Source organism: Citrobacter sp. Cpo040, assembly GCF_030332915.1.
Classification (GTDB): Bacteria; Pseudomonadota; Gammaproteobacteria; order Enterobacterales; family Enterobacteriaceae; genus Citrobacter; species Citrobacter portucalensis.
On sequence record NZ_JAOWGX010000036.1, the window covers coordinates 460,659 to 518,329 of the forward strand.

At 51.5% G+C, this 57,671-nt stretch carries 52 protein-coding genes, 5 tRNA genes, 1 other RNA gene and 1 pseudogene (2 of these 59 cut by a window edge); 35 read left to right on the top strand and 24 right to left on the bottom strand.

Features of this window, described 5'->3' with window-relative positions; translation table 11 throughout:
* A protein-coding gene (otnK, locus tag OGX86_RS17040; protein WP_128316868.1) for a 3-oxo-tetronate kinase crosses the window boundary here: on the bottom strand, positions 1-773 show its 5' portion. The gene continues 484 nt to the left of window position 1, outside the view; only the first 773 of its 1,257 coding nucleotides appear in the window; the start codon lies at positions 771-773; its stop codon lies off the left edge, out of view.
* Between the two features lie 372 nt (positions 774-1,145).
* Between otnK and OGX86_RS17045 the strand changes: the two genes are divergently transcribed.
* The gene (locus OGX86_RS17045) at positions 1,146-2,039 is read left to right on the top strand and encodes a PocR ligand-binding domain-containing protein (RefSeq protein WP_048226070.1); all 894 of its coding nucleotides are present in this window, start codon (positions 1,146-1,148) and stop codon (positions 2,037-2,039) included.
* Here OGX86_RS17045 and cobA read toward each other — a convergent pair.
* The gene (gene cobA, locus OGX86_RS17050; protein ID WP_003831416.1) at positions 2,018-2,806 is read right to left on the bottom strand and encodes a uroporphyrinogen-III C-methyltransferase; all 789 of its coding nucleotides are present in this window, start codon (positions 2,804-2,806) and stop codon (positions 2,018-2,020) included. The genes OGX86_RS17045 and cobA overlap by 22 nt on opposite strands.
* A 405-nt stretch (positions 2,807-3,211) precedes the next feature.
* Between cobA and OGX86_RS17055 the strand changes: the two genes are divergently transcribed.
* Positions 3,212-4,114 carry a LysR substrate-binding domain-containing protein gene (locus OGX86_RS17055; protein WP_003022936.1) on the top strand — a complete coding sequence of 301 codons (903 nt, stop codon included), beginning with the start codon at positions 3,212-3,214 and terminating at the stop codon, positions 4,112-4,114.
* An 82-nt stretch (positions 4,115-4,196) separates the two neighbouring features.
* On the opposite strand, the gene cobO is transcribed toward OGX86_RS17055, so the two are convergent.
* The 10 genes and pseudogenes from cobO to glmS all read right to left on the bottom strand — a co-directional run bounded on the left by cobO (position 4,197) and on the right by glmS (position 15,373).
* A complete protein-coding gene (gene cobO, locus OGX86_RS17060; protein ID WP_003022939.1) occupies positions 4,197-4,799 on the bottom strand; it encodes a cob(I)yrinic acid a,c-diamide adenosyltransferase in 603 nt (200 codons plus the stop codon).
* Positions 4,800-4,808: 9 nt separating this feature from the next.
* Positions 4,809-6,461 carry a class I fumarate hydratase gene (locus OGX86_RS17065; RefSeq protein ID WP_128316869.1) on the bottom strand — a complete coding sequence of 551 codons (1,653 nt, stop codon included), beginning with the start codon at positions 6,459-6,461 and terminating at the stop codon, positions 4,809-4,811.
* 109 nt (positions 6,462-6,570) lie between these two features.
* Positions 6,571-7,572 (bottom strand): glutaminase A, encoded by a 1,002-nt coding sequence (gene glsA, locus OGX86_RS17070; RefSeq protein WP_032942734.1) that lies wholly within the window; start codon positions 7,570-7,572, stop codon positions 6,571-6,573.
* Between the two features lie 119 nt (positions 7,573-7,691).
* Positions 7,692-8,973 (bottom strand): annotated as a pseudogene (locus OGX86_RS17075) (dicarboxylate/amino acid:cation symporter); the annotation flags it as partial.
* Between the two features lie 169 nt (positions 8,974-9,142).
* The gene (locus tag OGX86_RS17080; RefSeq protein WP_003831425.1) at positions 9,143-9,460 is read right to left on the bottom strand and encodes a DUF4387 domain-containing protein; all 318 of its coding nucleotides are present in this window, start codon (positions 9,458-9,460) and stop codon (positions 9,143-9,145) included.
* The gene (locus OGX86_RS17085; RefSeq protein WP_003022951.1) at positions 9,457-10,827 is read right to left on the bottom strand and encodes an acyclic terpene utilization AtuA family protein; all 1,371 of its coding nucleotides are present in this window, start codon (positions 10,825-10,827) and stop codon (positions 9,457-9,459) included. The genes OGX86_RS17080 and OGX86_RS17085 overlap by 4 nt, the downstream gene beginning before the upstream one ends.
* Positions 10,828-10,830: 3 nt before the next feature.
* Positions 10,831-12,072 carry a methylaspartate ammonia-lyase gene (locus OGX86_RS17090; RefSeq protein ID WP_008784155.1) on the bottom strand — a complete coding sequence of 414 codons (1,242 nt, stop codon included), beginning with the start codon at positions 12,070-12,072 and terminating at the stop codon, positions 10,831-10,833.
* Positions 12,072-13,517: a methylaspartate mutase subunit E gene (locus OGX86_RS17095; protein ID WP_003831428.1), complete on the bottom strand. Its 1,446-nt coding sequence runs from the start codon at positions 13,515-13,517 to the stop codon at positions 12,072-12,074. The genes OGX86_RS17090 and OGX86_RS17095 overlap by 1 nt, the downstream gene beginning before the upstream one ends.
* An 18-nt stretch (positions 13,518-13,535) precedes the next feature.
* Positions 13,536-14,924, bottom strand: coding sequence for a methylaspartate mutase accessory protein GlmL (gene glmL, locus OGX86_RS17100; protein WP_003831429.1), 1,389 nt, complete (start codon positions 14,922-14,924; stop codon positions 13,536-13,538).
* Positions 14,924-15,373, bottom strand: coding sequence for a methylaspartate mutase subunit S (gene glmS / locus OGX86_RS17105; RefSeq protein WP_003022963.1), 450 nt, complete (start codon positions 15,371-15,373; stop codon positions 14,924-14,926). Before glmS ends, glmL begins: the two co-directional genes overlap by 1 nt.
* Before the next feature lie 1,217 nt (positions 15,374-16,590).
* Here glmS and cydA point away from each other — a divergent pair.
* From cydA to pnuC, 19 genes are all read left to right on the top strand, one after another.
* Positions 16,591-18,159, top strand: a complete 1,569-nt coding sequence (cydA, locus tag OGX86_RS17110; RefSeq protein WP_008784156.1) for a cytochrome ubiquinol oxidase subunit I — start codon at positions 16,591-16,593, stop codon at positions 18,157-18,159.
* Positions 18,160-18,174: 15 nt separating this feature from the next.
* Positions 18,175-19,314, top strand: coding sequence for a cytochrome d ubiquinol oxidase subunit II (gene cydB, locus OGX86_RS17115; RefSeq protein WP_003831431.1), 1,140 nt, complete (start codon positions 18,175-18,177; stop codon positions 19,312-19,314).
* Between the two features lie 14 nt (positions 19,315-19,328).
* Complete coding sequence (gene cydX, locus OGX86_RS17120; RefSeq protein WP_003022970.1) at positions 19,329-19,442, top strand: cytochrome bd-I oxidase subunit CydX; 114 nt, start codon at positions 19,329-19,331, stop codon at positions 19,440-19,442.
* The gene (ybgE, locus tag OGX86_RS17125) at positions 19,442-19,735 is read left to right on the top strand and encodes a cyd operon protein YbgE (RefSeq protein WP_048214655.1); all 294 of its coding nucleotides are present in this window, start codon (positions 19,442-19,444) and stop codon (positions 19,733-19,735) included. The genes cydX and ybgE overlap by 1 nt, the downstream gene beginning before the upstream one ends.
* Before the next feature lie 275 nt (positions 19,736-20,010).
* Positions 20,011-20,415 carry a tol-pal system-associated acyl-CoA thioesterase gene (gene ybgC, locus OGX86_RS17130; RefSeq protein ID WP_003831439.1) on the top strand — a complete coding sequence of 135 codons (405 nt, stop codon included), beginning with the start codon at positions 20,011-20,013 and terminating at the stop codon, positions 20,413-20,415.
* Complete coding sequence (tolQ, locus tag OGX86_RS17135) at positions 20,412-21,104, top strand: Tol-Pal system protein TolQ (protein ID WP_003022976.1); 693 nt, start codon at positions 20,412-20,414, stop codon at positions 21,102-21,104. Before ybgC ends, tolQ begins: the two co-directional genes overlap by 4 nt.
* A gap of 3 nt (positions 21,105-21,107) precedes the next feature.
* On the top strand, positions 21,108-21,536 hold the full coding sequence (gene tolR, locus OGX86_RS17140; protein WP_003022978.1) for a colicin uptake protein TolR: 429 nt from the start codon (positions 21,108-21,110) through the stop codon (positions 21,534-21,536).
* A 64-nt stretch (positions 21,537-21,600) separates the two neighbouring features.
* The gene (gene tolA, locus OGX86_RS17145) at positions 21,601-22,857 is read left to right on the top strand and encodes a cell envelope integrity protein TolA (protein WP_234692232.1); all 1,257 of its coding nucleotides are present in this window, start codon (positions 21,601-21,603) and stop codon (positions 22,855-22,857) included.
* Positions 22,858-22,985: 128 nt separating this feature from the next.
* On the top strand, positions 22,986-24,278 hold the full coding sequence (gene tolB / locus OGX86_RS17150; protein WP_003022981.1) for a Tol-Pal system beta propeller repeat protein TolB: 1,293 nt from the start codon (positions 22,986-22,988) through the stop codon (positions 24,276-24,278).
* Between the two features lie 34 nt (positions 24,279-24,312).
* A complete protein-coding gene (gene pal, locus OGX86_RS17155; protein ID WP_003022983.1) occupies positions 24,313-24,831 on the top strand; it encodes a peptidoglycan-associated lipoprotein Pal in 519 nt (172 codons plus the stop codon).
* Between the two features lie 9 nt (positions 24,832-24,840).
* Positions 24,841-25,632 (top strand): cell division protein CpoB, encoded by a 792-nt coding sequence (gene cpoB / locus OGX86_RS17160; RefSeq protein WP_003831441.1) that lies wholly within the window; start codon positions 24,841-24,843, stop codon positions 25,630-25,632.
* A 165-nt stretch (positions 25,633-25,797) separates the two neighbouring features.
* A tRNA-Lys gene (locus tag OGX86_RS17165) sits at positions 25,798-25,873 on the top strand.
* Positions 25,874-26,010: 137 nt separating this feature from the next.
* Positions 26,011-26,086 (top strand) — tRNA-Val (locus OGX86_RS17170).
* A 3-nt stretch (positions 26,087-26,089) separates the two neighbouring features.
* Positions 26,090-26,165 (top strand) — tRNA-Lys (locus tag OGX86_RS17175).
* A 45-nt stretch (positions 26,166-26,210) separates the two neighbouring features.
* Positions 26,211-26,286: transfer RNA gene (locus OGX86_RS17180), tRNA-Lys, on the top strand.
* A gap of 32 nt (positions 26,287-26,318) precedes the next feature.
* Positions 26,319-26,394 (top strand) — tRNA-Lys (locus OGX86_RS17185).
* Between the two features lie 22 nt (positions 26,395-26,416).
* Positions 26,417-26,549, top strand: a non-coding RNA gene (locus tag OGX86_RS17190) — RtT sRNA.
* A gap of 281 nt (positions 26,550-26,830) precedes the next feature.
* A complete protein-coding gene (gene nadA, locus OGX86_RS17195) occupies positions 26,831-27,874 on the top strand; it encodes a quinolinate synthase NadA (RefSeq protein WP_128316631.1) in 1,044 nt (347 codons plus the stop codon).
* A 26-nt stretch (positions 27,875-27,900) separates the two neighbouring features.
* On the top strand, positions 27,901-28,620 hold the full coding sequence (gene pnuC / locus OGX86_RS17200) for a nicotinamide riboside transporter PnuC (RefSeq protein ID WP_048214653.1): 720 nt from the start codon (positions 27,901-27,903) through the stop codon (positions 28,618-28,620).
* On the opposite strand, the gene zitB is transcribed toward pnuC, so the two are convergent.
* Together zitB and OGX86_RS17210 are read right to left on the bottom strand one after the other, a co-directional pair.
* Entirely contained in the window at positions 28,617-29,558 is a 942-nt protein-coding gene (zitB, locus tag OGX86_RS17205; protein ID WP_136391641.1) for a CDF family zinc transporter ZitB, read from the bottom strand. The two genes, pnuC and zitB, sit on opposite strands and share 4 nt — an antisense overlap.
* A gap of 113 nt (positions 29,559-29,671) precedes the next feature.
* Entirely contained in the window at positions 29,672-30,046 is a 375-nt protein-coding gene (locus OGX86_RS17210; RefSeq protein WP_003022994.1) for a YbgS-like family protein, read from the bottom strand.
* A 317-nt stretch (positions 30,047-30,363) separates the two neighbouring features.
* Here OGX86_RS17210 and aroG point away from each other — a divergent pair, with 317 nt between their 5' ends.
* Positions 30,364-31,416, top strand: a complete 1,053-nt coding sequence (gene aroG / locus OGX86_RS17215) for a 3-deoxy-7-phosphoheptulonate synthase AroG (RefSeq protein WP_003831449.1) — start codon at positions 30,364-30,366, stop codon at positions 31,414-31,416.
* A 108-nt stretch (positions 31,417-31,524) separates the two neighbouring features.
* Here the strand turns inward: aroG and gpmA are convergent, their stop codons facing one another.
* From gpmA to modE, 7 genes are all read right to left on the bottom strand, one after another.
* Positions 31,525-32,277 carry a 2,3-diphosphoglycerate-dependent phosphoglycerate mutase gene (gene gpmA, locus OGX86_RS17220; protein WP_003022999.1) on the bottom strand — a complete coding sequence of 251 codons (753 nt, stop codon included), beginning with the start codon at positions 32,275-32,277 and terminating at the stop codon, positions 31,525-31,527.
* A 232-nt stretch (positions 32,278-32,509) separates the two neighbouring features.
* On the bottom strand, positions 32,510-33,550 hold the full coding sequence (gene galM, locus OGX86_RS17225; RefSeq protein ID WP_286640311.1) for a galactose-1-epimerase: 1,041 nt from the start codon (positions 33,548-33,550) through the stop codon (positions 32,510-32,512).
* Entirely contained in the window at positions 33,544-34,692 is a 1,149-nt protein-coding gene (gene galK / locus OGX86_RS17230) for a galactokinase (RefSeq protein ID WP_286640312.1), read from the bottom strand. The genes galM and galK overlap by 7 nt, the downstream gene beginning before the upstream one ends.
* 3 nt (positions 34,693-34,695) lie before the next feature.
* Positions 34,696-35,742: a galactose-1-phosphate uridylyltransferase gene (gene galT, locus OGX86_RS17235; protein ID WP_032942745.1), complete on the bottom strand. Its 1,047-nt coding sequence runs from the start codon at positions 35,740-35,742 to the stop codon at positions 34,696-34,698.
* 9 nt (positions 35,743-35,751) lie between these two features.
* A complete protein-coding gene (galE, locus tag OGX86_RS17240) occupies positions 35,752-36,768 on the bottom strand; it encodes a UDP-glucose 4-epimerase GalE (protein ID WP_003831462.1) in 1,017 nt (338 codons plus the stop codon).
* Positions 36,769-36,985: 217 nt separating this feature from the next.
* Positions 36,986-38,458, bottom strand: coding sequence for a molybdate ABC transporter ATP-binding protein ModF (gene modF, locus OGX86_RS17245; protein WP_048226056.1), 1,473 nt, complete (start codon positions 38,456-38,458; stop codon positions 36,986-36,988).
* Between the two features lie 67 nt (positions 38,459-38,525).
* Positions 38,526-39,314 carry a molybdenum-dependent transcriptional regulator gene (modE, locus tag OGX86_RS17250; protein ID WP_032942748.1) on the bottom strand — a complete coding sequence of 263 codons (789 nt, stop codon included), beginning with the start codon at positions 39,312-39,314 and terminating at the stop codon, positions 38,526-38,528.
* 129 nt (positions 39,315-39,443) lie between these two features.
* Between modE and OGX86_RS17255 the strand changes: the two genes are divergently transcribed.
* From OGX86_RS17255 to modC, 4 genes are all read left to right on the top strand, one after another.
* Complete coding sequence (locus OGX86_RS17255; RefSeq protein ID WP_020996536.1) at positions 39,444-39,593, top strand: AcrZ family multidrug efflux pump-associated protein; 150 nt, start codon at positions 39,444-39,446, stop codon at positions 39,591-39,593.
* Between the two features lie 184 nt (positions 39,594-39,777).
* Entirely contained in the window at positions 39,778-40,551 is a 774-nt protein-coding gene (gene modA / locus OGX86_RS17260; protein WP_286640313.1) for a molybdate ABC transporter substrate-binding protein, read from the top strand.
* Positions 40,551-41,240, top strand: coding sequence for a molybdate ABC transporter permease subunit (gene modB, locus OGX86_RS17265; RefSeq protein WP_008784169.1), 690 nt, complete (start codon positions 40,551-40,553; stop codon positions 41,238-41,240). Before modA ends, modB begins: the two co-directional genes overlap by 1 nt.
* Positions 41,241-41,242: 2 nt before the next feature.
* The gene (modC, locus tag OGX86_RS17270; protein ID WP_286640314.1) at positions 41,243-42,301 is read left to right on the top strand and encodes a molybdenum ABC transporter ATP-binding protein ModC; all 1,059 of its coding nucleotides are present in this window, start codon (positions 41,243-41,245) and stop codon (positions 42,299-42,301) included.
* Here the strand turns inward: modC and OGX86_RS17275 are convergent, their stop codons facing one another.
* Entirely contained in the window at positions 42,302-43,120 is an 819-nt protein-coding gene (locus tag OGX86_RS17275; protein WP_008784170.1) for a pyridoxal phosphatase, read from the bottom strand.
* Between the two features lie 165 nt (positions 43,121-43,285).
* Between OGX86_RS17275 and pgl the strand changes: the two genes are divergently transcribed.
* Positions 43,286-44,281 (top strand): 6-phosphogluconolactonase, encoded by a 996-nt coding sequence (gene pgl, locus OGX86_RS17280; protein WP_020996535.1) that lies wholly within the window; start codon positions 43,286-43,288, stop codon positions 44,279-44,281.
* Between the two features lie 59 nt (positions 44,282-44,340).
* Here pgl and OGX86_RS17285 read toward each other — a convergent pair whose 3' ends face one another.
* Positions 44,341-45,288 carry a LysR family transcriptional regulator gene (locus OGX86_RS17285; protein WP_168978489.1) on the bottom strand — a complete coding sequence of 316 codons (948 nt, stop codon included), beginning with the start codon at positions 45,286-45,288 and terminating at the stop codon, positions 44,341-44,343.
* 178 nt (positions 45,289-45,466) lie between these two features.
* Here OGX86_RS17285 and OGX86_RS17290 point away from each other — a divergent pair, with 178 nt between their 5' ends.
* From OGX86_RS17290 to OGX86_RS17300, 3 genes are all read left to right on the top strand, one after another.
* A complete protein-coding gene (locus OGX86_RS17290) occupies positions 45,467-46,519 on the top strand; it encodes a 4-oxalomesaconate tautomerase (RefSeq protein WP_048214644.1) in 1,053 nt (350 codons plus the stop codon).
* A gap of 79 nt (positions 46,520-46,598) precedes the next feature.
* Complete coding sequence (locus OGX86_RS17295) at positions 46,599-48,032, top strand: anion permease (protein ID WP_048214643.1); 1,434 nt, start codon at positions 46,599-46,601, stop codon at positions 48,030-48,032.
* Between the two features lie 68 nt (positions 48,033-48,100).
* The gene (locus OGX86_RS17300; protein WP_286640315.1) at positions 48,101-50,365 is read left to right on the top strand and encodes a hydratase; all 2,265 of its coding nucleotides are present in this window, start codon (positions 48,101-48,103) and stop codon (positions 50,363-50,365) included.
* A gap of 95 nt (positions 50,366-50,460) precedes the next feature.
* Here the strand turns inward: OGX86_RS17300 and OGX86_RS17305 are convergent, their stop codons facing one another.
* Complete coding sequence (locus OGX86_RS17305) at positions 50,461-51,744, bottom strand: putative acyl-CoA thioester hydrolase (RefSeq protein ID WP_048216339.1); 1,284 nt, start codon at positions 51,742-51,744, stop codon at positions 50,461-50,463.
* Between the two features lie 224 nt (positions 51,745-51,968).
* Here OGX86_RS17305 and hutI point away from each other — a divergent pair, with 224 nt between their 5' ends.
* The 5 genes from hutI to hutH form a co-directional block, all read left to right on the top strand.
* Entirely contained in the window at positions 51,969-53,192 is a 1,224-nt protein-coding gene (gene hutI, locus OGX86_RS17310; protein WP_048226045.1) for an imidazolonepropionase, read from the top strand.
* A complete protein-coding gene (gene hutG / locus OGX86_RS17315) occupies positions 53,189-54,130 on the top strand; it encodes a formimidoylglutamase (protein WP_286640316.1) in 942 nt (313 codons plus the stop codon). Before hutI ends, hutG begins: the two co-directional genes overlap by 4 nt.
* 87 nt (positions 54,131-54,217) lie before the next feature.
* A complete protein-coding gene (locus OGX86_RS17320; protein WP_003831502.1) occupies positions 54,218-54,937 on the top strand; it encodes a histidine utilization repressor in 720 nt (239 codons plus the stop codon).
* A 136-nt stretch (positions 54,938-55,073) separates the two neighbouring features.
* The gene (gene hutU, locus OGX86_RS17325; RefSeq protein ID WP_128316640.1) at positions 55,074-56,759 is read left to right on the top strand and encodes a urocanate hydratase; all 1,686 of its coding nucleotides are present in this window, start codon (positions 55,074-55,076) and stop codon (positions 56,757-56,759) included.
* Position 56,760: 1 nt separating this feature from the next.
* Positions 56,761-57,671, top strand: partial view of a histidine ammonia-lyase gene (hutH, locus tag OGX86_RS17330; RefSeq protein ID WP_048226039.1) — the 5' portion only. The gene runs 610 nt beyond the window's last position; 911 of the gene's 1,521 nt are visible here — the first part of the coding sequence; it begins with the start codon at positions 56,761-56,763; its stop codon lies beyond the right edge, outside the window.

A 57,671-nucleotide genomic window follows, 5' to 3' on the forward strand; every position in this document is an offset into this window, starting at 1 on the left:
GAGAACACCACCGTGTTAGCGGGTAGTGGAAAAGCGTCCGGCGGCATGGTTTGCTGAGTTCCGGTGCAGGCGGCCAGTGCGCCACCGAGCCCGGAGCCCCCGGCTAACAGAGGGCTGGCATGGAGTGCCTGCGCCAGCGTGGTGAGATCTGCTTCATCCAGCGTATCGACGATAACGTGACGCGTACCTTCAGCCTGAAGTTGGGCCAGAGCGTCAGTGACCGCTTCCACACCTTGACGCAGCGTCGTGAGGTTGATGCAACCAACCTTGCCTGGCGTTTGCGCGCTCAGCAGGCGTGGCAGGCTGGCATCGGTCATAGGATTAAGCGGATGCTTTTCCATCCCGGATTCGTTAAGCAGTACGCCGTTTACAAAAAGATGGCCATGCACCACCGTGCGCCCGTTTTGCGGCAGGGCGGGGCAGTGGACGATCACGGGTGTACGCAGGTCGTTCATCAACGCATCGCTGACCGGTCCAATATTGCCTGTTGGCGTGGAGTCGAACGTCGAACAATATTTAAAATAGATCTGGCGGACACCTGCCTTTTGTTTCAGCCAGCGGGCACAGGACAGAGATTGTGCGATGGCCTGTTCTGCGGGTAATGAGCGGCTTTTCAGCGAGATGACGATAGCGTCAACCTCTTCATTCCAGCATTGAGTGGTATCAGGCATTCCGGGCAGGAGTGCAACGCGCCACCCCTGCTGCGCCATAAAGCTTGCAATGTCCGTTGCGCCGGTGAAATCGTCGGCGATAACGCCTGTGGTGACGGCCATGGATCAACTCCGTTCAGATTGTTTGCTAATTGAACATATTATTCAGGAGGGCCTTTCACATTCACATGATGATTATCACAAATAAGCACATCATTGATTCACAGTAAAAATGAGTAATCTATTGAAAATAATGGATAAAGATGTTTGGTGTTGCGAAAAGAGTCTCACAAGAGAGTGTGAAGATTCGTTAATCTTTGAGAAAGCGAAGTCAGTAGTATGCAGCGGAGTATTATCGAGTTCGCTTTAACTCTCTTGCCAATTGATCATAATCATCTGCATAAATGAGATTATTTTTTGCGGTGAGCATCATTCTTTCTCTTGATTAATTTCTGCATATTACCGGCTTTAATTTCATTAATGCCGGAGGATACCGTGTCGTTGAAAATCCAGGATGATTATCTACAACGTTTTTTCTCGATAGCAAAAGTATTCTCCAGTGCGACTGGATTAGCCACGGTTGTGGTTGATGTTAACGGAAAAACTCTCTCGGATTGCCATAACTTTAATTCGTTCTGCACATTAATGCGGGCGGATGAACGATATTGTACGAGTTGCCAAAAGTGTGAAAAATATTGTGCTTTTGAAGGATTAAAACACCTTAAACCCAGAATACTCAGCTGCCACGCAGGGCTAAGTCTGTTTTCTATGCCATTAATTCGCGATGGGCATCTGTACGGTTTTATGCTCTGTGGGCAGGTGCGGGCAAAATATCAGGAATATAAAACTATCGTTATTGATAATGAATGCTCATGGATGGATGAACCAAAAATAAAAGCTGAATGGAGTCAGGTGGCGGTAGTCGATAATAATACGCTGGTGGCATCAGCTAATTTATTAAATTTTATTGTTGATAATTTTGAGACAGAACAGCAACAACCTGATGAGTTTGTTATCCCGCCGACCAGTTACATGCGTCATTATTTTACAGAGCCTTCCCGACACGAGAAAAAGCTTCTGGCAGCGTTGCGTTATATTGATGAGAATTTATATAGTGAATTATCACTGGAATCCGTAGCAGCTCACGTTTGCTTAAGCGCAAACTATTTCAGCCGTTTTTTTAAGAAACGGCAGGGCGTTAACTTTAAAACCTGGGTGAATCAGAAAAAAATGCAAAAAGCGGGGGAGTTATTGCACGATCCCGTTCATTCAATAGACAGCATTGCCCGGAAACTCCAATACGCACAAACCAGTTACTTTTGCCGCGTTTTCCGGGCGGCGCATCAAACGTCGCCCCAGTCTTTTCGTCATGCCAGACTGTCGCAGTAAAGGTTTTCTGGCAGCGTAATGGCTTCAGGGATAAAAGAGAGCCGATCACTCAGGGTTACCACATCACCAATCACTATCAGCGCAGGGGGGAGAATGTTAGCTTCTTGCGCCTTGCTCAGTAGTGAACCGAGCGTACAGGTCAGTCGGCGTTGGTTATCCCGGGTGGCGGACATAATTAGCGCTGCAGGCGTATCTGCTGATTTTCCACCCATCAATAATTCCTCACAGATAAACGCCAGATTGGCGATACCCATGACGATAACCAGCGTACCATTCAGTTTGGCCAGCTGACGCCAGTCCTGCTGTTGGTTGCCCTCCCGCGTATGACCGGTTACCACGTGAAATCCCGAGGCGAAATCGCGGTGTGTTACCGGAATCCCGGCATAGGTCAGGCCACCAATGGTTGAGCTGATACCCGGCACCACTTCAAACGGGATGCCCGTCTCGACGAGATCCTCAACTTCTTCAGCCCCACGTCCAAAAACATACGGATCGCCGCCTTTCAGACGCACAATATTATTGTGCGTTTGGGCATACTGGACAAGCAGTGCATTGATTTCATCCTGCGGTACACAATGGAAACCTGGGTTTTTGCCGACATTGATAAGAAGACAATCAGGTAATGCCCATTCCAAAATTTTAGGATTGACCAGCCGATCGTAAATAATGACATCAGCCTGTTTAATGCACATCATTGCTTTGAGGGTAAGTAATGAAATATCACCGGGACCTGCCCCAACGAGCCAGACCTTTCCGAAAGTTTTCACATTGTGTCCTTTATCACATCGATCAAAAAAAGGCAGAAACTACATCAAGGAATGATAAAAAGCAGTCGTTTGCCCGTAAGTTATAACGTGAAATTATCCAAAATTATCGCACTGATAATATTGATTAATCTCGCAAAGTTTTTTCTGCAATAAACAAGATAACTTGAAAAATTATTAAGAACTTATTGGCACCATTTGCTTAGGTTTAACCTTATTTAAATTGTGTTTATTGCTGCTCTTGAGTATTATTGGTTAATATTTATCCGCCATCAGTGTGAGTAAATCATGGATTGGATCAATGACATTAATGGATGAAATAAAATATAACTCTCGGTGCTTATCTGGGTAGCTTGAATTATTTTTTATAAATTAAACTATTTTTGTACGCTGCATATGGAAGAGGTTATGAGAGGAAAAATACCCAAGACGGAGTTGCTGGTAACTTTTGAAGTTGTTGCGCGTCACGAAAGTTATACTCGGGCAGCTGAAGAGCTGGCTTTAACACAAAGTGCTGTTTTCCGCCAGGTAAATGCACTGGAGGATTTTCTCAATACCGCGCTATTTAATCATGCCAAAAAACGCATTTTTTTAAATGCGGCCGGTAAACACTATTTAAGTATCGTTAAAGAAACGTTAAATAAACTTGAACGAGATACGACGACGATAATGACCTGGCAGCCGACGGTACAGGTTATTGAGCTGGCGGTGAATCCGACGTTCAGCACGCACTGGCTGATCCCAAACCTGCGTGAATTTAACAAACTTAATCCTGATATTATCGTGAACATTCATTCCCTGGCGAATATTGGTGATTTTCTCAATCGAGAGTATGACGCGGCAATCATGCGCGAAGACTTTTATTCTCCATGGTCAGGGGTTGAGTACCTGTTTGAAGAGGAAATTCTGCCGGTTTGCAGCCGCTGTTTGCTGGCCGAACCGGAACGAAAACTGGCGGTGAACGAATTACTAAACGAATTTCCGCTCTTGCACCAAAGCACGCGCATCAAAGGGTGGCAGGAGTGGTTTGCGCTGTCAGATGTCAGCAGTCCGCTGGTGAATAAAGGTCCGAGATTTGATTTGTTATCGATGCTGATCGCGGCGGTCCGCTCTAATCTGGGCGTTGCGCTGCTCCCACGTTTTGCCATTCAGCACGATCTGGACAGCGGTGATATGGTCATTCCTTGCGATGTTCCAATGCGTACCGGGAATCGATTTATTATGACGTGGCGTGAAGAGAAATCGGAATCCGAGCATTTACAGATTTTCCGTAACTGGTTGCTCAGTAAGTCCGTGGTATCGGCTGCCTGAGGATGGCTTGCGCCTTATCAGGCCTACAACGATGGGTAGGCCGGATAAGACGCGTTAGCATCGTTATCCGGCAAAAAAACGGCTACCAGTCGATCCCAATCTGTGCCTGAATACCGCGGTCAAACGCGTGTTTGACCGGGCGAATTTCACTGACCGTATCGGCCAGTTCCAGCAACAGTGTGTGGCATCCGCGTCCTGTGACGATAACGCTCTGACCGGCAGGGCGATTTTCGATGGCGCTGATAACCTCTTGGGTATCCAGATAGTGGTAAGCAAGCATGTAGGTGAGTTCATCCAGCACCACTAGATCGTAATGCGCATCAGCCAGCATGCGCTTACTTTCTTGCCAGACAACCGTTGCCGCCTCGATATCCGCTTGCCGGTTTTGGGTTTCCCAGGTAAACCCGGTGCCCATAATATGGAATTCAACGCCGAGTGGTTGCAGGGTGTTGTACTCGCCATTATCCCACTGACCTTTGATAAACTGCGCGATGCCAACGGTTTTTCCGTGACCCACTGCGCGCGTTGCCGTGCCAAAGGCTGCGGTGGATTTCCCTTTACCGTTGCCGGTGAAGACAATCAGGATCCCTTTCTTCTCCGTTGCCGCCGCCACGCGGGTATCAACCTGTTCTTTCAGTTTCTGCTGACGCTGGCGGTGTCTGTCATTATTGGCTCGCGCTTCCATTGAGGCTCCTTAATGTCCTGCCGGACAGGTTGCGCAGCGATGCTGCTGCTCAAACTGACTAAAGAAGTTATTGCCTTTGTCATCCACTAATACGAAGGCCGGCATATTTTTAACTTCCATCATCCATACGGCTTCCATTCCCAGTTCGGGATATTCAAGGCACTGCAGGCTTTTCACGTACTGCTGCGCCAGCAGGGCTGCTGCACCGCCAATGCTGCCGAGGCTAAATCCACCGTGTTTGTGACAGGCATCAGTGACCTGCTGGCTGCGGTTACCCTTGGTGAGCATAATGAGGCTGCCGCCTTGTGCCTGGAAAGCATCGACATACCCATCCATGCGCCCGCCGGTGGTGGGCCCCATTGAGCCACAAGCCTGATTTTCCGGGGTTTTGGCGGGACCCGCGTAGTAAACGATATGCTTTTTCATGTATTCCGGCATCGGTTCGCCGTTATCCAGTCGCGCTTTGATATTCGCGTGGGCGATATCGCGAGCGACAACAATCGGGCCGCTTAACGACAGGCGTGTACCAATGGGCAGAGCGGACAGGTCGTGCAGGATGTCACGCAGCGGACGGTTCAGATCCAGTTGTACGGTCTGAGCGCCGTTTTCTATCCGGTGAGAATCAGGAATGAATTTGCCTGGATTATGCTCGAGTTTCTCCAGCCAGATACCGTGTTTATTAATTTTGGCCTTAATGTTACGGTCGGCAGAGCAGGAGAGGGCCATCGCGATTGGGCAGGAGCCGCCGTGGCGCGGTAAGCGAATTACGCGGATATCGTGGGCAAAGTATTTGCCGCCAAACTGCGCCCCGATGCCAAACTCGCGGCTGGCATTGAGCAACTCGGCTTCCAGCGCCGTATCACGGAACGCCTGGCCCAGCTCGTTCCCGCTGGTGGGTAGATTATCGTAATATTTGGTTGAAGCCAGTTTGGCGGCTTTCAGCGCCTGGTCGGCGGATAAGCCCCCAACCACAAAAGCGATGTGATACGGCGGACAAGCGGCTGTCCCCAGTGATTTCATTTTTTCGATCAGGAACGCAGTGAGTTTTTCCGGCTGTAGAATGGATTTGGTTTCCTGGTACAGCGCCGCTTTGTTAGCTGAGCCGCCACCTTTATTGACGAACAGGAAACGGTATTCGTTACCTGGGGTGGCGCTAATATCGATTTGTGCGGGCAGGTTGGTCTGGGTATTGACCTCGGTATACATATCCAGCGGGGCATTTTGTGAGTAACGCAGGTTGTTTTCGGTAAAGGTGGAATACACGCCTTTGCTTAATGCTTCTGCGTCATCGCCGCCGGTCCAGACATGTTGTCCTTTGCTGGCCACAATGGTTGCCGTCCCGGTATCCTGGCAGTTGGGCAGAACGCCTTTAGCTGAAACCTCTGCATTGCGCAGCAGCTGCAATGCGACGTACTTATCGTTACTGCTGGCCTGTGGGTCGTGCAAAATGCTGGCAATCTGTTTTAAATGTCCGGCGCGCAGGAAAAATGAAGCCTCATAAAACGCCTGCTGTGCTAACAAGGTTAACGCTTCCGGTGCAACCTTGATCACTTCCTCTCCGTCTAACTCCGTTACCGTAACGTGCTGGTTACTAAGTAATTCATACTCGGTACTATCTTTACTCTGAACAAAGAGTTCCTGCCAGACAAATGGTTTAGACATGTTTACTTCTCACCTCTTCGTGTTGTTTGCCGAATGGCGCTTCGCTTATCCGGCCTACGATTAACGCATTGATGTAGGTCGGATAAGCGAAGCGCCATCCGGCGTAAAGTTATTTGGCTAAAAAGACATTGGCTTTTGTCGCTTCGGCGACATATTCGATAGTTTTCTGGGCACGAACGCTGTTTCCGGCTTCATCAAGCGGCGGAGAATAGACCGCAATCGCATATTCGCCTGGGACAACGGCAACCATGCCGCCGCCGACGCCGCTTTTCGCCGGGATGCCAACGGTGTACAGCCATTTACCGCTACCGTCGTAAAGCCCGGCAATTGCCATTTCTGCCAGCACCTGCGGAACATATTTCTCATTCAGCAACTGTTTACCGTTGAACGGAGATTTGCCTTTGTTCGCGAGCACGGCACCCATTTTGGCCAGTTGCTCAACGGTGATATCCACCGAGCACTGGCGGGTATAAATTTCAACGGCTTCGTCAGTGTTGCCATAGAAGCTGTTATAGGATTCCATCAGTTTGGCCAGCGCCTGATTGTGCTGGTTGGTTTCCATTTCAGATTTGAAAACCGGTTCGTTCACGGTGAGAGTGGCATCGGCCCAGACGTTCAGGTTGTCGAGGATTTTGTTCCAACGATCGGTTTTGTCTTTGGCTTCGATCAGGCTAACGGTGCTCATGGCCCCGGCGTTTACCAGAGGGTTTTCAGGCGCGCCTTTGGTCAGTTCAACGGCTAAACCTGAGTTGAATGGCATTCCGGTGGCATTGGCGCCAAGTTTATCCAGCACTACCTGAGGACCGTGCTGCTCCATGGCGAGCGCCATGGTGAACACTTTACTCAGGGATTCCATAGGGAAAGGTTTGTTAACATCGCCAACCTGGTAGATCTTGCCGTCCACCGTCGCAATGGTGATGGCAAAATTTTTCGGGCTATAGGTCGCCAGAGCAGGGATGTAGTCGGCGACTTTTCCATCGTTGTTACTTTTGTACTTCTGATGAGCCTGTTCTATCAGCTTGGCGTAGTCGGGCGTGGTTTGCGCGAATGTGGTTGCGCTAAACAAGACGCTGAAAGAAAAGAGACTCACGCCGAGAATTGTTTTATTCATTATGCATTCCTGTTGGTGTTGTTGGGAAAACTATCCTGTAGGCCGGATAGGGCGTTCACGACGCCATCCGGCCTACGATTAGTTGTTGTTCTATTGTCAGGACAAAGCGATTTCCGTTTCGGTAACCGGACGTTCCTGCTCCGGGGACTTCACTGGTGCAGAGCCACGGCAACCCTGGCCGAAGTGTTCACCTTCCCAACGGCTGACAATGGCTGCTCCCATTGCGTTACTCATAACGTTCGTGGCGGAACGACCCATATCGAGGAACGGATCGACACCCATCAGCAGAATCAGACCTGCTTCTGGAATGTTGAACTGGTTCAGGGTTGCAGCGATAACCACCATTGATGCGCGCGGTACGCCTGCCATTCCTTTCGAGGTGAGCATCAGGATCAACAGCATGGTGATTTGCTCGCCCATGCTCAGTTCGATGTTGCACGCCTGGGCAATAAAGACGGTGGCAAATGAGCAATAAGCCATGGAACCGACCAGGTTAAAGGAATAACCGATAGGCAGAACGAAGCTGGCAATTTTTGACGAAACACCGAATTTTTCCAGCTTGTCCAGCGTACCCGGGAAGGCGGCTTCAGAGCTTGAAGTGGTAAAGGCCAGCAGAGCGGGTTCGAGGATTGATTTCGTTAAACGCGCGATGCAAGGCCCGACGATCATCGTAGACAGGCCAATCAGGATCGCCCACAGCATACCCAGCGTCAGGTAGAACTCACCCATGAAGATCCCGGCGCTAACCATCACACCCAGACCACGTTCGGCAATCAGGCCTGAAATAGCGGCAAAAACGGTCAGTGGTGCAAACAACATGACGTAACCCGTCAGCTTCAGCATGACGTGCACCAGTGAATCCAGCACTTTCACGATAGGATCGGCTTTTTCACCAATCGCAGCGAGGCTGCAACCAAGGAAGATTGAGAACACGACGATCTGCAGAATTTCGTTACGCGCCATCGCATCGACAATACTGGTCGGTACCGCGTGTGAGATGAATACTTTCAGCGTGAATGGCTCTGACTTAACGGCGGCAACGGCTCCGACGTCATGTGGCACAAAGTTGATACCTGCGCCTGGCTGGAAGATATTAACGATAACCAGACCCAGTGCAATTGACACCAGAGAGGCGCAAATAAACAGGAAGAAGGTTTTCGAAAATATACGTCCCAGCGTTTTGGCATCGCCCATTTTGGCAATACCTACAACCAGAGTTGAAATAACCAATGGAGCGATAATCATTTTCACCATACGTAAGAATATGGTGGTGAAAATGGAAATGTCTGCTGCATAAGATTTTGCTGTTTCAGCCGCGGCCATATTATTTATGGCCACCCCGGCAATCATGCCGAGTATCAGGCCTAATATGATCATCTTCGTTAAACTAATTTTCTTCATGTGTACTCCATCGGATAAAGGCTGGTAATTGGAATTGTGTAGGGTGGCGTGCGCCTGAACCTGGACAGCAGCTCAGACGCACGCCTGTTGTGACCAACCGCATGAATAATTCGAAGCACTGTGATACAGCTGAATTCTGTGCTCCAATGGTTGTTATTGTGTTTTTTTGTTACAAGTCGAACTCAATACTTAATAATGGAGCGTGTTGCTGCGCACCATAAACATCATTGTCACCGACGTTGCCGGAAATAATATCTCGTGGCATGACGATTTTTACGGCATTCGCTGGATCGAACCAGACGATATTGTGAATGAATTCAGGCTCAACATTATATAAACCGGCAATAAGCTGCGGTGTTAATTGCTCGCAGGCTTTTACCCGCTGATAGTCTTCCCTTGTTTTAAATAAAATATCTAAAACCAGTTCGTACGGTCCGGCGTTTTTGGAACGAATTACTTGCGCCAGTGAACAAATTGAGTGTTTCATGCCTGAACTCCTTCTGGCGTCACCTGTTCAATGTGGAAATCAAAACGCAGCGCATCGCTCGCTTCAATCAGGTGATAGATCGAGAACTCATACACCGGTCCACTCTGAATATCAGATGGCGAGAACGGGAAGGCGAGGTTGCCCGCAGTCGCAATACGATTTTCATAGCCGTAGTGCAGCAGGGTAGAGCGCACCAGCGAGCAAACGCTGTTAGCGATATCCTGCGTTGGCGCAACGACATCCAGTAAAATTCCCAGTTCATGGCCCGCAGTTTTCATCGGCTCATGGTTGCCCATCACACCGTTCTTACCGTAAAGGTGGAACGTCATGCGGATACTGTCGTCATTCAGTGAGAGGTTACGTGCAACGCTTGCCTGTACCTCTTCAAGAATCGTGTCAATCCCGGCAATCATAATAGGGTCACGTGTTCCGGCGATGGTCAGGCAACGGAAGCCAACCTGGCGTGCACCTTCCAGTTTCAACGCATACGGTGTTTCTTCATGCCGTGAACCGCTGACATACACTTCACCCTCGTTAACCTGGGTGAAAGTGCATGCCTTCAGGTTCAGCACACCGCCTGGCCCTGGCAGGAAGTACGGATCTGACTTCTCGTACAGGGTGTGCGCTGCTGCGGAAGTCTCGGTGAACTTACGCTTGGGATTGAACGCCTTCAGCGTAAAGCCGTTATCGTCAATGATTCCCATCGCACAATCTGAGCCGGAGCCAGGGGTGGCGGCAATGGCTGCACACTCAAGGATCTTACCGCAATGAAGCGCCAGACCTTCATCAAAGCCCTGCATAATCGGCAGCGCGGCGAAGCAGGCCGGATCGTAGGCACGTCCGCCCAGGACCACCTGCGCACCGGCTTTCAGCGCACGCTGGAAAGGTTCGACGCCCATCTGCGCGACAATGTAGGTGCTCTCTTCAATGGCCTCGTGAGTCAGTTCAGGCACAAAATCGAGCGCGGTGATTTTGCCGTTATCCAGCGCCTGATGAACGATTTCTTTGTCGACATCAGACGGAATCAGCGCCATTGAGAAAGACAGTTTTTCTTCCTGCGCGATCTCATGGATTATCTGGCGACACCACTCCAGATGCGGAGCTGCACCAGAACCACCGGCTGTGCCGATCACGACAGGGATGTTGTTCTTAACGCCTGCCACAATCATATAGCGCAGATCGCGTTTCACACCGGCCCTGTCAGTAAAGGGTTTACCTGCCCCCAGGTAGTGAGGGCCAGGATCGGAGGAACCTGCGTCAACAGCAATAAGATCCGGTGACTCTTCCATGGCTTTACGAAAACTTTCTTCCGGGAAGCCATAACCCAGGATAGCCGTAGGCGATAAGATCTTAAATGTGCGTGCCATCTCTTAATCCTTAGTTTGCAACAGCGCGATGGTGCGGTTCATTTCGTTAAACACGATGTTGAGACCTTCATCGAAACCCATACCCGGTTTGATCAGCATGCGCATTGGACGCGCGGCCAGCGCGACGTGTACGCAGGTACGAGCACTGATTTCCGTTTCGTTACAGGTACCGCCCTGATAGGCTTCCATTCCGTGTTTGTTGCAATACAGCACTGCATCAACGATGTTGTGAATACCGCCCAGGTCCGGGGTTTTAATCTGCACCATGTGGCAGCTGCCCGCGTCGGTGAAGTCCACGATGTCCTGATAGGTGTTACACCATTCATCCGCAACGATTTTCACGCCGGAACCCAGACGAGTCAGCTCCTGAGTGATCTCGGTTAACATGCGGATCTGATCCGGCTTGTTACCGGCATCAACCGGACCTTCAATGTACAGCGGCAGGCCTTGCGCTTCGGCTTCCAGGCTGGCGATGTATTCGGCGCAACGCACTGGATCCATATCGAAGATCAGACCGATGGTGCCGTAGACATCAATGTGCAGCGTCGGGTGATAGCTTTCGTTGGTGCGCAGGCTCAGGATGCGGTTAGACAACCAGCGGACGTACTCACGCAGTTTTTCACCTTTAAAGCCCAGCTTCTCTTCAACGTTATTGATCAGCGCATGCGGCAGGACATCCACACCTTTGAGGATCATCTTGTCGACGGCGATATAACGGTCGTCGCCGCTCTGACCAAATAACGGAATGGCTTCCGGGACACATGGCAGTTGCCATTCATCACAAACCACTTCGGCTTTCAGACGACCGGTAGCCAGTGCCGCCGCGTCCAGCAGCGCCTGAGACAGACCATAACGTACGGCGGTATGCAGCAGATGGCCGTCAATACGCAGTTCGTCAAAGAAACGGGCGTTGGTCAGGAACGAATCAACGTCACGACCTTCCAGTAACGGCTTGATGTGGTCGTTGAGGAACGGAATGAAGTTTTCAGCCAGGAACAGTGGGTCACGACCGCCTGCACCTGAATATTGCACCGCTGCGCAATCGCCCACAGCTACCGCGCCGTTTTCCAGAATCAGCTGTACGGAAACACATTCACCCGCCTGACGAACAGACGTAAATCCTGGCGTTACCGGATCGCCGGTATAGATAAACCCGTCATGACCGGCGCCGTTTTTGATGGCCTGCTGATCGTCAAAATAAAATGAGGAGTAGCCAGCTGTGAAAAGGGCCTGTTTAATTTTCATTATGGTCTTCCTATTAATTTACTGTGGGATACGGCGTTGATGTCATCAATGACCATCTGGAAAGAAGGCTTGCGACCTTCGAAATGTGCGCGCTCTGCAACGTAGTCGTGGTGCAGGGCGAGAATATCTTTCGGCAGCGGCACGGCACCGGCTTCAAGAATACGGATTGCGCCTGTGTTATCGCGAACAGGCAGGATCTTACCGGCGTTACAGGCGGCAGGAGCGAAAGGCACATCCAGCACGCCAGCTTCAAAGGCCAGCACCGTACCGCGCGCAATGTCGCCATTGCCCAGTTCGAAGACTTTCTTCAATACCGCGCGGACTTCGCTCTTAATCAGGTCAACTTCCTGTTCCACGGCAGCGCACTGCGGGAATTTCTGATCGCTGACCATGTTGAGCATCTGGCGTGACGCTTTCAGACCCTGGGCGTTAGCTGCCGCGGTTGGGATACCGAATGCTTCGTGCGGACTTTTGGTAATGACTTTTGTGGCACCAGACATACCGGCAACCGCTGCGCCCCAGGCGATAACGGAGAAGGCTTTTGCTTCATCTTCCGGGAATCCGCCCATCCACTGGTGGAAAACGGTGCTCAGCTCGTAATCGTCGAAGCCATGGTTATGGAAGTATTCGTGGGACAGTTCACGCAGTGCCTGAATAGCAGCGATATCCTGTGTCAGGCTACCGACCTGGCCGTAACCGACGGTAATAGACTTCACGCCCTGCTCCAGCGCCAGCAGACCTTCGATAATCGCGACTGAGTGGGACATGAACGGCGGGATTAGCGTGCCGGTCAGCGGACCAAACGGTTCACGGTTGATGCGAATGCCGTTCTCTTCGTACAGACCCATCAGACGGTCGCAGTACTGCCAGTCGCGGATGGATTTTTCCAGGGTGACGCGTTTGGCGTAAGGGATGTTGTAGGAGATACCGCCGCCTTCGTAGCTGGTAAAGCCACTGGCCATGGCGATTTCTGCCAGCAGACGCGCATCCGGTGTACCGTGGCGAACCTGGATCGGTTTATCCAGCGATTCAGTCATACGACGGCAGGCAGCAACCCCGTGATTGACGACCGGTAAACCATTCAGCTTGGAAGTACCTGCTTCGATGGATTTTTGGATCCCGACAGCGGCTTCTTCATAGCGGTTCAGACGGGTATAGGCATCGATAGTACTTGGCAGGAGGTCGCACTCTTCCTGCAATGTTTTGAGCAGCGCAATATGCTCATCCATTAATGCCACACCTGCGCGCGGCTGGCTCAGAGTTTTACCTTCCTGATCGGCCTTCAGCAGGGCGAGGGAGAAACGCTTTTTCTCTGGAATTGATTGCTGGTACTTCACGCCATCTTCGAAGTTCTCAACGTCTTTGCCGGTTTCCCAGGTTTGTAACACCTGATGCCTTTCGGTCATGAATTCGTCGTGGGTCAATTTTTTATTTCGAAGTTCCATTCGTAGCTGCCTTAAGTTTTATAGGGTTAAACACTGAATGCTGGTGCGAGCAGCGGCTTGCGGGTACAGCCTGGCGACGTTTGCCAGTAGAGGGAGCAGGCCATTTGAATCGCGGTAATACTCAAACTGATTCGGTAACAGAATTCTTTTACCCTGGTCGTCCAGCTCCCTGTATTTGAGCCAGTTATGGATATCGAACTGGCTGGCGCGAGAGAGCCATCCCCCTGAACCGACGACTTTGCGTACGGTGGTGAGATCGCGACCCATCTGTAAATCCACATTACCCACGCAGGTGCAAACCTGCTTTTTAGTGCCCGCGTGGCGCTCAGCGGCATAGCCCACGCATAAACCTGCCAGCAGGGTGTCGAAATATTTCTCTTCCTCGCTGAGTGGCAGGTAATCCGGTTGCCCAACCAGGTGGCGTAGATAGCGGTAAAACGCTTCCTCGCGCTGTGGCTGCTGGGCGAAGATGACTTTCACCATATCCTGCGTGCTTTCTCCCACCACAACGGCGGAAACGCGCATTCCAAGGTCGCCTTCAACGGTACGTTTGACGAACGGTTCAGGAACACCATGCAGGACGGTATCGGGGGAGAGGGTATTCGCGCTGGCCGAATAGACATCCGTGGTGGCTCCGCCCATATCAATCAGCATGAATTCCTTCCATGCGCTGTCGTAATCGCTAATGGCTTTGACTAACTCATATACCGTCCATGGCGTCGGCATAGGCTCTTCGCCTGTTTCGCCGACGATAACGTCCAGACCTTTGCCTTTGACGATGCGTGACAAGAACACATCGCAAATCGCCTGACGCGCGGCAAACGGATTCGGGTGATCGAGGTCCGGCAGAATGTTGTCTACCGTGGTCAGATCCTTATGTCCCAGAATCGTTTGTATTTCGTCCTGAATGTCCCGGTTTCCGGCGTAGATAATGGCGCAATCAAGCTTTGAGCCTGCCAGCGCGTGTGCATTCGCCAGGCCGTAACTTTCTTCGCCACCGTCTGTCCCGCCGGTAAACAACAGAATGTCTGGCGGTGATGATTCCAGCTCCTGGATGTCATGACGGTTCAGCTTGTACGAATAATATTGCGCGATTTTCGCTCCTGCCGAATGGGCGGTAACTTTTGCCGACTCCAGCGTAATGGAAGGCACCAGCCCCATTGCTGCAACGGCGAGCCCACCTTTCGCTGAGGAGGAGTATTTCAACTGCACTTCACCACTTTTCAGTAACGGGCGAGCATCGGCAACATTCAGCACCTGATTCAGGCTGGCAAAAAAACCGTCTGCCAGATGATGTGTGGTGGTTGGGGTCAGGACATGGTTTACCAGGGTTAATTCCTCGCCTTCATGTGCGAAGAGGGCTGCCTTGGTCCATGTCGAGCCGATATCGACAGAAACTGTTTGCATCAGATGGCCTCTTCCAGGCAACGCTGTTCGAGGCCATTGTGTTGGTGAATATCATTAGTGATAAGCGCGCAAACATCTTCCAGATCGTGGCTGGGGGCGAAGACCCGGTTAAAGCCCATCTCTTTAAACTTCACTTCCACGTCGGCGAAGTCATGTTTACCGACGACCAGGTTGCCGCCGACGTACAGCAGAATGTCGCCAAGGCCGCGTTCGATGCAGCGCTCACGTAGTCCGAGGCAGTCAATGTCGCCATGACCGTAGATAGAGGACACCACGATGGCATCGGCGCCTGTTTCAATCGCAGCATCAATATATTCATCCTGGCTCACCATCACCCCGAGGTTGATTACGTGAAAATCATGAGCAGTAAAAACGCGATCCAGAACTTTATTACCTACTGCATGGCAGTCAGCACCGATGACGCCAATAACAAGTGTAGATTTCTTCATGGGTAATCCTCTGTAGGGCTGATGGTCAATAAGTGAAATTATTTTCTAATATTTAGAACATGGATTGTGACAACCTCTTAATAGGGTTGGAGTTTCTGTGGAAGCGAAAAAGGAAGCAATTGATCTATTTTCAAAATATCCTGAGAAAAATGATTGTTATATTTATCATCTATAAAATCCGTTCATAATCAATGTGATGAGTTATCTTTTCTTAGCTTTGTTTAATTTATTAGGGAATTTGGTAATAAATGACTTGCCATGTTTGTGATCGAAATCTTATTTTGTTATGCGCGCCATTTATGACGTGTTTTAAATAATTTCAAAAATCCCAATTACTAATTAACTTGTGAACGACATAACGGTTTTTTATTTTTTAATCTTATATGTCACAATTCATTTTTGTTAAATTTAGGATAAAAATGATAAGGAAATGTTTGTGGCATATTTAATCTTTGCCACATAAGAGAGGAGGGGGTGTTAATGATAACTTTCAGTGATGATTTAAGCGAAACGTCAGCGTTCTCTCGCAGAACGACAAACGCAATGCATCGGTCATTGTGGAACGTTTTCGCTTCCAGTTGAGATAGTTACATTTCGGTGTTAATTATAAGTAAAATTTAAATGAACAATTTGTATGAAATAACAAATCCATGACTTGCTAAACAAAAAACTGTGAGCTACCCAGCATTAGTGATTCTTTATCTGCTATCAATTTTGTCAGCCGGGCTGGTTAAAAGATCGTGTACATTTAAATAAATATCCTATCATTTGTAGTAACGGCAATTACTCATTGAAAAACATGTTGTTAACATCGCGTTTACTAGTGTCGTGAGTGCTAAACACTATTAACATTAAATTTGAAAATTGATTTAAATCAATGTTTAAAACTTGGAAAACAGCACCAAAAGAGGTTAAATTGCTTCAGATCAAATTGGTCTGAAAGTGGTAAATTAGCTATAAATTGATCACTATCGAAAAATGCAAATTTGTCTCGATAAAAACCTGTTTATTGTAAGGATTTTACGGCGTAATATAATTGCGGGATCAATTTGAGTGTTTTATTAACATGTTTGTAACCTTTCATCATTGTCCTTTCTTCAAATGAGAGGAAAGGGTAGCGGCGGAAGGAAGCAGATAAATTTGTATTGGGGCATGCGTGTGACCCTTTCTAACGGGGTTCACTCTCGGAGTCTTCATGCGATGAGCAAGGAGTCATGATGTTAGATATAGTCGAACTGTCGCGCTTACAGTTTGCCTTGACCGCGATGTACCACTTCCTGTTTGTGCCACTGACGCTCGGTATGGCGTTCTTGTTGGCCATCATGGAAACGGTCTACGTCCTTTCCGGCAAACAGATTTATAAAGATATGACCAAGTTCTGGGGCAAGTTGTTTGGTATCAACTTCGCTCTGGGTGTGGCTACCGGTCTGACCATGGAGTTCCAGTTCGGGACTAACTGGTCTTACTACTCCCACTATGTAGGGGATATTTTCGGTGCGCCGCTGGCGATCGAAGGTTTGATGGCCTTCTTCCTCGAATCCACCTTTGTAGGTCTGTTCTTCTTCGGCTGGGACCGTTTGGGTAAAGTCCAGCATATGTGTGTCACCTGGCTGGTGGCTCTGGGTTCTAACCTGTCCGCGTTGTGGATTCTGGTTGCGAACGGCTGGATGCAGAACCCAATCGCAGCGGATTTCAACTTCGAAACCATGCGTATGGAGATGCTGAGCTTCTCTGAACTGGTGCTCAACCCGGTAGCACAGGTGAAATTTGTTCACACTGTGGCATCTGGTTATGTATGTGGCGCGATGTTCGTTCTGGGTATCAGCTCCTACTATATGCTGCGCGGTCGTGACTTCGCGTTTGCTAAACGTTCTTTTGCTATCGCTGCCAGCTTTGGTATGGCTGCTATTCTGTCTGTTATCGTTCTGGGTGATGAATCTGGTTACGAAATGGGCGACGTGCAGAAAACCAAACTCGCTGCGATTGAAGCAGAATGGGAAACTCAGCCTGCACCGGCTTCCTTCACGCTGTTCGGTATTCCGGACCAGGATGCGCAGGAAAACCATTTTGCGATTCAAATTCCTTATGCGCTGGGCATCATTGCCACCCGCTCTGTTGATACACCGGTCATTGGTCTGAAAGATCTGATGGTGCAGCACGAAGAGCGTATCCGTAACGGGATGAAAGCGTATCAGTTGCTGGAAGAACTGCGTGCTGGTACTACCGACCAGGCCGTTCGTGACCAGTTCAACAGCATGAAGAAAGACCTGGGTTATGGTCTGCTGTTGAAACGCTATACGGACAAAGTTACCGACGCGACCGAAGCGCAAATTCAGCAGGCAACGAAAGATTCTATTCCTCGCGTTGCGCCGCTGTACTTCGCTTTCCGTATCATGGTGGCATGCGGCATTCTGATGCTGGCAATTATCGCGGTGTCCTTCTGGACTGTGCTTCGTAACCGTATCGGTGAGAAAAAATGGCTGCTGCGCACCGCGCTGTATGCGATTCCTTTGCCGTGGATTGCTATTGAATCCGGTTGGTTTGTTGCAGAGTACGGTCGTCAACCGTGGGCGATTGGTGAAGTGTTACCAACAGCTGTAGCGAACTCTTCGCTGACTGCTGGCGACCTCATCTTCTCGATGCTGTTGATTTGCGGCCTGTATACCCTGTTCCTGGTGGCTGAACTGTATCTGATGTTTAAGTTCGCACGCCTTGGGCCGAGTAGCCTGAAAACCGGTCGTTATCACTACGAGCAGTCCACTGTGACTTCTCAGCCGGCACGCTAAGACAGGAGTCGTCAAATGATCGATTATGAAGTATTGCGTTTTATCTGGTGGCTGCTGGTTGGCATTCTGCTGATTGGTTTTGCAGTCACTGATGGCTTCGACATGGGGGTGGGCATGCTCACCCGTTTCCTCGGTCGTAATGATACCGAGCGTCGAATTATGATTAACTCCATCGCCCCGCACTGGGACGGTAACCAGGTTTGGCTCATCACCGCGGGTGGCGCACTGTTCGCTGCCTGGCCGATGGTGTATGCCGCTGCGTTCTCCGGTTTCTATGTGGCGATGATTCTGGTACTGGCATCGTTGTTCTTCCGTCCGGTCGGTTTTGACTACCGCTCTAAGATTGAAGACATGCGCTGGCGCAACATGTGGGACTGGGGCATCTTCATTGGTAGCTTCGTGCCACCGCTGGTGATTGGCGTGGCGTTCGGCAACCTGCTGCAAGGGGTTCCGTTCCATGTAGATGACTACATGCGTTTGTACTACACCGGTAACTTCTTCCAGTTGCTGAATCCGTTTGGTCTGCTGGCAGGTGTCGTGAGCGTTGGGATGATCATCACCCAGGGTGCGACCTATCTGCAGATGCGTACGGTAGGTGAACTGCATCTGCGTGCTCGTGCAACTTCACAGGTTGCGGCGCTGGTGACTCTGGTCTGCTTCGCGCTGGCCGGTGTGTGGGTGATTTACGGTATTGACGGTTATGTTGTGACCTCCGCACTGGATCATCATGCCGCCTCTAACCCGCTGACCAAAGAAGTGGCTCGTGTGGCTGGCGCATGGATGGTGAACTTTAACAATGCACCTATCCTGTGGTTGGTTCCTGCTCTGGGCGTGGTTCTGCCGCTGTTGACCATCCTGACTTCTCGCATGGAGAAAGGGGCATGGGCGTTCGTCTTCTCCTCACTGACGTTAGCCTGCATCATCCTGACTGCCGGTATCGCAATGTTCCCGTTTGTGATGCCATCCAGCACCATGATGAACGCAAGTTTGACCATGTGGGATGCCACCTCCAGCCAGCGTACATTGAATCTGATGACCTGGGTCGCGGCGGTGTTTGTACCGATTATTCTGCTGTACACCAGCTGGTGTTACTGGAAGATGTTCGGTCGCATCACTAAAGAAGATATTGAAAGCAACACCCACTCTCTGTACTAAGTAAGGAGCTTAAAATGTGGTATTTCGCATGGATTTTGGGAACGCTTCTTGCCTGTGCATTTGGGATAATCACAGCGCTGGCGCTTGAGCACGTTGAATCAGGCAAAGCCGGGCAAGAAGATAGCTAATGACCAACATTATCGCGATGGTATACAACGCGATGGACAAGCGCCCCTTGCGGGCGCTTTCATTTGTGCTGGCAATCGTGTTGGCTGGCTGCATATTCTGGGATCCGTCACGTTTCGCGGCCAAAACCAGTGAGCTTGAAATCTGGCATGGTTTCCTGCTGATGTGGGCGGTCTGCGCAGGTATTATTCACGGCGTAGGCTTCCGTCCTCGTGCCGTACACTGGCAGGGTATCTTCTGCCCGCTGATCGCGGATATCGTCCTCGTTGTTGGACTGTTTTTCTTCTTCTTTTGAATAAGAAACATCCTTAAATATTTATGGGCTTGCATAAGCCCATAATTTTTTACTCTCCGTTTACTTTCCCCCATTCCAAAGCACCATTCCCGCGCGTATAGTAGCGAAGTTTGAAAGCACTAACCTTTTGTTGCATTACCGGGATGTACAGTGAAGACAGCGCGATATACAACGACATTCTTGATGCATCGCGGCGGCAAGAACGCGAATCACCAGACGCTTACAAAGGTAAGTAACTGGTGTGAGTGGGCGAAGCCAACAAAGAGGCAGTAGGAATGAATAAGTATATGTTTCGATGGCCGGTTCGTGTCTATTATGAAGATACCGATGCCGGTGGGGTGGTTTACCACGCCAGTTACGTCGCTTTTTATGAAAGAGCACGCACAGAAATGCTTCGTCATCATCACTTCAGTCAGCAGGTCCTGTTGGCCGAACGTGTAGCCTTTGTGGTGCGCAAGATGACCCTCGAGTATTTTGCGCCTGCCCGGCTCGACGATATGCTCGAAGTTCAAACCGAAATTACGTCAATGCGTGGCACCTCATTGGTTTTCACGCAACGCATTGTCAACGCAGAGAACACCGTGCTGAATGAGGCCGAAGTTCTGATTGTTTGCGTTGATCCACTCAAAATGAAGCCTCGTGCGCTTCCCAAGTCTATTGTCGCGGAGTTTAAGCAGTGACTGACATGAATATCCTTGATTTGTTCCTGAAGGCAAGCCTTCTGGTTAAACTTATCATGTTGATTTTGATTGGTTTTTCAATCGCATCCTGGGCCATCATCATCCAACGGACCCGTATTCTTAATGCTGCTTCACGTGAAGCCGAAGCATTTGAAGACAAGTTCTGGTCCGGCATTGAATTGTCGCGCCTGTACCAGGAAAGCCAGGGGCGTCGTGATAATTTGGCGGGCTCGGAACAAATTTTCTATAGCGGATTCAAGGAATTTGCGCGTTTGCATCGAGCAAATAGCCACGCGCCGGAAGCGGTCGTTGAGGGGGCTTCCCGTGCGATGCGTATCTCGATGAACCGTGAACTGGAAACGCTGGAAACGCATATTCCATTCCTCGGCACCGTTGGCTCCATCAGCCCGTATATCGGTCTGTTCGGTACCGTTTGGGGGATCATGCACGCATTTATCGCGCTGGGCGCGGTAAAACAGGCCACGCTGCAAATGGTCGCACCGGGTATCGCAGAAGCGTTGATTGCAACGGCTATCGGTCTGTTTGCGGCAATTCCAGCGGTTATGGCCTACAACCGTCTGAACCAGCGCGTGAACAAACTGGAACTGAATTACGACAACTTTATGGAAGAGTTCACCGCGATTCTGCACCGCCAGGCGTTTACCGTTAGCGAGAGCAACAAGGGGTAAGCCATGGCCAGAACGCGTGGACGAGGTCGTCGCGAACTCAAGTCCGAAATCAATATTGTACCGCTGCTCGACGTACTGCTGGTGCTGTTGCTGATCTTTATGGCAACCGCGCCGATCATTACGCAGAGTGTGGAAGTCGACCTGCCGGATGCGACCGAGTCGCAAGCCGTCAGCAGTAACGACGAACCCCCGGTCATTATTGAGGTTTCCGGTATTGGGCAATACAGCGTGGTGGTTGAGAAAGATCGTATGGATCAACTGCCGCCGGAGCAGGTTATCGCGGAAGCGAAAAGCCGCCTGCAGACCAATCCGAAAACGGTCTTTTTAATCGGTGGTGCGAAAGACGTGCCTTATGATGAAATAATTAAAGCGCTGAACTTGTTACACAGTGCAGGCGTAAAATCGGTTGGCTTGATGACGCAGCCAATCTGATGACTGCGTTTTGCTGGCTTGAAAGATAGCACGTAACAGGCGAACAGTTTTTTGGGAACCGAGAGTGTCAAAGGCAACCGAACAAAACGACAAGCTCAAAAGGGCGATAATTATTTCAGCGGTGCTGCATGTCATTTTATTTGCAGCGCTGATCTGGAGTTCGTTCGATGAGCACATTGATGCTTCAGCCGGCGGCGGTGGCGGTTCGTCCATCGACGCCGTTATGGTCGATCCAGGCGCCGTTGTGCAACAGTACGACAGGCAGCAGCAACAGCAGGCAAGTGCGAAACGTGCTGAAGAGCAGCGTGAAAAGCAGGCGCAGCAGCAAGCTGAAGAACTTCGCGAGAAGCAGGCAGCTGAGCAAGAGCGACTGAAGCAGCTGGAAAAAGAACGTTTAGCCACGCAGGAAAAAGTGCGCGAACAGGCGGAACAGCAGAAGCAAGCTGAAGCCGCCGCAGCGAAAGCGCAAGAGCAACAGAAACAGGCTGAAGAGGCTGCGGCGAAGGCTGCTGCAGACGCGAAGGCTAAAGCTGATGCTCAGGCGAAGCAAGCGGCAGATGCCGCGAAGAAAGCCGCTGCGGACGCACAGAAAAAAGCTGAGGCTGAAGCCGCTAAAGCCGCCGCTGATGCGAAGAAAGCTGCAGAAGCACAAGCTGCTAAGGCAGCTGCGGACGCTGCGAAGAAAGCACAGGCTGAGGCCGCTAAGCAAGCTGCAGCCGAGAAAGCTGCTGCTGAGAAAGCTGAAAAAGCCGCTGCCGCGAAAGCTGCCGCTGCTGAAAAAGCGGCGGCTGATAAGAAAGCCGCTGCAGAAAAAGCAGCGGCAGACAAAAAAGCTGCAGCTGAGAAAGCCGCTGCCGATAAGAAAGCTGCGGCAGATAAAGCAGCTGCTGCTAAAAAGGCTGCGGCCGAAAAAGCCGCTGCAGCCTCTGGCGTTGACGACCTGTTGGGCGACCTGAGCTCCGGTAAGAATGCACCGAAATCGGGCGGTGGAGCGAAAGGAAACGGCCAACCGGCGAAAGATAGTGGTACAAGTGGTGCCAATGGCGGTGCATCTGGCGCTGATATCAGTGCTTACGCATCTCAAATTCGTAATGCGATCCAGAGCCGTCTGTATGGTGCAGATTTGTATGCAGGTAAATCTTGCGTATTACATATCAAGTTAGCACCCGATGGTCTGTTACTGGATGTGACCGAAGAGGGCGGGGATCCGGCATTGTGTCAGGCTGCGCTGACGGCTGCGAAAACCGCCAGAATTCCTAAACCGCCTAGCCAGGCAGTTTATGAAAAAGTAAAAGATGCCAAACTGGACTTCAAACTGTAATAACGCCCCCTGAGAAATCAGGGGAAACGGTCTAAGGTTGAGGCAGAGTTCTGGTAGTTTTGTGTATTTGAGTTTGTTAACATTCTGCTAAATTATCGTGGGCTTTCCGTCCAGATAAGGGAGATATGATGAAGCAGGCATTACGAGTAGCATTTGGTTTTCTGATGCTGTGGGCAGCGGTGCTGCACGCAGAAGTACGTATCGAGATCACCCAGGGGGTGGACTCGGCGCGCCCGATTGGTGTTGTCCCCTTCCAGTGGGCAGGACCGGGTGCTGCACCTGAAGATATCGGTGGTATCGTAGGTGCTGACCTGCGTAACAGCGGTAAATTTAACCCGTTAGACCGTTCTCGTCTGCCTCAGCAGCCCGGTACCGCGCAGGAAGTTCAACCTGCCGCTTGGTCTGCGCTGGGCATTGATGCCGTAGTCGTCGGCCAGGTTACGCCGAATCCGGATGGTTCTTACAGCGTTGCCTATCAGCTGGTTGACACCGGTGGCGCACCGGGTACCGTACTGGCACAGAACACCTATAAAGTGAACAAGCAGTGGCTGCGTTACGCGGGCCATACTGCAAGTGACGAAGTGTTTGAAAAACTGACCGGCATTAAAGGTGCATTCCGTACCCGTATCGCTTATGTTGTTCAGACCAACGGTGGTCAGTTCCCGTACGAATTACGTGTGTCCGACTACGATGGTTACAACCAGTTCGTGGTACACCGTTCTCCGCAGCCGCTGATGTCTCCGGCGTGGTCCCCGGACGGTTCAAAACTGGCGTACGTTACCTTCGAAAGCGGTCGTTCTGCACTGGTTATTCAGACACTGTCTAACGGCGCGGTTCGTCAGGTAGCCTCGTTCCCACGTCACAACGGTGCGCCTGCGTTTTCTCCGGATGGCAGCAAACTGGCGTTTGCCCTGTCTAAAACCGGTAGCCTGAACCTGTATGTCATGGACATTGGTTCCGGTCAGATCCGTCAGGTGACGGATGGTCGTAGCAACAACACGGAACCTACCTGGTTCCCGGACAGCCAAAACCTGGCCTTTACGTCTGACCAGGCCGGTCGTCCGCAGGTATATAAAGTTAACGTCAACGGCGGTGCTCCGCAGCGCATTACCTGGGAAGGTTCGCAAAACCAGGATGCGGATGTGAGCAGCGACGGTAAATTTATGGTAATGGTAAGCTCGGCCAACGGTCAGCAACACATTGCCAAACAAGATCTGGTAGCGGGTGGCGTACAAGTTCTGTCGTCAACGTTCCTGGACGAAACGCCAAGTCTGGCACCTAACGGCACTATGGTAATCTACAGCTCTTCTCAGGGGATGGGATCCGTGCTGAATTTGGTTTCTACAGATGGGCGTTTCAAAGCGCGTCTTCCGGCAACTGATGGGCAGGTTAAATTCCCTGCCTGGTCGCCGTATCTGTGATAATAAATAATTGATTAATAAAGGAATCATTGAAATGCAACTGAACAAAGTGCTGAAAGGGCTGATGATTGCTCTGCCTGTTATGGCTATTGCAGCGTGTTCTTCTAACAAGAACGCCAGCAATGACGGCAGCGAAGGCATGCTGGGTGCCGGCACTGGTATGGATGCAAACGGCAGCGGCAACATGTCTTCTGAAGAGCAAGCGCGTCTTCAGATGCAACAGCTGCAGCAGAACAACATCGTTTACTTCGATCTGGACAAGTACGATATCCGTTCTGACTTCGCTGCAATGCTGGATGCTCACGCTAACTTCCTGCGTAGCAACCCGTCTTACAAAGTCACCGTAGAAGGTCATGCGGACGAACGTGGTACTCCTGAGTACAACATCTCCCTGGGTGAGCGTCGTGCGAACGCCGTTAAGATGTACCTGCAGGGTAAAGGCGTTTCTGCTGACCAGATCTCCATCGTTTCTTACGGTAAAGAAAAACCTGCAGTACTGGGTCATGACGAAGCGGCTTACGCCAAAAACCGTCGCGCCGTACTGGTTTACTAAGAGAATTGCATGAGCAGTAACTTCAGACATCATCTGTTGAGTCTGTCGTTACTGGTTGGCATAGCGGCCCCCTGGGCCGCTTTTGCACAGGCGCCAATCAGTAGTGTCGGCTCTGGCTCGGTCGAAGACCGTGTCACTCAACTCGAGCGTATTTCTAACGCTCACAGTCAGCTTTTAACCCAACTCCAGCAACAACTCTCCGATAATCAGTCCGATATTGATTCCCTGCGCGGTCAAATTCAGGAAAATCAGTATCAACTGAATCAGGTTGTTGAACGCCAGAAGCAGATATTGCTGCAGATGAATAATCTTGGCAGCGGTAGTGCACCTGCGGCGCAATCTGCGGGCGGCGATCAGAGCGGGGCAGCAGCAACCCCTGCACCTGATGCGGGTGCAGCGGCAGCGTCAGGTGCTCCGGTACAAACTGGCGATGCGAATACCGATTACAATGCGGCCATTGCTCTGGTGCAGGATAAATCCCGCCAGGATGACGCGATTGAAGCATTTCAGAACTTCATTAAAAAGTACCCAGACTCAACTTACCTGCCAAATGCGAATTACTGGCTGGGTCAGTTGAATTACAACAAGGGGAAAAAAGATGATGCAGCGTTCTATTTTGCTTCAGTAGTCAAAAACTTCCCGAAATCACCAAAGGCTGCAGACGCGATGTATAAAGTCGGCGTCATCATGCAGGACAAAGGTGATAAAGAGAAAGCGAAAGCCGTTTATCAGCAGGTTATCACTAAATACCCTGGCACTGATGGCGCGAAACAAGCGCAAAAACGCCTTGGCGCGATGTAATGAACACCATGCGACCAGAAATCGTGTTAATTCTGGTCGCGTCGTGTGATTCCTAAGCAGTTGAGTTATTTACATCGAAATTTTTGTTGCGCTAAAATCTGAAATCAGTAATATATGCCGCCGTTGCCAAGGGATATCAAACAGCCCGAAAGCGGCAAAAAAAGTGGGTCGTTAGCTCAGTTGGTAGAGCAGTTGACTTTTAATCAATTGGTCGCAGGTTCGAATCCTGCACGACCCACCAATCGTTCTGGTGGAACGCGATAGTAAAACGTGAAGGATAACGTTGCGTAAGCAACGGCCCGTAGGGCGAGACGAAGTCGAGTCATCCTGCACGACCCACCACTAACTTAGTTAGTAAGTAGTATCCAGCGCAGTATCGGGTGATTAGCTCAGCTGGGAGAGCACCTCCCTTACAAGGAGGGGGTCGGCGGTTCGATCCCGTCATCACCCACCACTCGGGGCGTTAGCTCAGTTGGTAGAGCAGTTGACTTTTAATCAATTGGTCGCAGGTTCGAATCCTGCACGCCCCACCAATTTATTGGTGGCACCGAGTAAAAATTTTCAGGTTATACCCGAGCGGGTCGTTAGCTCAGTTGGTAGAGCAGTTGACTTTTAATCAATTGGTCGCAGGTTCGAATCCTGCACGACCCACCATCCTGAAAGTATAAAGAAGTAAACCCCATACGGGGGCGTTAGCTCAGTTGGTAGAGCAGTTGACTTTTAATCAATTGGTCGCAGGTTCGAATCCTGCACGCCCCACCAGTGTAAAAAGGCGCCCTAAAGGCGCCTTTTTGCTATGCACAGAATTAACGATTCGAACCTGCAGCAGGTTCGGGTCGAACGTAGTGAGACAACGGAGCCGTTTACGGCGACGGCCCGGAGGGCGAGCAAAGCGAGTCATCCTGCACGCCCCACCAGTGTAAAAAGGCGCCCTAAAGGCGCCTTTTTGCTATCTGCGATTTATAAGATTCGAAGCTGCTTGCCTGATGCGCTTCGCTTATCAGTCCTACAGACGACACTATTCACGTAGGCCGGATAAGACGTCAGTCGCCTTCCGGCATTCCTCACACGCAATTATTGTGACTTTCTTACGCCAATCCGCTATCTTGTTTAGCATATAAAACAAATCTAACCGAATACGGCGTGCGTCACGCTTTTAATCGGTTATTTCGTTAAGCCAGTAAAACGAGAAAGCAAGATGAGCGTGATGTTTGATCCAGAAGCAGCAATTTATCCGTTTCCGCCGAAGCCAGCCACGCTGAGTGTGGATGAAAAGCAATTTTATCGTGAAAAAATCAAGCGCCTGCTGAAAGAGCGTGATGCCGTTATGGTCGCGCACTATTACACCGATCCCGAAATTCAGCAGTTGGCCGAAGAGACCGGTGGTTGTATTTCTGATTCTCTGGAGATGGCGCGTTTCGGCTCAAAACATTCTGCCTCTACGCTGTTGGTTGCAGGCGTGAGGTTTATGGGGGAAACCGCCAAAATCCTCAGCCCGGAAAAGACCATCCTGATGCCGACCCTACAGGCGGAATGCTCATTAGATCTGGGCTGTCCGATTGATGCGTTCAGCGCGTTTTGCGATGCGCACCCCGATCGTACCGTGGTGGTTTACGCCAATACCTCAGCCGCCGTTAAAGCACGTGCGGACTGGGTCGTCACATCCAGTATCGCGGTAGAACTTATTGAGCATCTTGATAGTTTAGGTGAAAAAATCATCTGGGCTCCGGACAGACATCTGGGCAACTACGTCCAAAAACAGACCGGTGCAGACGTTCTTTGTTGGCAGGGGGCCTGTATCGTCCACGACGAATTTAAGACTCAGGCTTTAACACGCATGAAAGGGCTTTACCCTGATGCCGCGGTGTTGGTGCACCCGGAGTCCCCTCAGTCTATCGTTGATATGGCCGATGCGGTTGGCTCAACCAGCCAGTTAATCAATGCCGCTAAATCGTTACCGCATCAACGGCTGATTGTGGCGACTGACCGGGGCATATTTTACAAAATGCAGCAGGCCGTTCCGGATAAAGAATTGCTTGAAGCACCGACGGCTGGTGAGGGGGCAACCTGCCGCAGCTGTGCGCATTGTCCGTGGATGGCGATGAACGGCCTCAAGGCGATTGCTGAGGGCCTGGAACAAGGCGGAGCGGCTCATGAGATACATGTTGATGCTGCGCTGCGAGAAGGGGCGTTGTTGCCGTTAAACCGCATGTTGGAATTTGCGGCTACACTTCGAGCTTAATTACTATTTTTGCTCTGGGGGAAAAGATGGACTTTTTTAGCACGCAGAACATTCTGGTACATATTCCGATTGGCGCTGGCGGTTACGATCTGTCGTGGATCGAAGCTGTGGGGACGATCGCTGGGTTGCTGTGTATTGGCCTGGCGAGCCTTGAGAAAATCAGCAATTACTTCTTCGGCCTGATAAACGTCACGCTGTTTGCGATTATCTTCTTTCAGATCCAGCTCTATGCAAGCCTGTTGCTGCAAGTTTTCTTCTTTGCCGCCAACATCTACGGCTGGTATGCCTGGTCCAGGCAAACCAACCAGCATGAAGCGGAACTGAAAATTCGCTGGCTGCCGTTACCAAAAGCGATCGGCTGGCTGGCGGCTTGCGTGGTGGCGATCGGCCTGATGTCGGTCTATATCGATCTGGTCTTTGCGTTCCTGACCCGCATTGCGGTGAACATTATGCAGGCATTAGGATTGCAGGTTGTTGTGCCTGAGTTGCAACCCGATGCATTCCCGTTCTGGGACTCCTGCATGATGGTGTTGTCGATTGCGGCGATGATCCTGATGACGCGTAAGTACGTTGAAAACTGGCTGCTGTGGGTGATCATTAACGTAATAAGCGTAGTGATTTTCGCCCTGCAAGGCGTATATGCCATGTCGCTGGAATATGTGATCCTGACGGTTATCGCCCTGAACGGTAGCAGAATGTGGATTAACAGCGCGCGCGAGCGGGGTTCCCACGCGCTGTCCCATTAATGGTGATGGTGTGAATGGCCGGATACCCCCTGATACAGGTGGCAGTCCGGCCCATTACACGGCTGATACTCCATCTGGATCGTGGCGTGTTCAATCTGGTAGTGATGGATAAGGAAATGCTGAATACGCTCCAGCAGCGCGTCGTGATCGTGCGGCGGGACCACCTGCACATGCAGCGTCATTACCGGTTTTTCACCCACCATCCAGACATGGACATGGTGCACATTGCGGACTTCGGGGATATCCCGGCTGAGATGGCGCTGCAGTGCGGCGATATCCAGCGTCAGCGGGGCGCCTTCCAGTAATTCATTAACGCTATCCTTTAACAGTCGCCAGGCGCTACGCAGTACCAGCACGGAAACCAGAATCGAGAGAATCGGGTCCGCAGGCGTCCAGTCCGTCCAGATAATAATCAGCGCAGCGATGATCGCCCCGACCGAGCCGAGTAAATCGCCCATCACATGTAGTGCCGCGGCGCGGACGTTCAGGTTTTTCTCCTCACTGCCGCGGTGTAGAACCCAAAAAGCCAGCACGTTAGCCAGTAAACCCGCGACAGCTATAACCATCATCATGCCGCCAGCCACGGGGCGGGGCGTATGGAAGCGCTCAATGGCTTCCCAGACGATTAAAATGGTGATCACGACCAATGCGATGGCATTAACAAACGCGGCCAGTGTCGTGAGCCTCAGCCAGCCGAAGGTGTGTCGTATTGTGGGCGGGCGATGGGAAAACCGGACGGCCAGTAGCGCAAAAAGGAGCGCTGCGGCATCAGTGAGCATATGCCCGGCATCGGCCAACAAGGCCAGTGAACCTGAAAGTATTCCACCCACCACTTCAACCAACATAAATCCGGCTGTAATGCAGAATGCAAACATCAAGCGGCGGGCATTATTGTCCTTGGGTTGCTCAGAAGAAGTATGAGTATGCGAGTGCGCCATTATGCCATCCCTTTGTTATTCTCATCTTTACTGTATGCCATCATACCGTTTTTGGGATGATAAAATTAAAAAGGAGAGCTATTGCTCTCCCATTATTAGCTTTATTTTCAGCGTTACTGCGTAGTGCCATCAGTTTTTGTCTCAGCATCATTGTTAATGCCGTTTCCGGTCTCAACCTTCTTATTCACATCAGGGCAGCGACCGTCCTTACACATGGTGTTTTTGTGCATCTCATCTTTGGTCATCCCTTCATGGTTCATTGATGAACCGTTCGGGTGCAGCATTGTGCCACCCGAATTCACGTTACTGTTGTCGACATTATTTGGTGCCACGTTTTCGCGTGCGTCTGGGGCGACCTGACCGGCATCCGCCGAGGAATTTGCCTGGCCGTTATTGGACTGCGTATTGGTTTCAGCTGCCAGCGCCGCGCCGCTGGCGAGGCTGAGTGTAGCGGTAAGAAAGAGTGAAGCCAGCTTTGTCATATGCATAATATGCTCCTGTTATGGTCGATATGTCGGATAACGTCTTCCAACAGTGCATGTGCCAGTTACATCATCAATATGTGGTTAATAGTTTTGCCAGAGAAATTAAACCCAGCATAGAATCTTGAAATTTATGAAAATTAAAGCTGTTACAGTTATAAATTGTAGGTTGGATCTCGTTTTTCGCTACTTTATTGCGTTTTTTTGGCCAATTCCAGGATTAATCCGTCCAAAGTGTAAAACCCCGTTTACACTTTATGACTGAAGATATAGATTGGAGGGATTGCATTCATTTATATAAGTATGGCAACGCTGGAATAATCATGAATTATCAGAACGACGATTTACGCATTAAAGAGATCAACGAGTTATTACCGCCAGTCGCATTGTTGGAAAAATTCCCCGCTACTGAAAATGCCGCCAATACGGTGGCTCATGCCCGTAAGGCGATTCATAAAATCCTGAAAGGGAGTGACGATCGCCTGCTGGTAGTGATTGGGCCTTGCTCTATTCATGATCCGGCAGCTGCTAAAGAGTATGCCGCTCGCCTGCTGGCGTTGCGTGAAGAGTTAAAAGGCGAGCTTGAAATCGTTATGCGCGTCTATTTTGAAAAACCGCGAACTACCGTAGGCTGGAAAGGGCTTATCAACGATCCGCACATGGACAACAGCTTCCAGATCAACGATGGGCTGCGCATTGCGCGTAAACTGCTGCTGGATATCAATGACAGCGGATTGCCTGCAGCGGGTGAATTCCTCGATATGATTACGCCGCAATACCTCGCCGACCTGATGAGCTGGGGCGCGATTGGGGCACGTACCACAGAATCTCAGGTGCATCGCGAATTGGCGTCTGGTCTGTCCTGCCCGGTTGGCTTTAAAAACGGTACTGATGGCACGATAAAAGTAGCGATTGATGCGATTAACGCCGCAGGAGCGCCGCACTGCTTCCTGTCTGTGACCAAATGGGGTCATTCGGCGATCGTAAATACCAGTGGTAATGGCGATTGCCATATTATTTTGCGTGGCGGCAAAGAGCCGAACTACAGCGCTCAGCACGTTGCCGACGTGAAAGAAGGTCTGATCAAAGCAGGGCTTTCAGCGCAGGTGATGATCGACTTTAGCCATGCCAACTCCAGCAAGCAGTTCAAAAAGCAGATGGATGTCGCGAAAGATGTTTGCGGACAAGTTGCTGGGGGCGAAAAAGCAATTATTGGCGTGATGATCGAAAGCCATCTGGTAGAAGGTAATCAGAACCCGGATAGCGGTGAGCCGCTGACTTACGGTAAGAGCATCACCGACGCCTGCATTGGCTGGGAAGATACCGATGCGGTGTTGCGCCAGCTGGCGGATGCAGTAAAAGCGCGCCGCGGTTAAAAAATTCATCCGGGCTACGCTCGGTAGGCCGGATAAGGCAACGCCGTCATCCGACAATAAAAAAGCGTGGAGCATTCCACGCTTTTTTCGTTTGACCCGGGATGAAAATTACTTCGCTTTACCCTGGTTCGCAACGGCTGCCGCTTTTGCTGCGATCTCGTCAGCGTTACCCAGATAGTAGTGTTTGATTGGTTTGAAGTTTTCGTCGAACTCATATACCAGCGGTACGCCGGTTGGGATGTTCAGTTCAAGGATCTCATCTTCGCCCATGTTATCCAGGTATTTAACCAGCGCACGCAGAGAGTTACCGTGAGCGGCGATAATTACGCGCTCACCGCTTTTCATGCGCGGCAGAATGGTTTCGTTCCAGTAGGGGATAACGCGATCGATGGTCAGCGCCAGGCTTTCGGTAACCGGTAACTCTTTGTCGGTCAACTTCGCATAGCGCGGATCGTGACCCGGATAACGCTCGTCATCTTTGGTCAGTTCTGGTGGCGTTACCGCAAAGCCGCGACGCCATTGCTTAACCTGCTCGTCACCGTATTTTTCAGCGGTTTCCGCTTTGTTCAGACCCTGCAGCGCGCCGTAATGACGTTCGTTCAGTTTCCAGGATTTTTCAACCGGCAGCCAGGCCTGATCCAGTTCGTCCAGTACGTTCCACAGGGTGTGGATGGCACGTTTCAGCACAGAGGTATAAGCAAAATCGAAGCTGTAGCCTTCTTCTTTCAGCAGTTTACCTGCCGCTTTTGCTTCGCCCACGCCTTTCTCTGACAGATCAACGTCATACCAACCGGTAAAACGGTTTTCGTTGTTCCACTGACTTTCACCGTGACGTACCAGAACCAGCTTAGTTACAGCCATACACTCACTCCTATAAATCATATTGAATGATAATAATTCTCATTATATTGCCGTAAAGCGTCAGCGGCAATGCTTACGCATAACCATAGCGAAAATAGCGCCACAGTGTAAGGTTCTTGTGAATTCAAGGTTGCGATTTTGTCTTTGAGTGGTGGGGATTTGAGCGGTTCTACTGTGATAAACAAATAACAGGCCCGCTACGTTACGTCATCGGGCCTGTGAGGGGAAAGGATCAGACTGGAATAAACTGATATTCCGTCACGCTGGCATACTCTTCACCCGGGCGTAAGAAGCAGTCCGGCTGCTGCCACTCTGGATGGTTTGGGCTGTCCGGGAGAAACTCACTTTCCAGCGCCAGACCTTGCCAGTCTTCGTAGGCGTTTGGTCCGCGAGATGGTGTACCGCCGAGGAAGTTGCCGGAGTAAAACTGCAATGCCGGGGCGGAGGTGTATACCACCATCTGCAGTTTTTCATCCTGGGACCACAGTCGAGCGACCGGTGTACGCGCATTGCCCTGTGCCTGAAGCAGGAAGGCGTGATCGTAACCTTTCACCTTGCGCTGATCGTCATCGGCAAGAAATTCACTGCTGATGATTTTAGGCGTGCGGAAATCGAAAGTGCTATCAGCTACGGATTTCAGCCCGTCATGCGGGATGCCCATTTCGTCTACGGGTAAATACTCGTCCGCCAGAATTTGCAGCTTGTGCTGGCGCACATCTGTTTTGTCACCGTCTAGATTAAAATAGACATGATTCGTCAAATTTACCGGGCAGGGCTTATCGACCGTGGCGCGGTAGGTTATCGAAATACGATTATCGTCAGTCAGGCGATACTGCGCGGTGGCGCAAAGATTACCAGGGAAACCCTGGTCGCCATCGTCAGACGTTAAGGCAAACAGCACCTGACGGTCATTCTGATTCACTATCTGCCAGCGACGTTTGTCGAAACCGTTCGGTCCGCCGTGCAGTTGGTTGTTGCCCTGACTTGGTTCCAACTCAACGGTTTCGCCGGCAAAGGTATAGCGGCTGTTGGCGATACGGTTAGCGTAGCGACCAATTGAAGCGCCCAGAAACGCAGCCTGCTCCGGGTATTGTTCCGGACTGGCGCACCCGAGTAATGCTTCGCGCACGCTACCATCGCTAAGCGGAATACGTGCAGAGAGCAGCGTTGCGCCCCAGTCCATGAGCGTGACGACCATCCCTGCGTCATTGCGCAGGGTGAGCAGGCGAAACGGCTGACCGTCCGGAGCCTGCACAGGGATTTCGCTTAACATTGTCCTGCTCCTTGTGAAGGTTTGCAGACGTAGAATGTTTCTTTGATACCGGTTTTTGCTTCGTATTGTTCCGCGACGGCCTGCTGTACGGCCGGCACCAAATCTTGCGGGATCAGTGCCACGATGCAGCCGCCGAAGCCGCCGCCGGTCATACGGACACCGCCTTTATCGCCGATGGTCGCTTTGACAATCTCGACCAGCGTATCAATTTGCGGCACGGTAATTTCAAAGTCATCGCGCATTGAGGCGTGAGATTCCGCCATCAGCTGGCCCATGCGCAGCAGGTCACCTTTTTCCAGCGCCTGTGCGGCTTCAACGGTACGCGCATTTTCCGTGATCACGTGACGAACGCGTTTGGCGACAATCGGATCCAGTTCGTGAGCAACTGCGCTAAAGGTTTCAAAGCTGACATCACGCAGGGCAGGTTGCTGGAAGAAACGCGCCCCGGTTTCACACTGTTCGCGACGGGTGTTGTACTCGCTACCCACCAACGTACGTTTAAAATTGCTGTTGATGATTACCACCGCCACGCCTTCAGGCATGGAAACGGCTTTGGTGCCCAGCGTACGGCAGTCGATCAGTAGCGCATGATCTTTCTTGCCAAGCGCCGAGATCAACTGATCCATAATGCCGCAGTTACAGCCGACAAACTGGTTTTCAGCTTCCTGGCCGTTCAGGGCAATCTGCGCCCCGTCGAGCGGCAGATGATAAAGCTGCTGGAACACGGTGCCTACTGCCACTTCCAGCGAAGCCGAAGAGCTTAAGCCTGCGCCCTGAGGCACATTACCGCTGATCACCAGATCCGCGCCGCCAAACGCATCGTTGCGTTTTTGCAGATGCTTCACTACGCCACGCACGTAGTTTGACCACTGCTGGCTGTCATGAGCGATAATCGGCGCATCAAGCGAGAACTCATCAACCTGATTATCGTAATCAGCGGCGATCACACGGACTTTTCGATCGTCGCGTGCCGCACAGCTAATCACGGTTTGATAGTCGATAGCGCAGGGCAGAACGAAACCGTCGTTATAATCGGTATGTTCACCGATCAGGTTCACACGACCCGGTGCCTGAATAGTATGGGTGGCAGGGTAGCCAAATGTTTCAGCAAACAGAGATTGTGTTTTTTCTTTCAGACTCATTATTTAAACTCCGGATTCGCGAAAATGGATGTCGCTGACCGCACGCAGTCGTTCAGCCGCTTGTTCTGCCGTCAGGTCGCGCTGGGTTTCTGCCAGCATTTCATATCCGACCATAAATTTACGCACGGTTGCGGAACGCAGCAGCGGTGGATAAAAGTGTGCGTGCAACTGCCAGTGTTGGTTTTCTTCTCCGTTAAACGGCGCGCCGTGCCAGCCCATGGAGTAGGGGAATGAGCACTGGAACAGATTGTCGTAACGACTGGTCAGTTTTTTCAACGCCAGCGCCAGATCAGCGCGCTGTTCGTCGGTCAAATCGGTGATACGCAGAACATGCGCTTTCGGCAGCAGCAGCGTTTCGAACGGCCATGCCGCCCAGTAGGGCACGACTGCCAGCCAATGCTCAGTTTCAACGACCGTCCGACTACCGTCCGCCAGCTCACGCTGGACGTAATCAACGAGCATCGGCGCGCCTTGTTCGGCGAAGTATGCTTTCTGCAGGCGATCTTCACGTTCGGCTTCGTTAGGCAAAAAGCTGTTGGCCCAAATTTGTCCGTGTGGGTGCGGGTTCGAGCACCCCATCGCTGCGCCTTTATTCTCAAATACCTGCACCCAGGGATAGGTTTTGCCTAAGTCTTCAGTCTGCTCCTGCCACGTTTTCACTATTTCTGTTAGCGCAGGGACGCTGAGTTCCGGCAGCGTTTTGCTGTGATCGGGCGAGAAGCAAATTACACGGCTGGTACCGCGCGCGCTCTGGCATCGCATCAACGGATCGTGACTGTCCGGCGCGTCCGGGGTATCGGACATCAGCGCTGCAAAGTCATTGGTAAAGACATAGGTCCCGGTGTAATCCGGGTTTTTGTCGCCGGTAACGCGCGTATTGCCAGCGCACAGGAAGCAGTCCGGGTCATGTGCAGGCAGTACCTGCTTAGACGGAGTTTCCTGCGCCCCTTGCCACGGGCGTTTGGCGCGATGTGGTGATACGAGGATCCACTGCCCGGTGAGCGGGTTAAAACGGCGATGTGGATGATCGACAGGATTGAATTGCGTCATGATTGGTCCTTAATCCGAATATCCCTGCGGGTGGCGTGACTGCCAGTGCCAGGTATCTTGTGCCATTTCATCCAGTGTGCGGGTCACGCGCCAGTTGAGCTCGCGATCGGCTTTGCTGGCATCCGCCCAGTAGGCCGGAAGATCGCCATCACGGCGCGGGGCGAAATGGTAATTCACCGGTTTACCGCAAGCTTTGCTGAAGGCGTTGACCACGTCCAGCACGCTGCTGCCGATGCCTGCACCGAGGTTGTAAATATGTACGCCCTGTTTACCCGCCAGTTTTTCCATGGCAGCAACGTGGCCGTCGGCGAGATCCATCACGTGGATGTAGTCGCGTACGCCGGTGCCATCTTCAGTAGGGTAGTCATTGCCAAATATGGCAAGAGACTCGCGGCGGCCAACGGCAACCTGCGCGATGTAAGGCATCAGGTTGTTTGGAATACCTTGCGGATCTTCCCCCATATCTCCCGATGGATGAGCGCCAACCGGGTTAAAGTAGCGCAGCAGGGCAATGCTCCAGTCGGGCTGCGCTTTTTGCAGATCGGTCAGGATCTGTTCCACCATCAGCTTGCTTTTGCCGTACGGACTTTGCGGCGTGCCGGTGGGGAAGCTTTCAACGTAAGGAATTTGCGGCTGATCGCCATAGACGGTCGCGGAGGAGCTGAAAATGAAGTTTTTCACGTTAGCAGCGCGCATTGCATTCACCAGACGCAGAGTGCCGTTGACGTTGTTGTCATAGTACTCCAGCGGTTTGGCAACGGATTCTCCAACGGCTTTTAAACCGGCAAAATGGATGACCGTATCAATGGCATGATCGTGCAGAATTTCGGTTATCAGCGCTTCGTTACGGATGTCTCCTTCCACGAAGGTCGGATGCTTGCCGCCTAAACGCTCAATGACGGGCAGTACGCTGCGCTTGCTGTTGCAGAGATTGTCCAGGATCACCACTTCGTGACCGTTTTTCAGCAACTGCACGCAAGTGTGGCTTCCAATGTAACCGCTACCACCTGTAACCAATACTCTCATAATTCGCTCCGTTAAGCCTATGGTATGCAATAACCATAGCATAACAAAGATGCGAAAAGTGTGACACGGAATAAATTAGTGGAATCGTTTACACTCCGGTGTTTTCACTCGATACTGCCAGTTACTTTATTATAAATCATTATGTTAGGTTGTTATTTCAGCACTTGTCTGAAAAAAAAGCAGAAAAAAGGGCGTGATAAACGCCCTGGCATGAAAATTAACGCAGAGAGGTTTGTCGATAGGCGTAGATATCACCCTCGGGTACAAACTCTAGCCGATGGGTAATGCAGGCAGGGGCATCTTCGGCGTGATGAGAGACAAACAAAAGCTGAGTTTCACCTTCACCGATCAGGACATCCACAAACCGACGGATCAGTTGACGGTTGAGCGGATCTAATCCTTGCAACGGTTCATCGAGGATCAGCAACGTAGGATGTTTCACCAGTGCACGAACAATCAATGCCAGCCGCTGCTGCCCCCAGGAAAGACTATGAAATGGTGCATCCGCGGTATGTTTATCGATGCCCAGAATATCCAGCCACTGTTGTACCAGCTTGTGCTGCCTGTCGGAGACGGCCTGATAAATGCCGATTGAATCGAAATAACCGGAGAGAATAACGTTGCGAACTGTCGTGCTTACCCGGTAATCCAGATGCAGGCTGCTGCTGACATAGCCAATATGTTTTTTGATATCCCAGATAGTTTCACCGCTGCCCCGGCGGCGGCCAAACAGGGTCAGGTCGTTGCTATATCCCTGGGGATGATCGCCGGTGATTAAACTGAGCAGGGTTGATTTCCCCGCACCGTTGGGGCCGATGATTTGCCAGTGTTCCCCCGGATTTACCCGCCAGCTCAGATGATGCAGGATAGGGCGATCGTTATACGAGACGGTGCCGTCGTTAAGCACAATGCGCGGCTCGTTATCTGACAGCGTGTGGCGCACCGAAGGCTCATCCGGTTCGGGTAACTGGATGCCTTCCAGCCGCTCGCTATGGGCAAGCTGAGCGATTAATGCCTGTTGCAGAAGGTCGGGTTTTGCACCGGTTTCCGTCAGCGTGCAGTCGGCAAGTACGCCGGCAAACTGCACGAACTCAGGAATTTCATCAAAGCGATTAAGCACCAGTACCAACGTTAAACCGGCCTGGTGCAACTCAGCGAGCAACTCTGCTAACTGGCGACGGGACGCCACGTCCAGCCCGTCAAAGGGTTCATCAAGGATCAGTAAATCCGGTGTGGACATTAATGCCTGGCAGAGTAGGGTTTTGCGCGTTTCACCGGTGGAAAGGTATTTGAAACGCCTGTTAAGTAGGGATGAAATGCCAAACTGCTGCGCCAGTGCAGCGCAGCGGGCGGGGTCGTGAACTTCGTCCTGAATGATTTCTGCGGTAGTGCGCCCGGTGTCGTCTTCACCGGGACTAAGAAGATCGGTGTTGTTTCGCTGCCACTCGTCGCTGACCAGCTTTTGTAGCTGCTCAAAAGAGAGTCGGGTAATACGTGTGAACTGACAGTGACGTTCGCCTTTCAGAAGCGGTAACTCGCCCGCCAGCGCGCGGGCCAGCGCAGATTTCCCGCTGCCGTTAGAGCCAACAAACGCCCAGCTATCACCCGCGTTTAACGTCAACGCATCTAACTGGAGCGTTTTTGTGTCGCTAAGACGAAACGTGCCTTGCGAAATTTGCAACGATGACATTTTGTATCCCATTATTTGCAGCGATGAATAACAGGGATACGTGTTCTTCAGGCTGATGTCAATTAACTCAGCACAGTGTGGCGATAATCACCCTGTCCGCATTAAAATATGCTGTGACGTTAGCGCCTTCCGTTAATGTGTGGGCCTGCTCTATCGGCAAAGTCGCGCACAGCGTCTGGCCGTCTGGCAAGGTCATCAACACTTCACACTGCTCCGCTCCGCGTTCGATATGGCTAATCGTGCCCTGCAACTGGTTATCGGCGGCCTGAGCGATCGCGTCGTCCTGAGTGATTCCCACCCATGGCGCTTTCAACAGAATCAGTACTTCTTTGCCTTCTTCAAGCCCGAGACGCTCGCCGCTTTGCGCAGTGATTGCCACTTTCAGGCGCGTTTCGCCATCCGCCAGCAGCACGTCGACATGCTGTTGAACCTGATCGTGGTCGCGGGCGGTAATGGTGCCAAACCACTGGTTACGGGCGCTGGTTTGCAGCGAAAAGCGAGAGATCGCTGCCAGCAGGCTATTGAGTGGCAGGGCATCGTCATCGCTCAAAACATCGAAGGCTTTCTGTTGGATTTGCGCTAATAAATCATACAACTGGATTAAGCGTTGGCCGTAGCGCGTTAACACCGCGCCGCCGCCGCCTTTGCCGCCAGTGGCGCGCTCAACCAGCGTCTGCTCGCTGAGCTGATTCATTTCGTTAATCGCATCCCAGGCGCTTTTATAGCTGATACCTGCATCCTTCGCGCCCTGACTGATGGAGCCGGAAAGCGCAATGTGCTTAAGCAGAGAAATGCGACGGGGATCGGCAAACAGTTTTTGCTGAAGTTTCAGCGTAAGAAGGATTTCGGCCTGCATCACAAGCTCCTGGCAAAAGGGGTATTGTGACGGAAAACCGCGCGCGCGCAAAGCCAACCGCACAAAAGGGGAGTGCTTTTCTGTGTTATGTGGTTAGAATACAACTAAGGACTATATCTGGAGTTGACCATGTTAGAGTTATTGAAAAGTCTGGTATTCGCCGTAATTATGGTTCCTGTGGTGATGGCTGTCATCCTGGGGCTGATTTACGGACTGGGTGAAGTGTTCAACATCTTCTCCTCTATCGGTCAGAAAGACCAGTCCAGACAGAATCATTGATTCCCCAAACGCCCGCTCAGTCGGGCGTTTATATTTTTTGCCTGCCAACTCGTTTTCTCAAGATCTTGCTTTCCCTGCCGATATTTTCTTTGTGTAACCTCTAATTGGTATCAATAACCACTGGGAAAATCCTGGTTTACTCGTTATATTTTCGCCTACATAACGAAACACAAAGGAGTTACAGATGGCACGTACATGGTTACGCTTGTTTGCAGGGGCAACACTTTCTCTTACCGTGGCCGGGCATGCGCTGGCGGATGAAGGAAAGATTACCGTTTTTGCAGCGGCTTCGCTGACCAACGCGATGCAGGACATTGCAACGCAATATAAAAAAGAGAAGAACGTTGATGTTGTCTCCTCTTTTGCTTCTTCTTCCACGCTGGTGCGTCAGATTGAAGCAGGCGCACCGGCCGATCTGTTTATTTCTGCCGATCAGAAATGGATGGATTATGCGGTAGACAAAAAATCGATTGATACCGCCACGCGTGCAACGCTGTTGGGTAACAGTCTGGTGGTGGTTGCGCCGAAAGCCAGCGCGCAGAAAGACTTCACCATTGACAGCAAAACCAACTGGACCAGTCTGTTGAATGGTGGACGCCTGGCTGTCGGCGATCCGGAACATGTTCCGGCGGGCATTTATGCCAAAGAAGCGCTGCAAAAACTGGGTGCATGGGATACCCTGGCCCCGAAACTGGCTCCTGCTGAAGACGTGCGCGGTGCGCTGGCGCTGGTAGAGCGTAACGAAGCGCCGCTGGGGATCGTCTATGGTTCCGATGCTGTCGCCAGTAAGGGCGTAAAAGTTGTTGCGACTTTCCCGGAAGATTCGCACAAAAAAGTGGAATACCCTATCGCGATTGTTGATGGGCACAAAAACGCAACGGTTAGCGCGTTCTATGATTATCTGAAAGGACCGCAGGCTGCTGAAATCTTTAAACGTTATGGATTTACGACCAAGTAATGATACTGACCGATCCTGAATGGCAGGCAGTCATCCTGAGCCTGAAAGTTTCTTCCCTGGCTGTGTTGTTTAGTTTGCCGTTTGGGATCTTCTTTGCCTGGCTGCTTGTGCGATGCAAGTTTCCGGGCAAAGCGCTGCTCGACAGCGTCCTGCATTTGCCACTGGTTCTGCCGCCGGTCGTGGTAGGCTATCTGCTGCTGGTCGCCATGGGGCGGCGCGGATTCATTGGCGAATGGTTGTACGACTGGTTTGGCATTACCTTTGCCTTTAGCTGGCGCGGAGCTGTGCTGGCTGCGGCGGTGATGTCTTTTCCTCTGATGGTACGGGCAATTCGTCTGGCTCTGGAAGGTGTCGACGTCAAGCTGGAGCAGGCGGCCCGCACGCTGGGAGCCGGACGCTGGCGTGTATTCATGACGATTACGCTACCGCTGATGCTGCCCGGCATTATTGTCGGTACGGTGCTGGCGTTCGCGCGTTCCCTCGGGGAATTTGGCGCAACCATTACTTTTGTTTCCAACATTCCTGGCGAAACCCGCACTATTCCTTCGGCGATGTATACCCTGATCCAGACTCCCGGCGGCGAAAGCGCGGCGGCGAGGTTGTGTATCATTTCTATTGTGTTGGCGCTGATTTCGCTGCTGATTTCTGAATGGCTGGCGCGTATTAGCCGTGAGCGGACGGGGCGATAATTATGCTGGAACTCAATTTCTCCCAGACGCTGGGGACGCATTGCCTGACGCTCAACGAAACGCTGCCAGCCAGCGGCATCACCGCTATTTTTGGCGTTTCCGGCGCGGGCAAAACCTCACTGATTAACGCCATCAGCGGCCTGACGCAGCCGCAGTCAGGACGCATCGTGCTCAACGGTCGGGTCTTAAACGACGTCGAGAACGGTATCTGTTTAACGCCGGAAAAACGCCGGGTGGGCTATGTTTTCCAGGATGCGCGCCTGTTCCCGCACTATAAAGTGCGCGGCAACCTGCGTTACGGAATGGCGAAAAGCATGGCCGGACAGTTTGATAAGCTGGTGTCGCTGTTGGGCATTGAACCGCTGCTTGACCGTTTGCCCGGCGGTCTTTCTGGCGGTGAAAAGCAGCGTGTCGCCATCGGTCGGGCGCTGCTGACCGCGCCTGAGTTATTGCTGCTTGATGAGCCGTTAGCCTCGCTGGATATACCGCGTAAACGCGAACTGCTGCCTTACCTGCAACGCCTTGCACGTGAAATTAATATTCCGATGCTGTACGTCAGCCACTCGCTTGATGAGATTTTGCACCTGGCGGATAAAGTGATGGTGCTGGAGAACGGGCAGGTCAAAGCGTTTGGTTCGCTGGAAGATGTCTGGGGCAGCAGCGTGATGCACCCCTGGCTGCCTAAGGAACAGCAAAGCAGTATTCTGAAAGTCAGCGTGCTGGAACATCATCCACACTATGCGATGACCGCGCTGGCGCTCGGCGATCAGCATCTGTGGGTCAATAAGCTGGAGCAACCGATGCAAACCGCGCTGCGTATTCGTATTCAGGCCTCTGATGTTTCACTGGTGCTCCAACCCCCCCAGCAGACCAGTATTCGTAACGTTCTCCGGGCAAAAGTCGCGCAATGTTATGACGATAACGGTCAGGTGGAAGTTCAGCTTGAGGTGGGCGGTAAGACGCTGTGGGCAAGGATCAGCCCGTGGGCCAGGGATGAACTGGGTATCAAACCTGGCCTGTGGCTGTACGCGCAAATTAAGAGCGTATCGATTACTGCCTGATTACAGCAGGTGGGAGTAGATAAATTTCGCAATGCTGTCTGTGGTGTTGTCACCAATCACGATGTTGGCGCGGGCTTTGACCGCGTCATCCGCGTTGCCCATCGCCACCCCGGTACCTGCGGCTTCCAGCATGCTGATGTCGTTAAAGTTATCGCCAAAGGCAATCACGTTTTCCATTGACCCGCCCTGTGCTTCAATCCACTGGGTCAGGCGTCGTCCTTTGCTGTTGCCTTTACGGGCAATGTCGACCTGATCGTGCCAGGACCATTCACACTCCAGCCCCAGCTGTTGCTCGACGTGCCGACCAAACTGCTGCAATTTCGGAATATCTTCATCGGTCAGGGCAAATTTCCAGACGGCGTTAACGTCATGCGCGGCCTGCGCCAGCGAAGGAACCTGGGTGAAGGTCGGGCGCTGTTCCGGCGGCAGAGTTTGTGCCCAGTTAGCGGTACGCACCACATGCCCGGTTGGGCGCTCATACAGCATGGCCTCATCCACATACATCAGCCCGTGGATCTGATGTTCATCCAGCATTTCGATCAGCTGTAATGCCTGGTCAACCGGGAGGGGATCGGATTCCAGTACCTTTTTTGCCTGATAATCATACAAGTAGGTACCGTTACAGCAAATTGCAGGTGTATCCAGCGCCAGTGCCTGATAAAAAGGATGAATAGCAACGTGATGGCGACCTGTGACAATGATAAGTTGGTAGCCTGCTTCTCTGGCGCGCGAGAGCGCTTCGAGAGAGGATGGCAGCAAGGTTTTTTTCGGGGTCAACAGGGTACCGTCTAAATCCAGGGCAATCACGCGTGCGGTCATAGTTTTTTCCAGATTAAGGTTGAGAATTTTGTCTGCTGGAATGGTACACCGAGACGGGAGCCGGACAAAATTCTGAGCCTTAATTAAGCATTCACCGTTAAAAGCGTCTACCTTAGGCGTGTGTCAGGCAATTGCAGCCACCTGCCAAAAAGCAAAGGAGTATTCATGAAGCAAACCGTTTATACCGCCAGCCCTGAAAGTCAGCAAATCCACGTCTGGAGCCTGAATCACGATGGTTCTCTGACGCTGACGCAGGTGGTTGATGTACCGGGTCAGGTACAGCCGATGGTCGTCAGCCCGGATAAGCGTTACCTCTATGTTGGTGTGCGCCCGGAGTTTCGCGTGTTGGCTTATCGTATTGCGCCTGATGACGGAGCGCTGACCTTCGCGGCAGAGTCTGCGCTGCCGGGTAGCCCGACGCATATTTCTACCGATCATCAGGGACGTTTCGTGTTCGTAGGCTCTTATAATGCGGGTAGCGTGAGCGTCACGCGTCTGGAAGATGGCCTGCCGGTGGAACTGGTTGACGTGGTAGAAGGTCTGGATGGTTGCCACTCAGCCAACATCTCTCCGGATAACCGTACCCTGTGGGTTCCGGCGTTGAAACAGGATCGTATCTGCCTGTTTGACGTTAGCGATGATGGCCATCTGGTTGCGCAGGAACCAGCTGAAGTGACTACCGTTGAAGGCGCGGGCCCGCGTCATATGGCGTTCCATCCGAATAAGCAATATGCCTACTGCGTGAATGAACTGAACAGCTCTGTTGATGTCTGGGAGCTGAAAGATCCTTACGGCAAGATTGAGTGTGTGCAGACGCTGGATATGATGCCTGCTGATTTCGCGGATACCCGTTGGGCAGCAGATATTCACATCACACCGGATGGTCGTCATCTGTATGCCTGTGATCGTACCGCCAGCCTGATTACGGTCTTTAGCGTCTCTGAAGATGGCAGCGTGCTGACCAAAGAAGGTTTCCAGCCTACCGAAACTCAGCCGCGCGGTTTTAATATCGATAACAGAGGTAAATACCTGATTGCAGCCGGGCAAAAATCGCACCATATCGCGGTATACGAGATTGCTGGCGAACAAGGACTGTTGACGGAGAAAGGTCGTTACGCGGTAGGACAAGGCCCGATGTGGGTGGTGGTTAACGCGTACTAAAACGCCAGGCGTTACAAACGATCCGCAATCTTGTGAAGATTGCGGATTTTTTTTGCTTATTAAGCAAACGACATGTTTTCCTGACACTTAGCCACAGATGTCCAAAGGCTATCTGTATCATCTGCCCATAAATTAAGCAGAAGAGAGAAGAAACGTTCAGCGGGAGGGGGGAGGATAGCGTCTTTACGCCGAATAACTCCCAGCGTGCGTCTAATCACAGGCTCAACCAGTGGGATCCCTATCAGCGTTGGATGCGGCGTTTGCGGCATTGCTAACCCTGGTAATGCGGAAACACCTAGTCCAGCTTCAACCAGACCCAGCGAAGTGGACAGATGACGAACCTCGTAAAACCAGTTCAACTTCCACGGTTTGTCGGACAAATGTTGTTCAATCAATAATCGGTTACCGCTTGAGGAACGAACGCCTATCAGTTTGTAATTCAGCAATTCTTGCCACTCAACCAACTGCTTACTCGCGAGCGGATGATCGCGTCGACAAGCCAGAACAAATGGTTCATTAACCAGTGGAGTGAACTCGATAGAGGAATTTGTGATGTTGTTCATGTTTATTCCAAAATCTGCCTCATTACAAAGTACGGATTCCATACAATTATTCGTACCTTGTTCAATAATTCGCACTTTGATATTGGGATATCGTTCATTAAATTTTCCAATTGCCAACGGCAAGAAATAGAAAACCGCGGTAGGAATACAGGCTAATGTCACTATACCGTGATGATGAACATTCATTTCACTGATGTTAAAAATGGTCTCATCCAACGCTCTAATTAATTCTCTGGCTTCAGGTAAAAGCATTGCCCCCGCTTTTGTTAATGTGACTTTGCGAGTTGTTCTTTCAAATAGCTGGGTGTGTAAATACTCTTCCATTTTTTTAATCCTGCGCGTTAATGCAGGTTGCGTAATATTGAGTAACTTGGCGGCATTGTTAAAAGAATCGGACTCTGCCAACGTAACAAATGCCTTCATGCTCGATAGTTCGTGTTTCATTTTGACTCCGGACTCAATCAGGGAAGCCCCTGTCTAAGATGAAAGTGTCCAGTGTATCCGCAATTCATAAATTTTAATTAATAAAAATAAATCACTAATCACACAAACAAAGTCATTAGCCACCCTATTCATGACATGCAACCATGTATGTAGTGGAAATAATATTGAGAGCATTGTTATGAAAAAAATACCTTGCGTTATGATGCGTGGAGGAACCTCCAGGGGTGCATTTTTATTAGCACAAGATTTACCAGAAGAAGAAAAACAGCGGGATGAAATATTGATTGGGATTATGGGTTCTGGCAATGCGTTGGAAATAGATGGCATTGGCGGTGGCAATCCGTTAACCAGTAAAGTCGCGATTATTAGTCTTTCAAACGACCCCAACGCTGATATCGATTATTTATTTGCTCAGGTACTGGTACATGAGCAACGGGTCGATACCACACCCAACTGTGGCAATATGCTTTCCGCCGTTGGTGCGTTTGCTATTGAAAAGGGGTTGATTGCTGCTTCTACGCCGACCACCCGCGTACGCATTCGCAATGTGAACACCAACACGTTTATCGAAGCTGATATACAGACGCCGCATGGTGTTGTTGAGTATGAAGGAACGGTAAGAATTGACGGTGTCCCGGGAACATCGGCCCCTATTGCGTTGACGTTTCTTAATGCCGCAGGTTCTAAAACCGGGCATATTTTTCCGACGGGCCAACACATCGATTATATCAACTCAGTTCCGGTGACCTGTATGGATATGGCGACACCTGTCGTAATTATTCCTGCCGAATACCTTGGGAAAACGGGCTATGAATCAGCGGAAGAACTGGATGCAGACAATGAATTATTGTCGCGCATTGAGTCTATTCGTTTACAGGCCGGTGAAGCTATGGGGTTGGGTGATGTCAGCAATAAGGTTCTCCCAAAACCGATTCTCATCTCTGCACCTCAACACGACGGCGAAATTAATGTTCGTTATTTTATGCCGCACTCTTGCCATAAAGCGCTGGCGATTACCGGGGCGATAGCTATCGCCAGCAGCTGTGTCATTAACGGTACTGTTTCGCGTCAGGTAACGGCGGGGGCGCATTACGGGAATATCACTATCGAACATCCTGGCGGCACTCTTGATATTCATTTAACCAATAAAGGGGATGAACCTGAAACTATCAGAGCTTCGGTTATTCGGACCGCCAGAAAAATATTCGCTGGTGATGTTTTCCTTCCCTGACAGCATTGGCCTCATTTCTCTGCGATCGCAGAAAAACGAAAATACTGTATTGCCTGTACAGATTATTCAGGATTAATAAATGAACGTTAAATCATTATGGAAGCTAATTTTAATATTAGCGATCCCCTGTATTATTGGTTTGATTCCTGCCCCAGCGGGATTAAGTGAACTAGCGTGGGTGCTGTTTGGTATTTATCTTGCGGCCATTGTCGGACTGGTGATCAAACCGTTTCCTGAACCGGTGGTGTTACTGATTGCCGTTGCCGCCTCTATGGTAGTTGTCGGAAATTTAGGCCACGGGGTACTGAAAACCAGCAGTGTGTTGAGCGGTTATGCTTCCGGTACTACGTGGTTGGTTTTCTCGGCATTTACGTTAAGTGCTGCTTTTGTGACGACGGGGCTGGGTAAGCGCATTGCTTATATTCTGATCGGTAAAATTGGTAACACCACGCTTGGTCTTGGCTATGTGACCGTATTCCTTGATCTGGTATTAGCTCCGGCAACACCGTCAAATACCGCGCGAGCGGGAGGAATTGTATTGCCCATTATCAATAGCGTGGCGGTGGCGCTGGGCTCTGAGCCAGATAAGAGCCCGCGCCGTGTCGGTCACTACCTGATGATGACGGTCTATATGGTTACCAAAACGACCAGCTATATGTTTTTTACTGCGATGGCAGGAAACATTCTGGCGTTGAAAATGATCAATGATATCTGTCATTTACAATTGAGCTGGGGGGGATGGGCACTTGCAGCAGCTTTGCCTGGACTGGTTATGCTGTTGGTAACGCCTTTAGTTATCTATTTTATGTATCCCCCTGAAATTAAAAAGGTTGATAACAAAACTATTGCTAAAGCCGGGCTTCAGGATTTAGGGCCAATGAAAGGGCGCGAAAAAATGCTGCTGGGTATCTTCGTCCTTGCGTTATTGGGATGGATTTTCAGTAAAAGCCTTAGCGTTGATGAATCAACGGTAGCGATTGTCGTAATGGGTATGATGCTTTTGTTGGGCGTGGTTACCTGGGATGATGTGGTTAAAAATAAGGGCGGCTGGAATACCTTAATCTGGTATGGCGGTATTATCGGGTTAAGTTCGTTATTATCGAAAGTGAAATTCTTTGACTGGTTAGCCGAACTATTCAAAAACAACCTCGACTTTGGTAATCACGGCAATGTGGCGTTCTTCGTTATTTTGTTCCTGAGCATTATCGTTCGATATTTCTTTGCGTCAGGCAGTGCATATATTGTGGCAATGATGCCGGTATTTGCCATGCTGGCGAATGTCTCCGGCGCACCATTGATGTTAACCGCGCTGGCATTACTCTTCTCTAACTCCTATGGTGGAATGGTCACCCATTATGGCGGTGCCGCGGGTCCGGTTATTTTTGGCGTTGGCTATAACGATATTAAATCGTGGTGGCTGGTGGGAGGCATGCTGACCTTACTGACCTTTATTGTCCATATCACCCTGGGCGTGTGGTGGTGGAGCATGTTGATTAACTGGAACATGCTGTAAACCATAAGCCAGATTCAAATTATTAATTGACTGCGCACTAATATAAGTACGGGATTACGGAGTATCAAATGATTACGTTGTATGAAAAAGGAGTTTATCTCTCCGATAATAATGAAGTTGTAGCTGAGGATTCTTTGCCAGGGCATATCTGCAAAGAGGATGCGAAAAAAGGAACTATAGCGTGGTCGATTCTCTCCGCACATAATACGTCCGGTGATATGAATAAGCTTAAAATTAAGTTTGATTCATTAGCCTCACACGATATTACCTTTGTCGGTATTATTCAGACTGCAAAAGCCTCTGGTATGGAACGTTTTCCGCTGCCGTATGTTCTGACTAACTGCCATAACTCATTATGTGCAGTAGGGGGAACTATTAATGGTGACGATCATATGTTTGGTCTGTCTGCGGCACAGCGTTACGGTGGAATCTTTGTGCCGCCACATATTGCTGTTATCCATCAATACATGCGTGAAATGATGGCGGGCGGCGGCAAAATGATCCTTGGCTCAGACAGCCATACACGTTACGGCGCATTGGGTACGATGGCGGTAGGAGAGGGGGGCGGTGAGCTGGTCAAGCAGCTGCTAAACGACACCTGGGACATTGATTATCCTGACGTCGTTGCCGTTTATCTGACCGGGAAACCCCCAGCAGGTGTTGGTCCACAGGATGTGGTGTTAGCGATCATTGGCGCGGTATTTAAAAATGGCTACGTCAAAAATAAGGTCATGGAGTTTGTCGGCCCTGGTATTCGCCATCTCTCAACGGATTTTCGCAACAGCGTTGATGTTATGACCACCGAAACCACCTGTTTGAGCTCCGTCTGGCAAACGGATGACGAAACTCGCAGTTGGCTGGCATTACACGGTCGCGAACAAGACTATCGCCAGCTCAGTCCGCAGCCTATGGCCTGGTACGACGGTTGCATTCATGTTGATTTGAGTGCGATTAAGCCGATGATTGCGCTGCCATTCCATCCAAGTAATGTCTATGAGATTGATACTCTCAATGAGAATCTGACGGATATTCTCCGGGAGATTGAAGTTGAATCTGCACGTATCGCGCAGGGTAAAGCCAGCCTCTCGTTGTTGGATAAAGTAGAAAATGGCCGCTTAAAAGTACAGCAGGGGATCATTGCTGGATGCTCGGGCGGCAACTATGAAAACGTGATTGCTGCGGCGCAGGCATTACGTGGTCAATCCTGCGGTAATGATGCTTTCTCGCTTGCTGTCTACCCCTCGTCACAACCGGTGTTTATGGATTTAGCACAGAAAGGTGTCGTTACAGATTTACTGGGCGCGGGGGCTGTCATCAGAACCGCATTCTGCGGTCCATGCTTTGGCGCAGGCGACACGCCAATCAACAATGGTCTTAGCATCCGCCATACCACGCGCAACTTCCCTAACCGTGAAGGCTCGAAACCGGGCAATGGTCAAATGTCAGCCGTTGCGCTGATGGATGCGCGATCAATTGCGGCTACGGCAGCCAACGGAGGATTCCTCACTGCTGCGACGGATCTGGACTGCTGGGATACGGTGCCAGACTATGCGTTTAATCCTGCACCTTATAAGAGTCGCGTATACCAGGGATTCGTAAAAGGGGCAACGCAGCAGCCGCTCATTTACGGCCCGAACATTAAAGACTGGCCGGAACTGGGCGCATTAACGGAAAATATTCTGCTGAAAGTAGCCTCGAAGATCCTTGATGATGTGACAACAACGGATGAACTTATCCCGTCCGGTGAAACCTCGTCGTATCGCTCTAATCCACTAGGACTGGCGGAATTTACGCTGTCTCGACGAGATCCTGGGTATGTGGGAAGAAGTAAAGCGACGTCGGAGCTGGAAAAAAGGCGCGTGGAGGAGGGCGATGTCAGCGAACTGGCGTCAGTTTTCGAACGCATCCAACAGATTGCCGGTCAGGAAAATGTGCAACCGTTGGATACTGAGATTGGTAGCATGATTTACGCCGTCAAACCTGGCGATGGCTCGGCGCGCGAGCAGGCGGCGAGCTGTCAGAGAGTGATTGGCGGCCTGGCAAATATTGCCCAGGAATATGCCACCAAGCGTTACCGTTCCAACGTTATCAACTGGGGTATGCTACCGCTCCAGATGGCAGAGCAACCTTCATTTGAAGTGGGTGACTATATCTATATTCCCGGTATTCGCCGCGCGTTAGATGAGTGCAGTAAAGAAATCGAAGCGTATGTGCTTCACGATGATGGTGCGGTGAGTGAAATCAGTGTGTATATGGAAAGTCTGACCGCAGAAGAGCGTGAAATTATTAAGGCAGGGAGTTTGATTAACTTTAATAAGTCGCGTTTGGTGTAACACTAATTGTATGCCGGAGAGGGCGATTTTCGTCGCCATCCGGCACATTGCCCGGCAGAGCATGAATCTGCCGGGTTTACATCAGAGAATGACGTTTACTGCTTAGGTTCAGCAACCACTTTGCTACCGATACCGCGGTTGTTGTATTCCCACATACGGTTGAAGTTGGTGTCGTTCAGGTTACGCTGGATTTCACCTTTGTCATCTTCCGCACCGGTATTACCGGCAAACGGGCGTTTTGCGATAACGCTGTCAGCCCATGGTTTTGCCATGTTAAAGCCTTCGTTAATCACGCTGTCACGAATCACGACCTGACCGTTAGTGTTGGAATCGACATCCAGCGAGCGGCCTAACTGCGCCACGCCATCGCCACTTGCCGTGAAGCGACTATTAATCGCCAGGAAACCGTAGTAGATGTTTGACAGGGTAGCCGGTGCGAACACATAGGCTTCCTGCTGGGTACGGGAGTTCACTACGCGGAAATCGGTGTTATCGAACACTACGGCACCGCGACCGGAAACGATATCCACATCGCCTTCAATGTAGCTGTTGGTAACCAGCGTACGCGGCTGACGATCGTTTTCCAGACGGTTTTGTACGCCGCTATTGGTCACGAAGAAGGTATTCTGGCGGCCCAGGATATTGACCTTGTTGATCTGCACTTTATCGCCATCGGTACGCAGTGCAACGGCCGGGTGGTTACCCGCATCAACGCTGTCACCCAGGTTGTTTTCGATGGTCAGGTTCTGCAATTGCAACCCGTTGTTTTGCGACCAGACGACAGCAGAACACATCACGCCAATATTCGTGCCGCGTTTGTTCTGGCAATTATCAAACATATACCACGCAGGTTTACCCGGCATGTATTTACCGGCTGGGTTCACCGTACGACGCCAGTCAGCGGTGCTCATTTCACCGTCAATGGCCTGGCCAATTTTCACATCAAGCGGTTTTTCGCCCATGCCGTACAGCGTCAGGCTACCTGTTGCTGCCGGGATATATACCGTGCCCTGGTACTCGCCTGGCATAATCGCGATGTACTGACGTTTGTTAGTACGTTTGATGATTGCTGCATCAACAGCGGCCTGAATGCTGGTATGGGTGACGCCCTGAGTCCCTGCCGGGCCAACGACGAAGTCAGGCTGTGCAGGCAGAGAAATAGAAGAAGGGCTCCACGGCGCGGTGTTTGGTGTCAGCGCGGAAAAATAGTGCGCAGTAACGAAGTTTTTCGCTTCATTGGCCGACAAAATTGGGCGCGAAGAGGTTCCTGGCGCGGTTTGATCGGAAGGAATTTGATCGGGCGGCGTAGAGCTACAGGCGGTCAGCGTCACGCCAAAAGCCATTGCCAGCGCCAGACGGGAAACTGATGATATGTTCACAGGTTGCTCCGGGCTTTGAAAGTTATCCATTAAAGCCTGCTTTTTTATACTAAGTTGAGCGAAACGGGAAGGCGAAAAGGTAAAAAGTTGTTTTTTATCGCAGCAATGTCTGGCGCGGAGAGTCTTTATATCACAAATAGATAACAATTATGGTTCTTCAGGTTGACAACATCCCTATAATCAAAAATAAATGTCTATACAACCTATGACAAGTGGTGAGTCGAATGCAGCAATTCTTCCCTGATGATGTTATCTGGCGCAATGTTCGTCTGGCGACTATGGACCCTGAACGTGGTACCCCATATGGGCTGTTGGATGGTCACGCGCTGATCGTCCGCCAGGGCAAGATTCGCGATATCGTCCCGGAGTCATCGTTATATCTCACGCATGACAATACTTTTGATATGCAGGGCAGGCTGATTACGCCAGGCCTGATTGATTGCCATACGCATCTGGTCTTTGGCGGAAACCGCGCAGGTGAGTGGGAGCAGCGACTAAATGGTGTCTCCTACCAGCAGATAAGCGCTCAGGGTGGGGGGATCAATGCCACCGTATCGGCGACCCGCAGCGCCACGGATGAACAACTCTTTCACGTAGCCCATCAGCGGATGGAACAGCTGATCAAAGAAGGTGTTACGCTGCTGGAAATAAAATCCGGCTACGGCCTGGATTTGCCGACAGAAGAGAAAATATTGCGCGTGGTGGCAGCGCTGGCGGCAGAGAGTATCGTTGAAATCAGCCCGACGCTGTTGGCCGCGCATGCAACTCCAGCGGAATACCGGGATGATCCTGACGGCTATATTACGCTGGTGTGTGAGACCATTTTGCCGCAATTGTGGGAACAAGGGCTGTTTGAGACCGTCGATCTGTTCTGTGAAAGCGTTGGTTTTTCGTTGGCGCAGAGTGAGCGGGTGTTTCAGGCTGCACAGGCGCTGGGCATCCCGATTAAAGGCCATGTCGAACAACTGTCATTGCTTGGCGGCGCACAGTTGGTAAGCCGCTACCAAGGGCTATCCGCCGATCATATTGAATACCTCGATGAAGCGGGCGTGGCGGCGATGAGCCAAAGCGGTACGGTCGGCGTGCTGCTGCCCGGCGCATTCTATTTCCTCAAAGAGCAGCAGCGCCCACCGGTAGCGTTGCTGCGTCAATATCAGGTACCGATGGCGGTAGCGACAGATTTTAACCCCGGTACCAGTCCGTTTATCAGCCTGCACTGGGCAATGAATATGGCCTGTGTTCAGTTTGGCCTGACGCCGGAAGAAGCATGGGCGGGCGTAACCCGTCATGCGGCCCGGGCGCTTGGGCGTCATGCCACCCACGGTCAATTGAAGGCCGGGTTTGTGGCCGATTTTGTGGTGTGGGATGCAACCCTCCCGGTCGAGATCCTGTATGAACCCGGGCGCAATCCGCTCTACCAACGCGTATTCAAAGGACAAATAGCATGACCAACTGGCAACCAGCCTCACCTGCGCTGTGGCAGGGACGTGATGACCGCGCCGAATCGCCGAATGCGCTGCGCCTGTTTCAGACTATCACCCTGAGCCCGACGTTTAGCCCAGAAATGTACCGCGAGCAGATAGCGTTGCTCGGGTTTGCCTGCGACGAAGGCGTTAAACGTAATCAGGGGCGTACGGGCGCCGCCGGAGCACCCGATGTGCTACGCAAGGCGCTGGCGAATTTAGCCAGCCACGATGGGCACAATCGGCTGGTGGATCTGGGAAATATTGTGGCGCAGGCTCCCGATCTTGAGGGCGCGCAGCAGGCGTTACGCAATGCGGTACAGCGCTGTCAGCACGAGAATATGCGTACCTTCGTTTTGGGCGGAGGACACGAAACCGCCTTTGCGCACGGCGCAGGCGTACTGGACGCGTTCCCGCAGGCGAAGGTGGGGATAGTCAACTTCGATGCGCATCTCGATTTGCGCAAAGCTGAACAAGCTACATCCGGTACGCCATTTCGCCAGCTGGCGCAGCTTTGCGATGAACAGCAGCGTGAATTTCACTATGCCTGTATCGGCGTCAGTCGGGCGGCAAACACCCAGGCGCTTTGGGATGAGGCCCAGCGGCTCGGTGTTACCGTGGTGGAGGATCTGCATTGCGATACGGCGCAGGCGCAGTTAGCGCAGTTCATTGCCAATCTGGATGTCATCTATCTGACAATCGACCTCGACGTGCTGCCGGTGTGGGAAATGCCCGGCGTGTCGGCCCCCGCCGCGCTTGGCGTACCGTTGGCGACGCTGCTGAGACTGATTGAGCCTCTGTGTCGTAGCGGTAAACTCCTGGCGGTGGATATGGTTGAATTTAATCCACGCTTTGACGATGATGGCAGAGCAGCACGCGTGGCGGCGCGATTAGGCTGGCAAATCGCCCACTGGTGGCACTGATATACCTGATGGCGTTGCGCTTATCAGGTTCGGGTAATGCCTGTAAACTCTACCCACTCACATTTTCAGCTTAAGGAAGGCTCACGCATGCTCCCATCCCGTTCTGCTCCGGCTCCTTTTTACGAAAAGGTCAAACAGGAGATCAGCGAAAAAATTGCCAGCGGTATCTGGCAGCCTCACGATCGCATTCCTTCTGAGGCAGAGCTGGTGGCGCAATATGGTTTCAGCCGCATGACTATCAACCGGGCGCTACGTGAGTTAACGGATGAAGGTTTACTGGTGCGTTTGCAGGGCGTCGGGACGTTTGTCGCCGAGCCAAAAGGCCAGTCCGCGCTGTTTGAAATCCGCAGCATCGCGGATGAAATCAACGCCCGTCAGCATCAGCACCGGTGCGAAGTGCTGACGCTGGAAAAAACCCAGGCCAACGCGCAGCAGGCTTTGGTGTTAAACGTCAAAGAAGGCACATCCATTTTTCACTCTGTCATGGTGCACTACGAGAACGATCTGCCGGTACAGATTGAAGATCGCTGCGTGAATGCCGAAATTGTGCCGGAGTATCTGGCGCAGGATTACAGCCAGACCACGCCACACGCATACCTGTCACTGATCGCCCCGCTGACGGAAGGTGAACATATTGTTGAAGCGGTACGTGCCAGCGCTGAAGAGTGCGCGCTGCTGAATATCAAAGAACACGATCCCTGCCTGCTGATCCGCCGTAAGACCTGGTCTGCGTCGTCCATAGTCTCTCATGCCCGCTTGCTGTTCCCGGGTTCCCGCTATCGCCTGCAAGGACGGTTTATGTCCTGATACAGGACATGAAAACCGTGATTGCTGACGCAATATAATAAAAATGTATCTTAATTGTTAAAATCATCCTTGCGATGACTTGTATAGACAAGTATATATTTCTTATCTATCCGACGTTCGCGAGGAGTTTTCTGTCATGTCCCATAGCAAATATCGTCAGCAGGATATTCGTGCCCCACGCGGCACCACCTTAACGGCCAAAAGCTGGCTGACCGAAGCGCCGCTGCGCATGTTAATGAATAATCTGGATCCCGATGTGGCGGAGAATCCGCATGAGCTGGTGGTATACGGTGGGATTGGCCGCGCCGCGCGGGACTGGGAATGTTATGACGCCATCGTCAATGCGCTGACCAAACTGGAGACCGATGAAACTCTGCTGGTCCAGTCTGGTAAACCGGTAGGCGTATTCAAAACTCACGACAACGCACCGCGCGTGCTGATTGCCAACTCCAACCTGGTGCCACATTGGGCAACCTGGGAACACTTCAACGAACTGGACGCCAAAGGGCTGGCGATGTACGGCCAGATGACCGCCGGGAGCTGGATCTACATCGGCAGCCAGGGCATCGTGCAGGGGACTTATGAAACCTTCGTTGAGGCCGGGCGTCAGCATTATCAGGGTAACCTCAGCGGACGCTGGGTGCTGACCGCTGGGCTGGGCGGCATGGGCGGAGCACAACCGCTAGCCGCTACACTTGCGGGTGCGTGTTCGCTGAACATTGAATGCCAGCAAAGCCGAATTGATTTCCGTCTGCGTACCCGTTACGTCGACGAGCAGGCGACATCGCTTGACGATGCGCTGGCGCGTATCGACAAATACACCCGCGAGGGTAAAGCTGTCTCCATTGCGCTGTGTGCTAATGCCGCCGACGTTGTGCCGGAACTGGTGAAGCGCGGTGTGCGCCCGGATATGGTCACCGACCAGACCAGCGCCCACGATCCGCTGCATGGTTATCTGCCGTGCGGATGGAGTTGGGAAGAGTATCAGGAAAAAGCGGTGTCCGATCCGCAGGGCACGGTGCAGGCGGCGAAACGTTCAATGGCAACGCACGTTGAGGCGATGCTGGCGTTTAGCAAAATGGGCGTGCCGACGTTTGATTACGGCAACAACATTCGCCAGATGGCCAAAGAGATGGGCGTGGAAAACGCCTTTGATTTCCCCGGCTTCGTACCTGCTTATATTCGCCCCCTGTTCTGTCGCGGTATAGGCCCGTTCCGTTGGGTGGCACTGTCGGGCGATCCGCAGGATATTTATAAGACAGATGCCAAAGTGAAAGAGATCGTGGCTGATGATAAGCACCTTCATCACTGGTTGGATATGGCGCGTGAGCGGATCAACTTCCAGGGCTTACCAGCGCGTATCTGCTGGGTCGGCCTGGAGTGGCGACAAAAGCTGGGGCTGGCGTTTAATGAGATGGTGCGCAGCGGTGAAGTATCTGCGCCGATTGTTATTGGCCGTGACCATCTGGACTCCGGTTCTGTTGCCAGCCCAAACCGCGAAACAGAAGCTATGCGCGACGGTTCAGACGCCGTATCCGACTGGCCGCTGCTGAACGCGCTGCTTAACACCGCCAGCGGAGCGACCTGGGTGTCGCTGCATCACGGCGGCGGGGTTGGCATGGGCTTCTCTCAGCATGCCGGGATGGTGATTGTTTGCGATGGCACCGATGAAGCCGCGGCGCGCATCGCCCGAGTCTTACATAACGATCCGGCTACCGGGGTGATGCGCCACGCCGACGCCGGGTATGACATTGCGGTGGAGTGCGCCGTTGAAGAAGGGCTGAATTTGCCAATGATTGCTGCGACGCAGGAGAAACGCTGATATGAACACCATGACACTCACGCCGGGCCAACTGAGTTTTACCCAGCTACGTGAAATCTGGCAGCAACCGGTCAAATTGAACCTGGATGCCGGGGCGATTGATGCAATCAACGCCAGCGTCGCCTGCGTCAATAATATTGTCGCTGAAGGCCGTACGGCGTATGGCATTAATACCGGCTTTGGCCTGTTGGCTCAGACCCGTATCGCCACGGAAGATTTGCAGAATTTACAGCGTTCGCTGGTGCTTTCGCATGCGGCAGGTGTTGGCGAGGCGCTGGATGACGCAATGGTTCGCCTGATTATGGTGCTGAAAATCAACAGCCTGGCGCGTGGTTTTTCCGGCATTCGTTTGAGCGTGATTGAAGCGCTGATTGCGCTGGTGAATGCCGAGGTGTATCCACTGATCCCGGCGAAAGGGTCGGTGGGCGCATCGGGCGACCTGGCGCCGCTGGCACATATGTCGTTGACGCTACTGGGCGAAGGTAAAGCGCGCTGGCAGGGGGAATGGCTCCCGGCTACCGACGCGCTGAAAAAGGCCGGACTGGAGCCGATCACGCTGGAGGCGAAAGAGGGACTGGCGCTGCTCAACGGCACTCAGGCTTCCACCGCCTTTGCACTGCGCGGGTTAATTGAAGCTCAGGAACTGTTTGCGTCTGCGACGGTGTGCGGGGCGCTGACCACAGAAGCCGTGCTGGGCTCCCGTCGTCCGTTTGACGCCCGTATTCATGCCGCGCGAGGGCAGCGTGGGCAGATTGATGCCGCAACGCTGTACCGTCATGTGTTGACCGACTCCAGCGCGCTTTCGCAGTCGCATCATAACTGTGAAAAAGTGCAGGATCCGTATTCTCTGCGCTGTCAGCCACAGGTGATGGGGGCATGTCTGACACAAATGCGCCAGGTGATGGATGTCCT

Bases quoted from the DNA above. Each gene is read 5' to 3' on its own strand.
- OGX86_RS17055 (WP_003022936.1), top strand. From the start codon at position 3,212: ATGAGAGGAAAAATACCCAAGACGGAGTTGCTGGTAACTTTTGAAGTT.
- cobO (WP_003022939.1), bottom strand. From the start codon at position 4,799: ATGGAAGCGCGAGCCAATAATGACAGACACCGCCAGCGTCAGCAGAAA.
- OGX86_RS17065 (WP_128316869.1), bottom strand. From the start codon at position 6,461: ATGTCTAAACCATTTGTCTGGCAGGAACTCTTTGTTCAGAGTAAAGAT.
- glsA (WP_032942734.1), bottom strand. From the start codon at position 7,572: ATGAATAAAACAATTCTCGGCGTGAGTCTCTTTTCTTTCAGCGTCTTG.
- OGX86_RS17080 (WP_003831425.1), bottom strand. From the start codon at position 9,460: ATGAAACACTCAATTTGTTCACTGGCGCAAGTAATTCGTTCCAAAAAC.
- OGX86_RS17085 (WP_003022951.1), bottom strand. From the start codon at position 10,827: ATGGCACGCACATTTAAGATCTTATCGCCTACGGCTATCCTGGGTTAT.
- OGX86_RS17090 (WP_008784155.1), bottom strand. From the start codon at position 12,072: ATGAAAATTAAACAGGCCCTTTTCACAGCTGGCTACTCCTCATTTTAT.
- OGX86_RS17095 (WP_003831428.1), bottom strand. From the start codon at position 13,517: ATGGAACTTCGAAATAAAAAATTGACCCACGACGAATTCATGACCGAA.
- glmL (WP_003831429.1), bottom strand. From the start codon at position 14,924: ATGCAAACAGTTTCTGTCGATATCGGCTCGACATGGACCAAGGCAGCC.
- glmS (WP_003022963.1), bottom strand. From the start codon at position 15,373: ATGAAGAAATCTACACTTGTTATTGGCGTCATCGGTGCTGACTGCCAT.
- cydA (WP_008784156.1), top strand. From the start codon at position 16,591: ATGTTAGATATAGTCGAACTGTCGCGCTTACAGTTTGCCTTGACCGCG.
- cydB (WP_003831431.1), top strand. From the start codon at position 18,175: ATGATCGATTATGAAGTATTGCGTTTTATCTGGTGGCTGCTGGTTGGC.
- cydX (WP_003022970.1), top strand. From the start codon at position 19,329: ATGTGGTATTTCGCATGGATTTTGGGAACGCTTCTTGCCTGTGCATTT.
- ybgE (WP_048214655.1), top strand. From the start codon at position 19,442: ATGACCAACATTATCGCGATGGTATACAACGCGATGGACAAGCGCCCC.
- ybgC (WP_003831439.1), top strand. From the start codon at position 20,011: ATGAATAAGTATATGTTTCGATGGCCGGTTCGTGTCTATTATGAAGAT.
- tolR (WP_003022978.1), top strand. From the start codon at position 21,108: ATGGCCAGAACGCGTGGACGAGGTCGTCGCGAACTCAAGTCCGAAATC.
- tolB (WP_003022981.1), top strand. From the start codon at position 22,986: ATGAAGCAGGCATTACGAGTAGCATTTGGTTTTCTGATGCTGTGGGCA.
- pal (WP_003022983.1), top strand. From the start codon at position 24,313: ATGCAACTGAACAAAGTGCTGAAAGGGCTGATGATTGCTCTGCCTGTT.
- cpoB (WP_003831441.1), top strand. From the start codon at position 24,841: ATGAGCAGTAACTTCAGACATCATCTGTTGAGTCTGTCGTTACTGGTT.
- nadA (WP_128316631.1), top strand. From the start codon at position 26,831: ATGAGCGTGATGTTTGATCCAGAAGCAGCAATTTATCCGTTTCCGCCG.
- pnuC (WP_048214653.1), top strand. From the start codon at position 27,901: ATGGACTTTTTTAGCACGCAGAACATTCTGGTACATATTCCGATTGGC.
- zitB (WP_136391641.1), bottom strand. From the start codon at position 29,558: ATGGCGCACTCGCATACTCATACTTCTTCTGAGCAACCCAAGGACAAT.
- OGX86_RS17210 (WP_003022994.1), bottom strand. From the start codon at position 30,046: ATGCATATGACAAAGCTGGCTTCACTCTTTCTTACCGCTACACTCAGC.
- aroG (WP_003831449.1), top strand. From the start codon at position 30,364: ATGAATTATCAGAACGACGATTTACGCATTAAAGAGATCAACGAGTTA.
- gpmA (WP_003022999.1), bottom strand. From the start codon at position 32,277: ATGGCTGTAACTAAGCTGGTTCTGGTACGTCACGGTGAAAGTCAGTGG.
- galM (WP_286640311.1), bottom strand. From the start codon at position 33,550: ATGTTAAGCGAAATCCCTGTGCAGGCTCCGGACGGTCAGCCGTTTCGC.
- galK (WP_286640312.1), bottom strand. From the start codon at position 34,692: ATGAGTCTGAAAGAAAAAACACAATCTCTGTTTGCTGAAACATTTGGC.
- galT (WP_032942745.1), bottom strand. From the start codon at position 35,742: ATGACGCAATTCAATCCTGTCGATCATCCACATCGCCGTTTTAACCCG.
- galE (WP_003831462.1), bottom strand. From the start codon at position 36,768: ATGAGAGTATTGGTTACAGGTGGTAGCGGTTACATTGGAAGCCACACT.
- modF (WP_048226056.1), bottom strand. From the start codon at position 38,458: ATGTCATCGTTGCAAATTTCGCAAGGCACGTTTCGTCTTAGCGACACA.
- modE (WP_032942748.1), bottom strand. From the start codon at position 39,314: ATGCAGGCCGAAATCCTTCTTACGCTGAAACTTCAGCAAAAACTGTTT.
- OGX86_RS17255 (WP_020996536.1), top strand. From the start codon at position 39,444: ATGTTAGAGTTATTGAAAAGTCTGGTATTCGCCGTAATTATGGTTCCT.
- modA (WP_286640313.1), top strand. From the start codon at position 39,778: ATGGCACGTACATGGTTACGCTTGTTTGCAGGGGCAACACTTTCTCTT.
- modB (WP_008784169.1), top strand. From the start codon at position 40,551: ATGATACTGACCGATCCTGAATGGCAGGCAGTCATCCTGAGCCTGAAA.
- modC (WP_286640314.1), top strand. From the start codon at position 41,243: ATGCTGGAACTCAATTTCTCCCAGACGCTGGGGACGCATTGCCTGACG.
- OGX86_RS17275 (WP_008784170.1), bottom strand. From the start codon at position 43,120: ATGACCGCACGCGTGATTGCCCTGGATTTAGACGGTACCCTGTTGACC.
- pgl (WP_020996535.1), top strand. From the start codon at position 43,286: ATGAAGCAAACCGTTTATACCGCCAGCCCTGAAAGTCAGCAAATCCAC.
- OGX86_RS17285 (WP_168978489.1), bottom strand. From the start codon at position 45,288: ATGAAACACGAACTATCGAGCATGAAGGCATTTGTTACGTTGGCAGAG.
- OGX86_RS17290 (WP_048214644.1), top strand. From the start codon at position 45,467: ATGAAAAAAATACCTTGCGTTATGATGCGTGGAGGAACCTCCAGGGGT.
- OGX86_RS17295 (WP_048214643.1), top strand. From the start codon at position 46,599: ATGAACGTTAAATCATTATGGAAGCTAATTTTAATATTAGCGATCCCC.
- OGX86_RS17300 (WP_286640315.1), top strand. From the start codon at position 48,101: ATGATTACGTTGTATGAAAAAGGAGTTTATCTCTCCGATAATAATGAA.
- hutI (WP_048226045.1), top strand. From the start codon at position 51,969: ATGCAGCAATTCTTCCCTGATGATGTTATCTGGCGCAATGTTCGTCTG.
- hutG (WP_286640316.1), top strand. From the start codon at position 53,189: ATGACCAACTGGCAACCAGCCTCACCTGCGCTGTGGCAGGGACGTGAT.
- OGX86_RS17320 (WP_003831502.1), top strand. From the start codon at position 54,218: ATGCTCCCATCCCGTTCTGCTCCGGCTCCTTTTTACGAAAAGGTCAAA.
- hutU (WP_128316640.1), top strand. From the start codon at position 55,074: ATGTCCCATAGCAAATATCGTCAGCAGGATATTCGTGCCCCACGCGGC.